Below are 56,094 nucleotides of genomic sequence, written 5' to 3' on the forward strand. Positions count from 1 at the left end.
GAAAATCTATTTGTTGACTACGGCGTTTCGGCGCCGAATTAGGAGGCGTCTACTGCTTTCAGCGCGAACTCGAGGGCGGCGCGCGTTCGGCCCTCGGCGACGAGTGCCCACGCGGTGCTGGCCGCCTCGTCCGAGAGTCCGCCCGACTCCACCAGACCGGTGACGATTCCCGGCACCTCTCGCTCGTACCACGTCGCGGACTGACCGCCGCCGACGCTTTCTTGCGGGGTGTAACGCGCCTCCTCTCGGGTACTCACTGGCGACTCCTTCGCTCGTGTCCGAATCGGTCGTTCGCGTCCATACGATACCTACACGATTGTACCACATAGTTATCGTGCCACTCCGTCGCTTAATACGGACATATCGGTTCCGTCACTCGATTCCGAGTTCACATCGGCATCACGGGGTCGGCCGAGGCGCCTGCGTGCGTCACCACTATTCGACTATCGGTCGTTCGTGTTCTCGGGAGCGAAAAAATCGCGAAATCAGCGGGTGCGATTACCCGCTTCGGTCACAGTCTGGACACAGGGTCGTCGCAGAGAGGGTCATCGTCCCGGTCGCCGCGCGGGTTAGCGGAGAACCACACTGCGTACACCGTGGCTGATCCGTATCTCCATGGCTCATCGCGTCTTCTCGCTACGCTCGGAACGGGTTTGGTTATAGGGCCACTGTCGTCGCCGCTCTCGATTGGTGGTCTCCGCTCGTCCGTTCTCGATTCTTGAGAGCACAGAACTGTTCGAACCGCCAGCGGTCTGGTCTCGACCCGTCTTCGGAGCTTTCCGGACGTGTTTTCTGACCCCTAAACGACATGTTTAGTCTTCTCAGTCCCGTTCTTCGGGTCTTCGCCTCGCCGGTCTCGTCGTTCTGTCCAGATTTTCGATTCGTTTCACCGAGAATAGCGTACGACGGCGATAGGAGTTCTCTCCGTGGCTTCGCTCACCATCGTACTTCGTTTACAACCTGTTAAATACACGAATTAACTACTGTATGCTAACCATACCTGTCCAACTGGTCGTGTCTACTCTCTCAATCCGAAAAGTATCGGGGACTGAATTTCTCTCACAGTTGTATGTATGTAATGGCTGTACGTGTTCTCGACCGAATCTTTTCTCATTGTACAAACTCGTCGTCTCTCGACTCGCTTTTATTTTCGACGGCTCGAATCTCTCTTTTTCTTCTCTTTTATTATCCGTTCTGTGCGCTTCTGTACGGAAATTTGGGCCTACCTGACCGACTGCCGTCTTCCTCCCGAGTTTTTCCTGATTCGTCGGTGTGTACTACCGTCTCTAATCGATTCTATCGAACGGTCGTTTCGGACGTAGTTCGTCGTCTGCCGCGTCCGACCGCGAGTCGAGGGTCCGTTCTTCTTCGTTTTCTCGTACCGAATCGACTGAGACCAGGTTTGATGCACTCGTGTTTCACATTTTTCATCCAATTTCTGCACGAACGTCTTCTCCCGGTGAGAAGAATTAGTATATGAATAGCTTGTTCCGTCAAGCACCAGTCTCATGGAGAGATAGCAGAGAAGTCGTGTATGTCCGTGTACAACACTCGGTCCGACGACGACGTGTCGTTGACGTGGGACGCGGCGTTCGAGGCGCTGAGTTCCCATCGCCGACGTATCCTCCTCGGACTCCTCTGCGACGAGGAGGAGATGGACGTAGCGACGGCCGCCGCCCGCATCGCGGCGGACGAGAACGACCGGTCCGAGTGCGGGACGCCGGACGACGTGATGCTCTCGCTTCACCACGCCCACCTTCCCATCTTGGAGACGGCCGGACTCGTCGAGTGGGACCGCCAGACGAACCGGCTCTCGTTGGTCGCTGGCGTGGAGCAGTTCCCGCTGTTCACGGCCTCCGACCGGTCGCTCGTCAGTCGCCGCGGTGAGGTCGCTCCGGAGGTGACCGCCGATGTCTAGCGACGGGCAGTCGTCTTCGCTCGGCCGCACCGAGTGCGAGAGTTGCGGCGCGGTTCTCCGCGAGCAACTGCTGGAGAGATTCGCCGTCCGCGCGTCCGACGACCCGAACGACCACGTCCACTGCCCGGCTTGCGGCGACGAGATTCCGGTCTCGCCGCGGTCCTGACGCGTCTACACCCTCACACCCGTCGCTCTCTGTCGACCGGTTCGTGACCTAAAGGATTATTAGTCTCCGTGGTGCACGGTAGCACGATGCTACAAATCGCGTCCCGGCCGCTCGCTCGCCTCTTCGGTCGTACCGACTCCGGACCGAAACCGTGTCCGTCGTGTGGGCTGTTGTTGGGCGCTGGTGGGGACGCGGCGTATCACTGCGACGTCTACGGGGCGGCGCGCGTCGAACGCTGTCCCGAGTGCGAGGAGACGCTCTCGGTGCGGTCTATCGTCCCGACCGATATCTGAGTCGGGCGTCGTCCGCCGAATGCGGGCGTCTCGCGGGACGCTTTCTCACTCGTCGCCGACGCCGTGTTGGACGAACACCGTCTTTCTGTTGACGAACTCGTGGATTCCTTCGACGCCCAGTTCTCGGCCGTATCCGGAGTCTTTCACGCCGCCGAAGGGGAGTCGCGGGTCCGACTTCGTGAGTTCGTTGACGAACACCGCGCCGGACTCGACGCGCGCGGCCACGCCCTTGCCGCGTTCGAGGTTCGTCGTCCAGACGCTCCCCCCGAGACCGTACTGCGAGTCGTTCGCGAGTTCGACGGCCTCGGCCTCGCTCTCGACGCGGAAGACGGAGGCGACGGGTCCGAACAGTTCCTCGCATCCCGCGGGCGAGTCGCGGGGGACGTCCGTCAGTACCGTCGGCGGGTAGAAGTAGCCCTCGCCGTCTTCGGGTTCGCCGCCGAGTCTGACTTCTGCGCCCATCTCGACGGAGTCTTCCACCTGTTCGTGCAGTTCCTCCATCAGGTCCTCGCGGGCCTGCGGTCCCACGTCGGTGTCTTCGTCTTTCGGGTCGCCCATCTGCAACGCCTCCATCTCGGAGACGAACCGGTCGACGAACTCGTCGTAGACGGCGTCGTGGACGATGAACCGCTTCGCGGCGATACAGGACTGCCCGGAGTTGATGGTCCGCGCTCTGGCACCCGTCTCGGCCGCCTCCGCTATCGGGGCGTCGTCCAAGACGATGTGCGGGTCGCTCCCACCGAGTTCGAGGACGCTCTTCTTCAGGTTCTTGCCGGCCTGTTCTGCGACGGACCGACCCGCGGGGCCGCTTCCGGTCAGGGTGACGGCGCGCACCCTGTCGTCCTCGATGATTTCCTCGACGAGGTCGGAGCCGACGAGGAGGCTCTGGAAGACTCCCTCCGGGTAGCCCGCGTCGCGGAACACTTCTTCGATGGCTTTCGCGCATCCGGGCACGTTCGAGGCGTGCTTCAGGAGTCCGACGTTCCCCGAGGTGAGATGCGGGGCCGCGAATCGGAACACCTGCCAGAGCGGGAAGTTCCACGGCATGACCGCGAGAATGGGTCCGAGCGGGTCGTATCGGACGTACGTCTCGGCGTCCTCCGGCCCCTGCACCGTCTTCTCCTGCAGGTGTTCGGCGGCGTGTTCGGCGTAGTAGTCACACACCCACGCGCACTTTTGGACCTCCGACCGCGCCTCGGTGATGGGTTTTCCCATCTCTTCTGTCATCAACTCGGCGTACTTCTCCTCTCTCTCGCGGAGGACGTCCGCCGCGTCCGTGAGCAGTCCGCGTCGTTCGGTGAGCGAGGTCGCTCGCCACTCCTCGAACGTCTCCGCCGCCCGTGACAACGCCGCCTCGACGTCCTCCTCGTCGTGTTCGTCGTACTCCTCTACGATGGACTCGGTGTATGGGTTGACGCTTTGCACGGTGATATCCTCTACGTCGAGGCACGTCCGGACGAGTCATAACTGTCGGGGCCGCGGCACCCCGTCGCGACGCGGCCACCTCCGGAATCGGCCGTCAGTAGTCGATGACGGTTATCTCTTCGACGGGCCACTGACTCAGCAGTTCGACGCCGTCGGACCGGACGACGACCATCTCCTCGACGCGGACGCCCTGCCGTCCCGCGGGTTCCTGCGTCTCGACGGCCATCGTCATCCCTTCCTCTATCTCTATGGGGTGGTCGGGCGACAGACCCCGCCAGACGAGGGGGACTTCGTACAGTTGTAACCCGAGTCCGTGCGCCCAGTGGTTCGTCGTCAACTGCCAGTGCTCGTCCGCGCCGTACCAGTCGGCGTGTTCGCCTGCCATGTCGGGGAACGCCCGCGCTATCTCGGCCGTCGTCTTCCCCGGTTCTATCTCCTCTAACACCGCGTAGAGGTTCTCGCGGGCCGTCTCGTAGGCCTCTTCTTGCTCTCGCGTCGGTTCGCCCATCGAGAACGTCCGGTAGTAACACGACCGGTAGCCGAGGTAGCCGACGTTGTAGAAGTCGGCGTAGACGAGGTCACCGGGCCGAATCGACCTGTCGGTGGTGTTCGCCTGATGCTTCGGCCACGTGTTCGGCCCGGAGGTGAGATACCCCCCCTGCACCATCGCGCCGTGCCGCCACAGTTCGCGGACGGCGTCGCCCCACACCTCGGACTCGCGCTTTCCGACTTCCGCCTCGTTCACGATGGTCTGAAAGCCCGCCTCGCAGATGGCGGCGACCTGTCGGAGACACTCGATTTCGTCTCTGGTCTTCGTCTTCCGCGCGTCCTCCATCACCGCGGTACAGTCGTCGGTTCGGACGTCGACGCCCTTCGACTCGAACGCCGAGACGAGTCCGCCGTTTCCGGTGTCCAGTCCCATCGGTTCGTTCGACAGGCCGTACTCTTCGAGGGCGTCCACCACGGTCTGTGCCATCTTGTCGAGGAGGAACGACCGGGCCGAGTCGCTCCCGGACGCCCGCGGGACGTTGCCCAGTCCGGGGCAGGCGTACCGGATATCGTTCAACCACGGGCAGTTGTATCGCTCGTTCGAGGCGTGGTCAGCCGTGTCCCAGTGGACGACGGCACCGTCCTCCAACAGCAGCGAGTAGTGGTCGGCGCCCGACCCACCCGTCATCGCCAGTCCGGTCACGTAGCGGATGTTCGGGTCGTCGACGAGGAGCATACTCCCCAGTCCCGCGTCGCGCATCCGTTCGAGCGCTCTCTCTTTTCGCTCCTCGCGCATCCGTTTCACGTCGATTCGCTCCTCCCAGTCGACGGCCATCGTGCCACGGGTCCCACTCATGAAGTCGCGTTCGCGGAGAGGCATCGTCCGTACGGACTCCCGTCCTGCACATTAAATTATCCACTATCGGGCGTCAGTCCGTCTCTCGCCGTTCGTTCGGCCGCCGTCTTTACCAGACTCCCGCGAGTGAGGTATCGTATGAGTTTTCGAGACACTATCGGCTGGTCGCTCATCACCTCTGGTATCGTCACGCTCCTCCTCGCGTACCTGCCGTTCCCGTCTTTCTGGTGGGGCATCGGTCTGCTCGTCGCCGGGATACTGGTGTTCACGACGCGCCGGGCTATCTGAGAGGCGAGTCACCGTCTTCGGTCCCGCGGGCCACCAGCAGTCCATCACCATTTATGATGCGGTGTGCTGAACCGTGAGCCGATACCATGTACAAACACGTCGCCCTCCTCGTCCGGCGGGACGGGATGACGCACGAGGAGTTCGTCGACTACTGGCAGACGAACCACACGCCCATCGCCCGCGACATCGAAGGGGTCGTCCGCTACCAGACTGTCCTTCCGGTGGACGCCGACGCGTCGGAGTTCGACGGCATCGCCGAACTCTACTTCGACAGTCTCGACGAACTCCACGACGCCCTCGGGAGCGAAGGCTCGCGCGACTACGACCCCGCCCGCGGGAGAGCGAAGGAGGCCAGAGCGGACGTTGACAACTTCCTCTCCATCGCGGACCGCCCGCGACTCATCGGCGAGGAGTTCGTCGAGAAAGACGAGACGGGCGGCGACACGACGGGTCTGTACAAACACTCCGCGTTCCTCGTCCGCAAAGCGGGGATGACACACGAGGAGTTTCTCGACCACTGGGCGAACGAACACGTCCCACTCGCGAGAGAGATTCCGGGCGTCGTCCGCTACGCGCGCGTCGTCCCGACGGACCCCGAGAACGCCGAGTTCGACGGCGTCGCGGAACTGTACTTCGAGAGCCTCGACGCACTCCGCGCGGGACTCGGCCACGAGTCCTCCCGCGACTACGACCCGGACCACCCGAAGGCGGCCGCCCCGAGAGAGGACGTGGACAACTTCCTCTCCATCGCGGACCGGCCGCGGTTCGTCGGACGGGAGACGGTCCAGAAAGACGTGACGGGCGAGGAGACGGCGGACGAATGAGCGACGGAGACGCGAACGCCCCCGACTACCGCGCACAGGTCGAAGCGGCGTTCCCCGAGTTGGGCGACGTCGACGACGCAGAACTCCGAAAACGAGTGACCGAGGCGTGGTGTCTCGGCCTCGAACGCGGCGGATGGCGCGACATCGAGGACATCCCCTACGCGTGGAACATCCACGAGGTGACGAACGTCGAACACGTCCGCGGCGTCACTCGAATCGCCGTCAGAAGCGCCGAGGAACAACGCGACTTCCACGGCGCGGACCCGGATTTCGACGTGATTCGCGCGGCGTGTCTCCTCCACGACGTCGGCAAGTGCTACGAGTACGTCGACTTCGTGGACGACGAACTCCTCTCGGACCCCGACCCGGAGTACGCCACGCAGGAGGTGCCGCACTCGCTGTCCGGATACGCCCTCGCGCACGAAGTGGGCTGTTCCCTCGCCGTCCAACGCGCCATCCCGCACTTCATCGGCGAGATTCCGACTCGAACGCTCGAAGCGGAACTCGTCAAGAGTGCGAACTCCGCCTCATCGAACGCCATCACGCAGTCCGCCATGGGTATCAGTCTCCCCGAGTGGGTCGAGAAGTACTCGCAGACGCAGTAACGTCTCCTCGTTCGACCCGTCCCCCTTCCGACGGATGCGGCGGTATTTGTGTCGTGGTACCGTACTACTCGGTATGTCGATACCCGGCTACGACCTCGACGAACTCGACGACCGCTTAGAGACCGCTCTCGCGGGCCGTGACCTCGACCGGTACCTGACGGCGGACGAACGCGCCCGCTACGCCGCCGGGGCCGACCTGGTGGACCTCCTCTCGGGATCGGACATCCGCGACATCCTCCGTCTCACGCGAGACGAAGGCTGAATTCGGCGGGTCAGACCGGGTCCAGCCCGTTCTCCTCGCGGAGGACGCCGATGTAGTCGCGAAAACCCGCTTCGAGGTCGTACTCCGGTTCGTAGCCGAGGTCGGACTGCGACTTCGCCATGTCGAGTCGCTGCGTCCACGGCAGTTCGCCTTCGTCGGTGACTGTCAGGTCGGCCTCGGGAAGGATCCGTCTCACGACGTCTGCGGCCTCGCGAATCGTCGCGAGCTCGCCGCGAACGTTGTAGACTCGCTGTGTGAGGTCCTCCTCGGGGGCGAACGCCGCCAGTCGGAACGCCTGCGCGATGTCGCGGACGTGTTGCCAGTCGATGACCTGGTCGCCGTAGTCGACGCTGAACGACTCGCCGAGCGCCGGTTTCTCGACGATGTTCGCGAGGAACGCCGACCCGCCCGTCTCGCGGTACGGGCCGTACGCGACCGTCGGTCTGAGGCCGACGTGCGAGACGCCGAAGTCCTCGTGGTAGACGCGAGCCTGGTGTTCGTTGTACTCTTTCGTCGCGCCGTACAGCGTGTCGGGGTAGACGAGGTCCGACTCGGTGACGAAGTCGTCGCCGTAGTTCGCCGGCGGCGCGTACACCGCCGCCGACGACGCCCACGCGACGCGTTCGACCTGCTCCGAAAGCGTCCGCGCCGCCTCGAAGACGTTGTTCGTCCCCTCGATGTTCACCCGTAAGGCACCCCGCGGCGTCTCTCTCGCCGTCGTCGTCAGGAGGGCGGCGAGGTGGACGACGTGCGTCGCTCCCGTCTCCTTTATCGCCCGGACCACGTCCGTCGCGTCCGTCACGTCGCCCCGGCGGACGGTCACCTCGTCGGCGATACCGAGTCTGTCGAGGATGCGCGTGTCCGTCGACAGGTCGTAGGCGACCACGCTGTGGCCGTGCGCGAGGAGGTCCTGCGCGACGTACGACCCGATGAAGCCCGTTCCGCCCGTGACTAACACGGTCGATGAAGACATACAGAACAGGTCCCGCGGCGGCGGGCAAAAGTGTTTCCCGACCGGTGGCCGCTACTCGTGAAGGCCGCCGACTGAAGCGTAGAACGACGACTGGAGCGTCTTCGCCATGTCCTGGTCGCGGTCGATTCGCACGTCTATCACCGTCGGCGTCGAACTCGCCTTCCCGTCGCGCAGGGCGTCGGCCAGTTCGTCGCCCGACGCCACGCGGATGCCCTCCGCGCCGAACGCCTCCGCTACTCGCACGAAGTCGGTGTCGTGAAACTCCACGCCCGCGATGTCGTCTGGGGCGTGTTGCATCTGTCTCACCATCCCGAGACTGGTGTCGTTGAGGACGACGAACGTCGGAGACACGCCGTACTCCACGGCCGTCTCGACGCTCGTCATCGTCATCGTAAAGCCGCCGTCGCCCGCGACGGCGACGACGTCCTTCTCCGTCGCCAGCGACGCGGAGACGGCGGCGGGGTTCGCCCACCCCATCCCGCCGACGCCACCGCTCCCGAAGTAGGTCCGAACGGCGGGCGTCTGGAGGTAGTTCAGGAGCCAAAAGCGGTTGTTTCCCGAGTCAGCCGTGACGATGGTGTCCTCGTCGACGACGCGCGAAATCTCCTTCGCGGCGCGTTGCGGGAGGACGGGCGTCGCCTCCGAGTCGCACTCGGGCGCGTGGAACGACGCTCTCGCTTCCGCGGCCCGCGTCTCGGCCCAGTCGTTGGAGGCTTCGCCAGCGGCGGCGAGTTCGCGCAGCGACTCCGCGGCGTCGCCGACGAGTCCCACGTCCGCCGGGTAGACCCACCCGGCGTTTCGCGCGTCGATGTCGGCGTGGATTATCGTCTGCTCCTCGGGGCGGACGAACTCGGGCGCCTGCCAGTTCGTGTCCATCGGGTTCATTCGACACCCGACAACGAGGAGCACGTCGGCTTCGCTGACGACCTGATTCGCCCCCTCGTGGCCGAACGAGCCGATGACCCCACCGGCGAGGCGATGCGTCTCGGGGAACGTCGACTTCCCGAGGTAGGAGGTGACGACGACGGCGTCGTAGCGGTCGGCGACGGCTTCGAGTTCGTCGTACGCTCGTGCGGCGTGCACCCCGTTCCCGGCGATGACCACCGGCCGTTCGGCCGATTCGAGCGCTTCGACGGCCGTCGCCACGTCGCGCGCCGTCGGCGCCGCCGTCCACGTCCGCGTCTGTGCCACGTCGTCCCAGACGGGCGGGATGGGGTCCTCGGGCATCTCCGCGGTGACGGCGTTGCCGTCGAGGACGACGGCGGTCGGCCCGGGTCGCCCGGCGACGGCGTGCTTGAACGCCAACTGGAGACTCCGCACAGTCTCCGTCGGCGTCCGCGGGAACCAGTGTTCCTTCGTCACTGCGTCGAGAATCTTCGGCAGTTCGAGACCACCGTAGTCGCCGCGCGACTGCTGGTACGGCGCGATGGTGGAGTAATCGCCGCGCTCGGACGCCTCGGTGACGACCACCATCGGCGACGAGGCGAGGCGCGCCTCCATCTGTCCGATGGTCCCGAGGCTGCCTATCCACGGCCCCTGTCCGACGAGGACGCCCGGGTCGCCGGTGAGTCGGCCGTGCATCTCGGCCATCACGCTCGCCTCGCGTTCGTCGCGCGGGCGAACCACGTCGATGGACGAGTCGGGGAAGTGGTCGAACAGTTCGATGACGCGGCCGCCGGGGTAGCCGAAGACGCGTTCGACGCCGAGGTTCTCCAGCGACTCGACGAGTCGTTCGCTCGTGTCCATCTTACGTCTCGTCGACCTGTACCGTCTCCTCGACGTACATCGTCGGCCCCGCCTCCATGTCGATGAACTCCGCGGCGTCGGCGTTCGTCCGTTCGCCCGCCTCGGACTCGAACGCCGCCGACAACGCCGCCATGTCCTCGAAGTAGAGTTCGACGATGCCGTCGTACTCGGAGCGCTCTGGGTCCGTCGGAACGCTCGTCGTGTACTTCTTCAACCCCGGCATCTCCTTTGCGATGTCCGTGTGCTCGCCCAACCACCGTTCGACGAACTCCTCGTGGGTGTACCCCTCTCTCCGAGAGACGAGATTGACCAGTTTAATCATGCACGTCTTCCCTCCATGGGAGACTACTTTGCTCTGTCGCCACGACCGACGTCTTCCGGCGGATGCGCCGCTATTACACGCATAGTCGCGTCACGAATAGTGGCGGTGCAGTCGCTCTTCGCCGCCGCCTCGCGGCGGGCCGCGGGGCGGGCACGGCCGACGACGAACGGCGGAACGCCCGCGTGCCGTCGGTCCGAGTCCACGGCGTCGGGCTATCTCGGAGGCACGCCGCCGTCTCGTTCGTTCTACAACTGGGTGCCTTCGAGGATATACGTTCACCCGTCTATATCGGTGTTTTATATATGTGGTCCCACCCCTGCGACGGGCCGATTCACCGACTCGCCGCCTCGTCGCTGACGCCGACTTTCTCGCCGTCTTCCCATCGGTAGAAGCCCTCGTCCGTCTTCGCACCCAGCTTTCCCGCCCGAACTTTCCGCTTCAGAACCTGCGGCGGCCGGAACCGTTCGCCCAACTCCTCGCGGAGGTACTCCAACACGTCGAGTCGGACGTCCAACCCCACCACGTCGCCGAGTTCGAGGGGACCCATCGGATAGTTGTAGCCGAGTTCCATCGCCGCGTCGACGTCCGTCGCGGAGGCGACGCCCTCCTCTACCATCCGCATCGCCTCGCACCCGAGCGTGATACCGAGTCGGGAGGACGCGAACCCCGGCGAGTCTCTCACTTCGATTGCCGTCTTTCCCACCTCGTCGACGAACTCGCGGGCGAACGCCAGCGTCTCTCCGTCCGTCTGTTCGGCGACGACGACTTCGACCAGCGACATGAGGTGGACGGGGTTGAAAAAGTGCAGGCCGACGCCGCGTTCCGGTCGGTCGAGGGCACTCAGAATCTCCGTCACCGACAGCGACGACGTGTTCGTCGCGAGGAGCGTCTCCGCGTCGACGAGACGCTCCACCTCCCGCATCGTCTCCCGTTTGAGGCGCATCTCCTCCGGTACCGCTTCGACGACCAACGCCGCGTCGGTTACCGCGGTTTCGAGCGACGTCGTTCCGGCGAGGCGACCGAGCGTCTCCGCCATCGTTTCCGAATCGACCTTCCCGCGTTCGACGCCGCCGCGAAGGTTCTCCTCGATGGCGTCGAGTCCGCCGCGGACGTACTCCCCTTCGACGTCGCGGACGGTCACCTCGTGTCCGGCCATCGCGGCCACCTGCGCGATTCCGTGACCCATCGTCCCCGCACCGAGTACGGCTACCTTCATGCGTGGACGCCGCGCGCGGGAGTGATAACCGTTCGCCCGACTCCTCCGCCGTCCGAACCGACGCCCGCGTCCGGGTAACCGCGTTCGGTCGACCGCATCACTTTTATCACGTTCAATCATCGGATTTCTGTATGGTACATCGGAGCGTCGAGACCGCATCCCGCGAGGACCTGCGGGAGATACAGACCGAGCGACTACGAGAGACGGTTCGGAACGCCTACGAGAACGTCCCGTTCTACCGAGACGCCCTCGACGACGCGGGCGTCTCTCCGGCGGACGTCGAAGACGTCGACGACGTTCGAAAGCTCCCGTTCACGACGAAAGAGGACTTCCGCGACGAGTACCCGACCGGCTTGTTCGCCGTCGAGATGGACGACGTGGTGCGCATCCACGCCTCCTCGGGGACGACGGGGAAACCGAAGATAGTCGGCTACACGCAGGCGGACCTGGACGTGTGGACGGACGCCGTCGCGCGCTGTCTCGTCGCCGCGGGAATCGGTTCCGAGGACGTGGTGCAGAACGCCTACGGCTACGGCCTCTTCACCGGCGGCCTCGGTCTCCATCAGGGTATCGAGGAGATCGGTGCGACGGTCATCCCCACCGGCGGCGGCGGAACGCAACGACAGGTCGAGATGCTCGCGGACCTGCAGTCCGACGCCATCGCCTGCACTCCGTCGTACGCGCTCTACCTGGCCGAAACGGCCGCGGAGATGGGGGTCGACGTTCGAGAACTGCCGGTCCGGGCCGTCCTCTTCGGCGCAGAACCCTGCACCGAACCGATGCGCGAGGAGATAGAAGAACGATTGGGGGTGACCGGCATCGACCTCTACGGCCTCTCCGAAATCGTCGGCCCTGGCGTCTCCATCGAGTGTCTCGAACAGGACGGCCTCCACGTCTGGGAGGACCGCTTCTACCCCGAAGTCGTCGACCCAGCGACGGGCGACCCCGTCGAGGAGGGCGAGGAGGGCGAACTCGTCCTGACGACGCTCTCGAAACAGGCCGTTCCGGTCCTCCGGTACCGGACGGGGGACCTGACGACGCTGAACTACGAGACGTGCGACTGCGGTCGCACCGCCGTCAGGATGGACAACGTCACCGGTCGGACCGACGACCTGCTCATCGTTCGCGGCGTCAATCTCTACCCCAGCGAGATAGAGTCCGTCGTCTTGGAGTTCGACGACGTCGCGCCGTACTACCGTATCGACCTGCGGCGAGAAGACGAACTCGACACGCTCGAACTCACCGTCGAGTTGGAAGAGGGGTTCGACGGCTCCGTCGCCGACGTGCGCGAACGCATCCTGACGCGCCTGTCGAACGTGCTCTCCTTCACGCCCGACGACCTGACGCTGGTCGAAGCGGGCAGTATCGCCCGGACGGAAGTGGGCAAAGTCCAACGCGTCTACGACCACCGTTGATAGCTCTCGTCTCCCGCTCTCCTCCCCTCCCCCGAACCCCCTCCCCACCACTCACCCTCTCTCGTCGCCGGGGTCCCGTCGTCGGTGTGTCCCGTTCCTCTCTGCGCCGGCGGTGTTAGCCCCCCACCCCAACTCCGTCTCGCCTCACCAAATCCCACGCTCGACCGTTCTCTACCGGCGGCGGAACCGCTACCCCGGTCTGTACACTCGTCCGCGAAAGGTGGCGATTCGTCCTCCGTCGCCGTCGCTGACGACGACCTGATACTCGGCCGTCCGCCCACCCCGGTGCGTCTCCTCGGCGACGGCCCGGATGGTGTCTCCTGCGTCGGCGGCGGCGAGGTAGGAGACGTTCGTCTCCAGGGCGAACGCCGCGTCGCCGTGGCTGTTCGAGGCCGCCGCGAACGCGGCGTCCGCGAGCGTATACACAGCGCCGCCGTGGGGCGTTCCGTGGAAGTTCAGGTGGCGCTCGCCGACGGTGAGCGTCGTCTCGGCCCGTCCCTCGGTCACGTCGACGAGTTCGACGCCGACCGTCTCGCAGAACGGGTCGCTCTCGGCGCGTTCCCGAATACTCGCTGCGTCGCTCCCGTCACTCTCGTTGCTCATCGTCTCCCCGTCGTCGCCTCGCCGGAAGTAGCCACCGTTTGTCAGAAACGATAGGTATGTAAAGTACTTTATCAGATGATGGCGACGGGTGGTGTATGGCATACAGCTACGAACCGCACTACTTCGAGGACTTCGTAGAGGGCAAAGAGTTCGAGAGCGTCGGGCGAACCGTCACCGAGGCGGACTTCATGATGCACTCGGCGCTGTCGGGCGACTGGACGGAACTGCACACCAACAGCGAGTACGCCGAGGACACCCAGTACGGCCAGCGAATCGCGCACGGCCCGATGACGTTCGTCCAGTCGACGGGGTTCGTCTACCGGTCGGGTATCGTCGAGCGAACGGCCCTCGCCTTCCTCGGGATGAACTACATGAACCTCCCCAACCCCGTGTTCATCGGCGATACCCTCTCACAGACGATGGTCGTCACCGAACAGAAGGAGTTGAGCAGTCGCGACGACGCCGGACTGGTCGTCATCGAAGTGGAGATGACGAAGCAGGACGGGACGCTCGTCCTCGAAGGCGACATGAAGTTCCTCATCAAGACCCGCAACGGCGAGTGAACGGCACGTGGTAGTCGCGCAGATGCTCGCTCACACCGCGGAGTAAGACCGACGAGTGACCGGGCGCGTCGCACGCTCCGCACGCCGTACCTAACTATTAATACGGCACCTCCGGTGGGTTCGGTATGAAACTCGGGACGGGACTGTTCACCTGCCAGCGACGGCCCGACGACGACCGGTCGGCCAGCGAGGTGTACGACGAGATGCTGACGCTCGGGCGGGCGATAGACGACGCCGGACTCGACAGCGCGTGGGTGTCCGAACACCACTTCGCGGAGGACGACTACCTCGCCGGGACGATGCCCGCACTCGGTGCGCTCGCGGCCGTCACCGAGGACGTCGAACTGGGGACGTGTATCGCACTCGCCCCACTGTACGACGCCGTCCGACTCGCAGAGGACGTGGCGACGGTGGACAACCTCTCGGGCGGGCGGACGACGCTCGGACTCGCCATCGGGTCGAACCCCGCCGAGTTCGCCGCCTTCGGCGTCCCGCGAGACGAGCGAGTCGAACGACTCGAAGACGCGGTGAACCTCTGTCGGGCGGCGTGGTCACCCGGTCCGCTCGACTACGAAGCGCAGTTTCACGACGTCTCGCCGGACGTGACCGTGACACCGAAACCGGCCCACGACGTGCCCGTCATGCTCGGGGGGTCGGCGAAACCGGCCGTGCGCCGCGCCGCCCGCGTCGCCGACGCGTGGTGTTCGCCGTCGTCGCTCTCGCTCGGTGGGGTCAAAAAGCGCGTCGACGATATCCACGCGGTGCGCGAGGAGGAAGGAATCGACGGCGAGTTCACCGTCTACGTCCTCCAACACGGGTTTGTCGCCGACTCCGAGGAGGAGGCGTGGGAGGCGATGCGAGAGGGGTATCTCTACATCCAACGGCGGTACGCCGAGATATTCTCCGGCGAGTCCGTCGCGGAACTCTCCGAGGAACGCGTCGACGAACTCCGCGAGCAGGCGATATACGGAACGCCCGAACAGGTGACCGGGGAACTTCGCCGATACGAGGACGCCCTCGGCGACGACACCCACTTCGTCTTCCGCACGTACCACCCCGGAATCGGCACCGACCGGATGGTCGAGTGCATCGAGCGACTGGGTTCGGAGGTTGCGCCGCGTCTCCGCTGACGCACGGTCTCGACCCGCCTCTCGGAAGGAGTGCCGGCCGACGAAACGCCAAAGAGGGCTCGCGCTGAGACGCACACGATGGACGTAGAGGAGTTCTTCGAGTCGATGCCGTTCGCGCAGTTGCTCGGAATCGAGGTCACCGAGGTGGCGGACGGACACGCCGAGGGTCGCATCGAGATGCGCGAGGAGTTGTCGTGGAACGCCGACCGGGTGATGGCCCACGGCGGCGTCACGTTCACCCTCGCGGACACGGTCGGCGGGGCGGCACTCGTGAGCGAAGTCGATCGACCCGTTCCGACGATAGACCTCAGAATCGACTACCTGAGTGCGGGGACCGGCGACCTGTACGCGGAGGCCGACGTGGTTCGCGTCGGCGGCGACGTGGGAACCGTCGACGTCGACGTGTACGCGACGGACGACGACGCGCACGTCGCACAGGCCCGCGGCGTCTACAAGACGGGGTGATACTCGACTCGAAAGGTAATTCGGTTAATTTTTCGAAATCGACAGGAGAGAACACAACGCACGTCTGAACCACGGTCACTCGAACCGCGCCCGACGAGCGAAACCACTGCTCGTTAATAATCCGCTGTCAGCGTCGCCGAACGAAACGGCCACGGTGGCGACGTCGAAACGCGACGCTCGACGAAACGAGTTAGATTCGACGACAACACCGAATCTCACATGCGCACCGGGAGTACGTCGAGGTGGTTCACAACGCGCTGGAACGAACAACCGAGCGATAATCGACGTTCTCGGGAGCGATTATCGTCCAATTTATTATCTGGATAGCCGGTCGAGGAACGCGCCGACTCTCGTCCGACTACGTCGTCCGGACGCTCGCCATCGTCGTGTTCGACGCGCCCTCGACGGCCACGCTCGGTCCCGACGGCGTGGCCGCGGGCGTCCGTTCGCTCGTGTCGTCGACGGAGGACCCGCCACCCGACGACCCGCCGTCGCCGTTCGACGCCTCGGGGACGGGACCGCTTCCCGTCTCGGGTTCGGGAGTCGGCGCCGGCGGACCCGCCGACGACGTCGGTTCTGCGGCCGTCGCCGCCGGTGGCGGCGTCGCCGTCGGACGCCCCGGTGGTGCTTCGGTCCCGTCCGCGTCCACCCGCGTCGCCGTCGCTGTCGGCCCGATATCCGGGTTCGGACCCGGCCGGGGACCGTCCGTGACGGTGCTCTGCTCTCGCGTCACCGTCGGCGTCTGTTCGGGCCCGCCGCCCCCGCACCCCGCGAGGACGACGAGGAGGACGACGAGGAGTCGCTTCATCCCCGCTCAGTTCATCGTCGTGTTGGAGTCGCCGCTGACGCCGTCCGTCGCCGCCGTCTTGTTCGTGACGCTCGCGGTGAACGAACTGTTGACCACGGTGACCGCGGGGTGGTTCGCGGAGATGGTCTGGAGACTCGGGTAGTGCAGCGACGCGGCCGACCCCGCGCCGGGTTGGTCGGTGAGGTCCGGATAGCCGTCCTCGCCGTTCATCACCAGCGCCGAGTTTCCGCTCGCGTCCTGCGTGAGGTTGAGGTGGTCCACGAACGTCGACTGCTCGCCCTGCCAGTCGGCCGTCGTCAACTCCCGCCGGGTCGTCGTCGTGTCGCTGAAGTTCCCGTACTCCGTGTACTGGGCGGACCCGCCGACAACGTTTCCGTTGCCGTCGGTCTTGTTGTTGATGCCGAGAAGCACGATGGTGTAGCGGAGGTTCACCGTCACCTCGCCCGTCTCGCCGTCAGTCTCCTCGTTCACCACGTCGGTGGAGTCGGCCGCGCCGTAGTACCCCGCGTCCATCCCGGGGTAGTTGTTCTGGGGACCGTGTCCGACGACGACGTTCCCGCCCTCCTCGTACTGCGAGGCGCTTCCGATGGAGTTGCCCTCGAGGTACGACTGCTGGGAGGCGACCGCGTTCGACCAGTTCCAGTTCGCGTAGTCGGGACGGCCCTGCCCGTCGAATAGCTTGATCGTCGCTCCCTCGATGTTCGGGTCGTCGTTCCCGCGCGAGAGTATCTCGTCTCGGACCGCGGTCGGCGACAGGTCGACCGTCAGCTTTCCGGACTCGCCGGGCGCTTGGACGAGATTTCCGTTCCCGTCGAACGACTCCTCGGTCAGCCACGGCGTCGCGCGGAAGACGGGCCACCAGTCGCCGCTCTCGTCCTGCGCCTCGACGAGGAAGTGCACCTTTCCGACGGGGTCGTCGAAGCCCTCCCAGTCCACGGTGAACTGCGGGGAGATTCCGACCTCGTTCACCTCACCGTCGTTCGTCGTCGCCGACACGTTGCTCGAGTTTATCTCGACGTGCGACGTCGCCGACGCGCTACCGGACGCCAGCGTCAGTCCTGCACCCGCGATACCTACCGCACCGATTCCTTTCACGAAGGTTCGTCGTCCAAAGTTCATTGTGTGTCCCACCGAGTTGCCTACCTCGGTTGCTCGAACCACCGGACGACTATCACTAAACTATCAGTTTGCTAACGTGCGCTCAACCGGTCGTTCAGGCGTTTCAGAGCCGATACTACCCAATGTCCCGAACGAGTTAGCTGGCTCGTACGTTCGGCTCAACGACTACTTATGCGGACGAATCGACTCGTTTCGCAGAAATATCCGACAGCTCTTCGAACGACGGCACTCGATTCGGAAACGACTCAGCCGAACTTCTCGAACGGTTCCTGACAGTCGTTGCAGTAGTGCATCGACCGGCAGAGTCCGGGTCCTTTCGGGTGTTCGCGCTCGGTGTTCGTGCCGTCGCAGTACGGACACGCGGCCGTCTCGTCCTTTCCGCTGGTGTCGACGCTGGGGTCGAGTCCTCGCATGGTCAGATACTCAGTCCGAACTCGCGGAGGTCTTCTCTGCCCGTCTCGGTCACCATCTCGACGGACCAGGCGGGACTCCAGACGAGGTTGAGCAGCACCGATTCGACGCCCTCGACGGCCAGAACCGCCTTGCGGATGTCGTCTCGGAGCATGTCGCGCGCGGGACACCCGGTGTAGGTGAGCGTCATGTCGATGCGCGCCTCGCCCGTCTCCGCGTCCACGCCGACGGCGTAGATGAGACCCAGGTCGACGATGCTGATGGGCATCTCGGGGTCGTCGACGGAGTAGAGCGCGTCCCACACGTCGCGTTCGACGCCTTCTGCGCCCACGCCCGTCGCGGGGAACCCCTCGACGTAGTCTCCCTCCGCGTAGTCGGTGTACGCGCAGTACTTCGCGCCGCCCTCGCCGGTGAACTCGCTACTCATCGTCGGGGTCCTTCATGAATCGGGTCGCCTCGTGCAGTTCCATCTCGCGGTACGCGCCGGTGAAGTCGTCGAACAGGACGCGCCAGTGTTCCGTGTGGTCGCCGTCGCGACCGAGGTGGTCCGGGAGTGCGTCGGCGTCGACGCTCCCGTCGTCGCTCACTGCGGGCGGGCGGAGGTCGATTCCCACGTCGGTCATCGTCTCCGTCACCGTCTCTAGCCACTCCGCGCGCATGTCGGCCAGCGTCCGCGTCCGGACGCCGAGTTCGTCGATGACCGCTTCCGCGTCGGCGGCGTCGCGCGCGGGTTCGAAGAGCGTCAACGCGTGGGGGAACAGGCGGTCCGTCGCCTCCTGCACGCGTCGGCGGCCCTCGTCCGAGGAGACGAGTCGGCGGAGCCAGTTTACGGCGTGTTCGCGGTGGTAGTCTTCCTCGCCGAGCACCTTCTCCACGCGGTCACGGATTCGGGGGTACGACGAGTCGGCGAGTGCGTGCAGTTGCAGGTGTTCGGCCTCGTCGTAGAAGTACGACCGGACGATACAGTCGGCCCAGTCGCCCTCCGCGAACGGGAGTTCCACGAGCGTCGAGTGTCTGAACGTCTCGGGGTCGCGTTCCCAGATGAGGTCGGGTTCGGTGTACCCGAAGTCCTCTAAGAGGTCGTACCAGAGTCTCGCGTGCCCGAGTTCGTCCTGCGCGATGTTGGCGATGGCGATGTCGGACTCGATGGTCGGCGCGCGCACCTGCCACTCGGTGTAGCGGTCCGCGAGGACGAACTCGTCGTCGGCCATCCGTCGAAGCAGGAGTTCGACGGCCTCGCGTTCTCGGTCGGAGAGGTCCGTCGGTCCCGAGAGCGATTCGACGGACATCAGCTCTCACCTCGGTTCTTCTCGGCTTCGACCTGTTCGGTCTCGGAGTCGGCCACCTCTTCGGCGACGGCGCCGACGTTGAACGTCATCGCCCACCGGTAGGACTTGTCCGTCGTCCCGCCGAACTTGGCGTGTTCGGCGTCGACTTCGGATATCTCGTCTTTCGGGACGACCCAGATGCTGTTGGTCGGCTTACGGCGTGCGTGCTGAATCTGCGCGAACATCAGGGCCATCTCGCGGTCCGGCGCGTGGACGTTCCCACAGTGCTGGTGGTAGTCGCCCTTCTTGTCTTGTCTGAACACTTCCCAGATCATGGTCAGTCCGCCGTGGCGGGCGTGGCCCCGCCGGTGTTCGCCTCGTACTCGTCCATCGTCTCGCGCACCCACTCGACGGCGTCGTGCGCCCGCTTACGCGAGTCTATCTGTCCCAAGCCGGGTTCGTACTCGTTCTTCGCTATCTGGAAGAACTCGTCCCAGTCTAAGTCGTCTTCCTCGACGACGTAGCCACCCTCGTCCTCTCGGTACTCGACGCGCGGGTACTCGGGCAGTTCGAGGCCGTACTTCTCTATCTTCGGCATGTACATATTCAAGAACGCCTGCCGAAGTTCGTCGTTGGTGTTGAGTTTCAGCCCCACCTGCGAGGAGAAGTCGTGGTGCGTGGACTTCGCGTCCGTCGGGCCGAAGAACTGGATGATGCGCGGCCACCACGTCTCGAAGGCGTCCTGCAGCATCTCCTGTTGTTTCTTCGTCCCCTGCGACAGTTCCCGGAGGATGCTCTCGCCGTGCTTGACGTGGAAACCCTCCTCGAAGCACACTTTGTCCATCGCGTGCGCGTACGGTTCCCAGCTAGAGGACTTCAACGTCGCCTGCCGGCGCATCGCCGCGCCGTCGACGAAGAATCCGATCATCGGCGTCTCCACCCACGACTCTAGCGGGTAGTGGAAGCAGTTCAGGAACTTCCCTTTCCCCTCCGCGAGTTCGTCGAGCATCTCGTCTCGCGTCTTGATTCCGAGGTTCTCGGCGGCGCGGTACAGCAGTTGACCGTGGCCGAGTTCGTCCTGCACCTTCGCCGAGAACGCGAGCTTTCGCTCCAGACTCGGCGCTTTCCGGATGAACGGGCGTTCGAGGTATGCGCCCATTATCTCGGAGTTGGCGTGGAACTGAATCATCCGCGTCGCCGCCTTCCGGTACTCCTCCGGCATGTCGTCTTTCGGGGAGAACTGTCTCGGTCCCGCCCGTTCCTTCACGGTGTCGAGGTCCATCTCTATCATCATCTATCATCGATTACCACTTACCCATTAGCCCGTCCATAGACTGGCTTTATATTATCGCGCGTGTTTCTACCTACACGTGATAGACGAGTGCCTCGTCGCGGAGTTCAGAATTGAGGGCGACGACTGCCCACTGGCGGCGGCGACGGAGGGTCTCGACGCGACCATCGACGCCCGCCCGCCGCAACTCCGTTCGGACGGGAACGTCCTGCTTCAGTTCTCCGCGCAACCGAGCGAGGAACTCTCCGCGACGCTGGACGCCGACGACCGGATTCGCTACCTCCACGTCACCCACGCCGACGGCCGGAGCAACTACCGCTGTCTGTCGAAGCATCCCTGCGTCGTCCACGAACTCGTCGACGAGGGCTTTCTCGTCGAGTCGATGCGCTACGAGAACGGCGGGTCGACGATGCGCGGGGCCGTCGTCGGCTACGACGTCCTCCGCGGGGTGATGGAGGCGGCGGGTCGGACCGTCGGCGTGAGCCTCCAGCGCGTCTACCCCCTCCGAACCGACGACGACGAACCCGTCGGGCGAGCGTACGAACTCACGCCGAGACAGGAAGAGAGCGTTCGCGTCGCCGTCGAGATGGGCTACTTCGACCTCCCCCGCCCGGTCACGTCCGAGGAGGTGGCCGCGGAGTTGGGTATCTCGAAGACGGCCTTTCTCGAACGACTCCGGCGGGCGCAGGGGTCGCTGTTCGGGTCGCTGTTCGGCTGACTCGTTCCGCCGCCTTCGCCCAACGTTTTGTACCGCCTCGTCGTAGCCGCCGCTATGCGTGTCGAAGACGACGACGGCGTGCGCCGAATCACGTTCGACCGGCCGGACGTAAAGAACGCCTTCACCGGCGACGTGGCCCGCGAACTCGCCGCGGCCCTCGAAGAACTCTCCGCGGAGACGCACGACGCCGCCGTCTTGACGGGCGACGGCGACGCCTTCAGCGCCGGCGGCGACATTCAGGCCATGGCGGACAGAGACGAGACGGCCCGCGAGTCCTACCAGCGAGTCAGAGAGACGCTGGGGGCCGTCGCCGAAGCGGTGCTCACCGCACCCGTCCCCGTCGTCGCGCGCGTCAACGGCGACGCCGTCGGCGCGGGGATGTCGCTCGTCGCCGCCTGCGACTTCGCCTACGCGGCGGACGACGCGCGGTTCGCCGCCTCGTTCGTCAACGTCGGCCTCGTCCCCGACCTGGGTGGGACGGTGACACTCCCGCGACTCGTCGGCCTCCGGGCGGCGAAGGAACTCGCGTTCACGGGCGACCTGCTATCGGCCGACAGAGCGAACGAACTCGGACTCGTGAACGACGTGGTCCCCGCCGAGGAACTCGACGCGACGGTCGGGGAGATGGTCGAGAAACTGGCCGCGAAACCGACCGAGAGCATCGCACTGGCGAAGGAGGCAATCCACGCGAACCTCGGCCGGCCCTGGGCCGACGGGTTAGAACGCGAGGCGCAGGCGCAGACGCTGGCTTACGACACCGACGCGCACGAGGAGGGTGTGAGCGCGTTCTTGGAGGGGCGACGGCCGGACTTCGACTGATCCCGCCGGTCTCAGTCCAGTTCTTCTCGAATCAGGCTGTCCTCGTCCACGTAGTATCGAACGGTCCACGGCGGGTAGTCGGCGTGTTGAGTCGCCGTCGAGTTCGGACCGCCGGTCGGTTCGTTCACGTACGCGCCCGCGCAGTGGACAGTCGCCGTGTAGCCGTCCTGTACCTCCTCGACCGACCGGACGCTACAGGACTTCTCCGAGAGGCCGACGGTGGCGTCGGGACTCCAGAGTTCGTTGTACCGGTGCCGGAACTCGTAGGTGAGGACGTACGATTCGACGGACTCGGCCGTCGGATTCGCGGGTCGCTCCGGCGCGGACTTCGGCCCCGACGGGAAGACGGCCGTCTCGTCCGGGTACGGCGTGGTCGGCGCTTCGGTCGTCGGTGTCTCGCTCGTCGAGGTCACAGGCGAGTCCGTCGACGCCGCCGTCTGGGGACCGCCGAACGACCCGACGCACCCGGCGAGAGCGACGAGGACGACGAGACTCAGGAGGGCAGTTCTCTTCACGACTTCCGCTACAGGACACCGGCTGAAAGTGTCACCGGAGAGTTCGAAGCGCGCTTCAGTTTCGGCGGCCGTCTCGGACCGTCTACAACCCGAGGAACGACTCGGCGTTCTCCCACAGAATTTTCCGCTGGACGGCGTCGCTCGCGTCGAACACCTCGTCGAACGACTCGAACCACCGTTCGGGACGAATCATCGGGTAGTCCGTCCCGAACATCACCTTGTCCTGCAGAACCGTCTTCGCGTAGTGGACCACCTGTTCGTCGACGTACTTCGGCAACCATCCCGAGAGGTCCATGTAGACGTTTCCCTTCTGCTGGCAGATGGCCAACTGCTCGCGCTCCCACGGAAACGCCGGGTGCGCGATGAGGATGGGCATCTCGGGGTGTTCGGCCGCCACGTCGTCGACGAGCATCGGGTTCCCGTACTTTATCTTCAGGCCGCGGCCGCCGGGCGCGCCCGCGCCGAGCGTCGAGTTGCCGCCGTGGAAGACGACGGGCACCCCGAGGTCTTCGATGGTGTCGAACAGGTCTCGGTGCGCCTCGTCGCTCGGGTCGAACCCTTGCGCTATCTGCTGGAACTTGAAGCCCGAGAGCCCGAGGTCCTCGACGCACCGAACCGCTTCCTCGACGCAGTCGTCTTTGAGGGGGTCCACGCTGCCGAATCCGACGAAGAAGTCCGGGAACTCGTCGCGCACCTCGGCGACGTAGTCGTTGGGAACCGGCGGATTGCCCGTGTTCGTCTCGGCGTCCCACCCGAGCAAGACGGCTCTGGCGATACCCTGTTCGTGGTACTCCTCCCGCATCGTCTCGTACTCCCACGTCTCTATCTCGGTACCGAACTTGCGCGCGGCGTCGCGCATCATCTCGCCACCCGCGTCTTCGAGGAACTCCGCCGTCGGCTGGTGGGCGTGGGTGTCCACGATTCGGGGTTCGTCCAGCATATCTCTCACTGACATTAGTGATATACCGTCTTCGAGGTCGAAAAATAGCCCGGCGACGACTCGCGCCGTCGCCGACGCGTCCTCTCGCGACACTCGTCACTGAACTGCCAGTTCAAAGGCGGTTTTTCACGGTTACAAACAGTATAACGTCGCTTTTCTCGTTCGTCGACGCGTCTCGAATCTCGCTTCAGTCACTCGATTCGGAAGAAGACCCTGCGAACGCCAGCGGGAACTCCCGACTCTCGGCGGAGACGAACGCCGCCGCGAAACTCTCACTCGGCGTAGATTCTCGCGTTCGGACGCGACCGAGTGAGGGCTCTCTCAAAGCCGCGAGAACGCGCTCGCCGAGTTTTCAGGTGCGTAACGGACCGCGCGTCCCGACAACTGGGGCATAACAAAGTCTATCTCGGGCAGATTCCTATACGAAGGCCGCATCAGCGGCGTCACGTTCCAATAGCCCCACTCTCAAGTGGCGGCGGCGGGAACGTCACGACGGGGACGGCCACCGGAGAACCATGTACAAAGGCAAACGAGTCGCAGTCGTCGTACCAGCCTACAACGAGGAGGGGTTCGTCGGACGAACCCTCGAGAGTGTGCCGTCGTACGTAGACCGCATCTACGCCGTCGACGACGGGTCGTCCGACGGCACGTGGGACGAGATACAGAACACGTCGCGCCGACTGAACGAGAGACAGGCGGAACCGGTCGCCACCGACGGCGGGCGGCACGACGGCGCCCGCGTCGTCCCGATTCGACACGAGACGAACAGCGGCGTCGGTGCCGGCATCAAGACCGGCTACTACCGAGCGATGGAGGACGACATGGACGTCGTCGCCGTCATGAACGGTGACGCGCAGATGGACCCCGAAGTGCTCCCGCACTTTCTGAACCCCATCGTCGAGGACCGCGCCGACTACGCGAAAGGTGACCGCATCAGTCGCCGCGAGAACGTCGGCGAGATGAGTTCGTTCCGCCTCTTCGGAAACCGCCTGCTCACGAGGCTCACGAACCTCTCCAGCGGCTACTGGAAGACCATCGACTCGCAGAACGGCTACACCGCCGTCTCCGTGGAGATGCTCGAACGGATTCCGCTCGAAGAGGTGTACGACCAGTACGGTTTCCTCAACGATATGCTCACGACGCTGAACCTCCACGACGCGCGCGTCGTGAACGTCCCGCACCGAGCGGTCTACGGCAACGAGCAGAGTGGAATCGTCTACCGCAAGTTCGTCCCCAGCCTCTCCGGACTGCTGTTCCAGAACTTCCTGCGTCGCCTCGCCTCCCGGGCCACGGACCGCTCGTACCAACCCGCCGTCGTCGGCTACGTCGTCGGGATGGTCGGGATGCTCCTCGGCGCACTCGGCGCCGCACGCGGCGTCACGCGCGTCCTGCGCCGCAAAGAAGAGAGCTCGTTCCTTCGGTCTGTCGCGGGCCTCCTCGCGGGTGTACTCGCGTTCGTCGCGGGCGCGTTCCTCGACAAGCGCGCGAACGAACACCTCGAACTCGGGTTCGAGACCGACGCACCGGCGTACGACGACGACGCGTAGACGTACGTAGACGACTCGGTTCTCTTCGCCGTTCTCTCACTCGAACAGCGGAAGCAAGAGCGCCGCGAGCGACTCGGTGTCTCTCACCGTGACCGTCGAGGGCCGGTGTTCGTCTCCGACGTACACCGTCTCGAACCCGTGCTCCTGCGCGGGTGAGACGTCGGTGTCGTAGGAGTCGCCGACGTAGACGAACGCGTCCGCTGGCAGCCGTTCTTTCGCCGCCTCGAACATCCTCGCGTCCGGTTTCTTCGCGCCCACCTCGCTGGAGACGACCAGCGCGTCTACCCACTTCTCTAACCCGTGCATCTGGAGTTTCCGTCGCTGTACCGTCTCGTTTCCGTTCGTGAGCACGCCGGTCTGGTGGCGAGCGGAGACCGTTTCGACGAGTCGCCGGACCGAGGGCGCGACGCGAGAGGCGATACACTCCGTCCGCACGAACGACGCCGCCAGCATCTCCGGCGGCGTATCGAGCGCGTACTGCTCGCAGACCGTCTCGAACGCCCGTTCGTACGGGTTCGGCTCGAACGCGTCGAGCGCGTCGGTCAGTTCGTCGGAGAACGTCTCCGTCATCTCCGCCGTCGTCTCCCCCGGGACGCTCTGTTCGAACCACGCGGAGAACGGAGTGGCGTAGGTGAGGAGCGTACCGTCGAGGTCGAAATAGACGCTCGTCGTCATCGTCGTACCGACGACGCCCGGTAAAAAACAGCTTTCGGCGTCGGGCCGCGCTTTCGGGGGTTCAGAGGTATCCCAAGTCCTCTAAGTGAGAGGTCATCGAGTCGTCGAACTCCGCGCGCTCTTCGCGCTCGGACTTCGGGAGGCCGTACGTGTTCAGCCACGACTCGCACTCCTCGGCCAACCGCTCGCGCGCGTCGGGATGCTCGTCGGAGACGTCGGTCACCTCGTCCGGTATCGCGAACAGTTCTTCGCCGGACTCGCTGCGCTGGTACCGGTAGTCGTGCGTCCGGAGACTCGTCAAGTCGCCCGCGTGGTAGCGCGAGGCGTCGAACGAGTCGTCTCGCTCGCGAATCATCTCGAGTTTGCTCGCACAGCGGGCACCGCTGCGCTGGGTTACGGCGAACTCGCGGTCACCGTCGCGCAGGTCCATCCCGACGGGGACGTCGGCGTCGACGCCGGCTTCCGAGAGGACCGTCTTCATCGCGTCCGCGTGCTGGACGACGTCAGAACGCGTCCCGGAGAGGCCGTCGACGCCGGAGACGACGAGTGGGACGTGCGAGACGGCGTCGTCGGCGACGACCATGTGTGCGAGCATCCCCTTCTCGCCGAACAGTTCGCCGTGGTCGGAGGTGACGACGACGAGGGGGTCGTCGAGACGCTCTTCGGCGTACTCGACGATGCTGCGGACCGTGTCGTCGACGTAGCGAATTAGCGCGTCGTACATCGCGTGCAGGGCGTTCCACTCGTCCTCGGTGAACGACGCGCCCCGGGCGATGTAGCCGTGGAGGTCCGACGACATCTCCATCGCCAGTTTCAACGCCTCGTCGACGGACATCTCGAAGCCGTCGGCGTACAGGTCCTGGTACGGTTTCGGCGGGTAGTACGGGTGGTGACTGTCGCCGAGGTGCGTGTAGAGGAACAGGCTCTCGTCGTCGCGTGCGGCCTCGCGGATGTGCCGCCGTGCGATGGCGTCGCTGATGTATCCGACGGAGTGTTTCGCCGTGTCGGTGGTGTATCCGGCGGAGTGAGTGTTGAGTTTCGTGAGGTAGCGGAGCACCGTCGGCACTCCGGCCTCTTCGAGCAGCGTGTCTCTCCCGAGGTAGTGGAAGTCGTCGAACCCGCGCGCGAGTCCGGTGACGTCGCTCAGTTGGGGGTTCGGCGAGATGCAGGCCGTCCGGTAGCCCGCTCTCTGGAGGGCTTCCGGGATGGTCGGCACGTCGCTGGACAGTCGGTTCTCTTGGGTCCACGTTCGGTGCGAGGAAGAGGCCAGTCCCGTGAGGATAGAAGCGCTCGACGCGCGGGTCCAGACGTCGTGAGAGAAACAGTTCTCGAACGCCGCGCCGTCGGTGCGCTCGCTCAGCGACTTCAGGAACGGCGTCGTGTCACGGTGGTACCCACCGAGTGTGGTGTGGTCCTGCCGGACGCTTTCGAGGGTGATCCAGACGATGTCGCGTGACATTTGACACCCGAACGATATCGCTCCGGGGCATTAATTCGTCAGCGACTAACGCCGAAATCGTTCGAAACAGGTCCGATTATCCACCGGTTGTCGCCCGCGTCACCGGCGGGCGCTCGCGACGATGCCCTGGATGTTGCTTCGGATTCCCCAGTGGAACTGGTGTTCGAGCAGTGCGACCATCGCGAAGTAGGTGACGGCGCCGACGACGATGCCGACGACGAGCTCGGCGATGGCGGGGAACTCGATGAGCGAATCGACGTACCAGACGGTGCCGGCCATCACCGCGCTGGCGGCGACGGGGAACGCTATCTCTCGCACCGTCTCGGACCAGTGCATCTCCAGCATCTTCGCCGTGATGTAGATGTCGATGGGCATCATCGGGACGATGTAGATGGCCGTGACGACGGCGGCGGTGCCGGCGATACCGTACCCCCACGTTATCGTCACCGGATAGATGGCGATGGCGATGAGGGCGACGCGGAGCGCGCCGAGTTTCGTGAGCAGGTCCGGTCGGCCGAGCGCCTTCCAGATCGGACCGAACGTCTGTCCCAGCGCCCGGAGGAAGCCGTAGATGGCGAGAATCTGCATCGGCAGCACCATCGACGTCCACTCTTCGCCGAGCGCGACCATCACGAAGTCGGGGGTGACGACGGCGATACCGAACGCGACGGGGGCGGAGATGAACGCGTTCACGCGCAGCGTCTTCTTGAACGTGCTCCGCAACTGCTCGGCGTCGTTCTGGAGTCGCGAGAACGCCGGGAACATCACGCTGGAGATGACGCTCGTCAACTCCGTCGCGGGGGCGTTCGAGAAGCGGTAGGCGTACTGGTAGAACGCCAGCGGTGCCGCGCCGATGAACGCGCCGACGAAGAAGTCGTCACCCTCGCTGTAGAGGAAGTAGAGGATGGACGACCCGGTTATCCACTTGCCGTAGTTGATGAGTTCGCCCGCCGACTCGCGACTGAACCCGAGTCCGGGGCGGTAGTCGTGCAGGAGGTACGACAGGACGAGGCGAAGCAGGTCCGAGGCGACGTACCCCGCCACGAGAGAGAGCGCCGTCGGACTGACCAACGCCCACGCGATGGCGACGACCACCTGTACCACGTCGCCGCCGACGCGGTAGACGAACTGCTTGTGGAAGTCGAGGTTCTTCTGGAAGTAGACCATCCCGGGGTTCTTGAACCCGAGCAGCAACGGCGAGAGCGCGATGACCCGAATCAGCGTCGTCGTGCTCTCGACGTTGCCGTCGCCGAGTATCTGCGCGATGAACGGCGCGGCGAGAAACAGCACGCCGGAGATGATCGCTCCGCGGGCGATTTCGAGTATCCACACCGTGTTCAGGTGTTCGTCCACGTTCTCGTCCTCGTCGTGGACGAGTGCGGCGTCTAGGCCGACGTTCGTGAACTTCTTGATACCGCTCAACGCGAGCAGTGCGACGCCGACGAGACCGATCTGCGTCGGGCCGATGAGTCGCGCGAGGACGAGGAGCATCACCAACTGGAGGATGCGCCCGAAGGCGTTCTGTCCCATCGCCCAGATGGCGCTCTTGACGACGCGCTCTGCGGTTCCACCGCTGGGAACGAGACGACGGAGAAGAGCGCGGAGTCGGCTCACCGCCGACCCTCCGCGCACACGCGAGATTCCATGACCTGTGTACGAAGCCGTCTTCTTGGCGTATCGTTATGCCGCTGGTAATGCCCGATACTCTCTCTCGCGCCACCGCCGGTACAGGCGTCTTCCGACGCCATCTGTGGTGATTAGTAACCGGCGAACAAAGGGCGTCCGAACCGAACGACCGCACAATGAGTACCCACTCGGAACCCGGTCTGGTCTCGGTGGTCATCCCGGCGTACGGGCGCCCCGAGTACCTCGACGCGGCCGTCGAAAGCGTCAACGACCAGACGTACGGTCCGATCGAACTCGTCGTCGTCGACGACTGTTCGCCGGACCCCATCGAACCCATCGTCGAGGACGCGACGACCGACGCTCTCTCGTCGGTTCGCGTCGTCCGTCACGAGGTGAACCGCGGCGCGAACGCCGCGCGAAACACCGGCATCGAGGCGTCGAACGGGGAGTTCGTCGCCTTCCTCGACGACGACGACTACTGGCGACCGACGAAAGTCGAAAAACAGGTCGCCGCGTTCGAAGCGGGCGGGAAAGAGGTCGGCTTCGTCTACACCGGTCAGGAGAACGTCAGCGCCGACGGGACGACGACGAACTACCGCGTCCCGAGCACGCGTGGGTGGGTCACTCGGGACCTGTTCCGCGGCGCGTCGCTCTGTCCGTTCTCCTCGGTGATGGTCCGCCGGTCGGTCGTCGACGAGGTCGGCCTCCTCGACACGCGCTTCCCGAGTTGGCAGGACCGCGAGTGGTATCTGCGCATCTCCGAAGCGTGTGCGTTCGAGGTGGTCGAAGAACCCTTGGCCGTCCGCCGCGTCGACTCGCACGGTCAGATAAGCGACAACTACGAGCAGAAACGCGACGTGTCGTATCCGCTGTTCTTGGAGAAACACCGCCCGCTGGCGCGCAAGTACGGCAAGCGACACGAGAAGGCGCTCGTGGCGGCGCAGTCTCGGTCGCTCGGTCACGCGGCACTGATGAACGGCAGGTACCGCGACGCCGTCCGATTCCTCCTTCGAAGCGTCCGTTACGACCCCTCGCAGACCGAGTCGTATCCCGCACTCGCCGTCGCTCTCGGCGGCGAACGGACCGTCGGTGCAGCACAGCGTCTCAAGCGATTCGCAGAACGACTCCGCGGGAGTCGCGAGTTCGGCAACTCGGCCTGAACGCGCTCTCGACGACCGCTCGCTCTCTTCTCGTCCGGTTCGTGTAGTCCCCGAGAAAAAACAGTCCGCGCACGCTGGTCTTCGCCGAACGCGACCCCCCGCCGTCCTCAGAGGACGTTCGAGGCGACTTGCGTGACCAACCGTCGGATGCCGTAGTCGAACGTGTTCTCGACGAACAGGATGACCAGCCCGTACGAGACGACGCCGGTCAGAATCGCCGCGACGAACTGGACGAGTGCCATCTCCGGCGGCACGACGTTCTGGACGGCGAACACGGCCGCGCCCATGATTCCGCTCACGACCAACGGCATCCCGATGGTCATCACGAACCGCCGAACCGACCCGTCTATCTCGCGGAGGACGAGGTAGTTGATCGTTATCTCGGAGGTGAAAAGCGCGCTCAAGAGGACGGCGGCGGCCGCGCCGGTCACGCCGAAGCGCTCGACTGCGGGGAGGATGATGACCGCCAGCGCGATGGTCTTCATCACCATCACCTTCGTCACGTAGTCGGGGCGTCCGATGGCCTTCAGGAGCGGTCCGGACGTCGCTCCGACGGAGAGGACGAACCCCCAGATGGCGAGCACCTGCATCGCACCGACCGCGGGTAACCACTGTTCGCCGAGGAACGCGAGGACGAACGACTCCGAGACCAGGAAGATACCCACGGCCATCGGCGCGGAGACGAGCGACGTGAGCTTCAGGACGTTGAAGTACGTCCGTCGCAGCGCCGCGGCGTCCTCTTGGAGCTTCGAGTAGGCGGGGAGCATCACCGTCGAGATGACGCCCGTCACCTCCGTCGACGGTGCGCGGGCGAAGCGGTAGGCCAGTTGGTAGAACCCGAGCGCGGCGGCTCCGAGCGCCCACCCGACGACGGCGTCGTCACCCTGCGTGAACAGGAACGCGAAGATGCCGTACCCCGTTATCCACCGGCCGTAGCCGAACATCTCCCGCGCCATCGGTATATCGAACTCGAAGACGGGGCGGCGACTGTCGAGGAAGTACGACACGGCCGTTCGCGTGGCGTCGCCGAGCAGTCGTCCGAACACGAGCGCCCAGACGTTCTCTAAGACCAGTGCGAGTCCGATGGCGACGACCACCTGCATCAGCGTCCCCGAGAGCCGGTAGACGAACTCTCTGTGGAACTCCATCTCCTTGTGGAGATACATCATCGCCGGGTTGCGCAACCCGACGAGGAGCGGCGACAGCGCGATGACGCGGAAGATGTCCACCGTCCGCGGTTCGTTGAAGAACTGCGCGAGGTACGGCGCGGTCACGTAGGCGACGGCGACGATGAGCAGTCCGCGCATCGCCTTCATCGTCCAGACGGTGCCCAGGTACGCGTCTACGTCGTCCTCTTTCCGCTGAATGAGCGCGGTGTCGAGTCCGAGGTTCGACACCTGTGTCATCGCGGCGAGACCGAGCATCGCGAAGCCCAAGAGACCGAAGTCTGCGGGCGCGAGCAATCGCGCCAGCACGACGTACATCCCGAGTTGCAGGACGCGGTCGGAGACGTTGATGGACGTCATCCAGATACCGCCCTTCACCGTCCGCTCACCGATTCCGCCGGACGAGGGGACGAGACGGGCGACGAGACGACGGAGCGGAGCGAGTGGCCCGGCCATCTCAGGCTGTTACGGGCTCGGACTTCGGTCCGAACTCGAGGCCGGGAAACTCCGACTCGACCGCTTCGAGCCATATCTCTTGGGTCACCATCGAGAACAGCTCTCTCCAGTAGCTTCCCTGCCGCGCGCAGTGGGCCGCCATCGCGTTCGTCACGGCGGTGTGGTCCGCCCACCCGCGGTCACAGAACCGGTCGAGTTTGTCGATGACGAACGAGCGCAGTTCGCCGTCGGTCCGGACCCACTCCTCGTAGTCGGGGTAGCCGAACGGAATCTCGTCTCCGAGGAACGGGACCGCCCGTCGGAAGCGCCGCTTGCTCAGGAGGAAGCGGACGCCGCCGGGTCCGTACTTGAGTTTGTTCACGGCCGGTGGCGTCCAGTTCGCGGCTTCGGGCACCCACGCCTGCTTGGGCGCGAGGTCACCGAGCATCCCGTGGCGGAAGTCGTTCTCCAGTCGCATCTCCGGCGAGATGCGGAGCGAGACTTCCAGGACGCGCTTGTCGGCGAACGGGTTCGACACCGGGACGAAGTGACCGATAGAGCGCGGCCCGCCGCGGAAGATGTACCGCGCCTGTCGGCTGGCGATGTTCCAGATGTCGATGCGGTTGCAGTGGTTCGACTCCGGACTCGTCCGTCCGTACGACCGGGCGACCGACTCCTTCGCGAGACTGCGGTCGAAGTACTCCTGGTCGAGCAAGTCGTTCCAGAGGTTCTCCTCGAAGCTGTCGGTCTTTTTGTAGATGTCGTCTGGACCGAACGACTCCGTCAGCATCTGGGGCGTGAGCTTCGACCCGGCCAGCGTGATGTCGCCGAGACTCCCGAGGAAGAGTTTGTCGCAGTCGTCCCGCATCTCGTGCATGCTCGGGAGGTGATGGAAGTTGTTCATCGGTACCGTACCGTCGGTCAGTCTAATTCCCTCTTCGGCGTACTCGGTGAGGTACTGTCCGAGCGGGAAGAACTCGAAGTCGGCGTGACTGGCCATAGCCGAGAGGCGGGCGATGAACGGTTCGTCGCTGCCGGAGACGCCGAAGGAGTACGCCGTCGTCCTCGCCGTCTTCGGCATCGCGGCGAGAATCAGGCGACTGTCGAGGCCACCGCTCAGGTGGATTCCGTAGTGGTGGTCGTCGTCGGTCCGCAGTTCCATCGCCTCCCGCATCGCCTCCGTCAGGTCGTCTGCGGCCTCCTCGACGTCGTCGTAGTAGTCGCCGTACTCCATCTCCCAGTAGGTCGACTCCGTCCGCCGGAGGCCGTCGTCTGTGAGTTCCACGTCGGTGACCGTCGCGGCGGGCAGGAGATTGACCTCCTCGAAGTGGGTCTTCTCTTCGAGCGGGTAGCCGAAGTTGAGCGCCTCGGTCATCGCCGTTCGGTTCAGCGTGACGTCCAGACGGTCGACGTCCGCGAGGTAGTGGAGGACGCCCAGGACGCTCGTCGCGCCGACGAACAGGTCGTCAGTCTCGTAGACGAACAACTGCTGAAAGTTCAGCCGGTCCGTGACGACGCGGAGGCGGTCCTCGGACTCCAACACGCCGAGGAACTCGCCGTTGACGCGGTCGAAGTCGGGGCCGACCGACCGGAGAGCGGAGGGGGTGAGCGGTTCCGAATCCAGGTAGGCGTCGCCGACGACGGCACCGAGTTCGCCGTCCGATTCGACGGCGACGTCGACGCGTTCCTCCGACGCCGTACAGACGAGCGAGTTTCGTCCCTCGTGCCACACCGCGCCTTCGCCGCACAATTCGGCGATTTTGTCGGCACGGTCTGCGCCTACGTCTGAGATGCCGCGAGAGTCGTAGGCAACGAATAGACTCATTTCGTCAGAAGAGATGTGCTGAAGCGAGTATAGTTACCTCGCCGTTAACGGCGGAGAGCGTCCGTCGTAGTCGAATTGTAATTCAGCGCTGCTCTCGCGCCGTCCGACGGACGGCCCGCCGAACCGCCGCACCGAGGCCCGACCGAGGCCCGTTCGACGGGTTCGCTCAGATACTTCCGTCGGCCGTCACTTCGACGGCGGCGTCGATGATGCGTCGGCGTTCGTCCTCGTACTCCAGTTCGTGGTCGGTGACGGACCGACCGATGTCGTACAGTTCCTCGTCGTCGAGGGGATTCCCGTCGGCGTCTTCGACGGACTCGCCCTCCGGCCGGCGGGTGTAGCGCCACGACCCGCCGTGGGCGACGCGCCAACCGTCGTTGTTCCGACTGGTGACGACGGGGTGGCCGATGGAGTCGTCTATCGTCTCGCCCGCGCCGATACGGGTGAGGAGGTCCGGGAGTCCCGAGAGCGAAAACGGGCGCTCGACGCGTTCCTGCGGGTGGTTCGCGACGAACAGGGGGACGCGGACCGTGTCTTCGTAGAGCAGTCCGTGACCGTAGTGTCCGTCTCGTTCGCCGAACGACTCGCCGTGGTCGGCGTGGACGCAGAGGGCGGTGTCGTCGTCTATCGCACGCGCCATCCGGTCGACGAACTCGTCGGTGAAGCGAATCGTGTCGTCGTACGCGCGCAGGAGTCGGTCGTGAAGCCACCCCGAGACGGGCGTGTTCTGCTTCGCGCCGCCGAACAGCCAGGCGTTCGCCGCGTAGGCCGCCGCGGACGACTGCGAGCGGTAGCCCTTCGGCGGCAGATACGGCATGTGGACGTCGACGAGGAATATCCACAGGAAGAACGGTTCGTCGTCTTCGCGGGCCTCGTCGAGCCAACTCGTTATCTGGTCGTAGTAGGCGTCCCACGACATGTACATGTCTTGGCCCTGCCACCAGTTGACGACCTGACTCGCGAGGTCAGAGACCGCTCCGCCGCGGTCGCTTCCCTTCTCGATGGTGCCGCTCGTGAGGTCGTCGTCCATGAAGTCCTGGAAGTGGTCGAAGCCGGCGTCGTAGCCGAAGAACCGCGAGGTCCACGGGTTCGCCGTGAACCCCGCCGTCTTGTAGCCCATGTCTTTGAACTGCTGGGGGAGCGTTCGGCCGGCCTTCAGATTCTGTCGCATGACCTCCTTTCTGTCCGCCGCCGTCGACCGCTCGATGGGGTAGCGACCCGTGAAGAACGTCGAGGACGACCCGCTGGTCGCTCCGGCCGGGGCGACGGCGTTCTCGAAGACGAGGCCGTCTTCGGCGAGGCGGTCCATCGCGGGAGTGAGGCCGGCGTCGCTGCCGAGGAACCCACACCGGTCGGAACGGAAACTGTCGACGGTGACGAGGACGACGTCACGCTTGTCGGGCATGCGTCGGACTACCCGTTTTCGCGGTATTGTTATGCCGCGAGTACCCCCGAAACGAAGCTGGCGATGCGCTCACGAATCTCACCCCTCCCGAACGGCGTCAGACCGCTCTCACGCCCGTAGCCGGTCTATAACAAACCCCTCGGTTGCCGAACTTGCTCTCACATTGGTCACTATGAACTCGAAAACGAGCGACTCCGTGTCCGAGACCGACGCCGGACAGATTTCACTCCCGGAACACATCTTAGAGCGCGTGGACGCACGCGTCCCTCGAACGAACTTCGAAACGAGAGACGAGTACGTCGCGTACGTCCTCGAAGAAGTACTCGCACGCGTGGAGGACGCGGGTGACGACGAGTACGAGTCGGTCGACGAGCGAGAGGTCCAGAGCCGTCTGAAGTCGCTCGGCTACCTCGAATAACGTCCGCTCGGCTCGAAACGCGGAGACCCGACGCGGGCAGAGCGGTATCGCAGGTGTCCGTGGTCGGCCGTTCAGCCGAGGTTCACCACGGCGTCGCCGTTGATGTTCATCTTCGTGATGCTCCCCGAGAAGCGGAAGCCGTCCTTCCCCTCTTCGACGACGCCTGCGACCTTTCCGTCGAACACCTTGTCTTCGACACTGTCGAGCGCTTTGTCGGTCGTGACGCTCAGGTCGGGTGCGGCCTCGATGTCGCCCGAGACGTACACCTTGTAGGTTCCCGCGGCGCTACTGGTCGACCCGTCGATGACGAGCGTGTTCGGCAGCGCTTCGTTGCCGCCGAGGGTGCTCGGGTCGACTTGGGTTCCGTTGACGTAGACGTTCGCGTCGCCGTTCATCGAGAAGTCCGTAATCTCGCCGGAGTAGACGTAGCTGTGTTCGACGTCCGTGAGCGCTCCCTCCGCGCTCTTCGTCGAGACGTTGTCCGAGAGGTCGTCGTTCTCGTCCGGCGAGACGGCGATGTCCTCGGAGACGGTCAGGCGGTAGGTCGTGCTCGTGCCCGTGCCTTCGATGGTGACGGTGTTCGGCAGGTCCGTCACGGGGTCGGTCGTCGATCCGCCGACGTACTTCGCGGGGTCTATCTCCTTTCCGTTGACTTTCACCGTCGCGAACTCCGCGCCCTCGAAGGCGAGGTTCGTGATGCTGCCCGTGTAGTGGAACACGTCCGTCCCGGCGTCCGGGCCGACGCGCCCGGAGGCGGTCTGTGCGTCGACGGTGTCTTCGAGGCCGCTCGCACCCCGGACGATTTCGCCGTCGACCGTGATGTCGAACGTCGTTTTGCCGCCGCCCGTACTCTTGACCGAGATGGTGTTCGCCGAGAGCAGTTCGGGCGACACCTGCACCGACCTCGACCCGTCGGCCGTCTCGATGTAGTAGTTCGAGTTGTCGGCACCCGTCGCGGAGAAATCCGTGACGTGACCCTCGTAGAGGTAGCTGTCGGTGCCCGAAACGGGTCCGAGGCTGTCGGTGACGGTGTTGTTCTCGACGACGCCTTCTCCGGAGGCGGCGGGCTTCATCGTTCCGCTGGTCGAGACGGTGAACTCCGTCTCGCCGGTCCCCTTACTCTCGACGCGGAAGCGGTACGGGAGGTCGTAGCTGGACGAGTCGTCCGTGCTGTCGCCGGAACTGCCGCCCGTGCTTCCGTCGCTGGTCGAGGGAGTGCCGTCGCTCGGCGTCGTCTTCGGCAGCGAGGGGAGCGGGCAACTGTCGCCGGACGTGATACCCGACGTGCTCACGCGGCCGTTCCGGAACGTCGTCGACCGGCCGCCGACGTCGATGTTCGTGTTCTTGACGACGGAGCCGTCGCAGTTGTCCAGAACGATACCGTCGTTGTTGTTCCGCGAGGAGATGCAGCAGTTCTCGATGACCGAGTTGGTTCGGTCCTCGAAGTACATCGCGGCCTTACTCCACGCGGACCCGGTGACGCTCACACCGTCTAGTTCCATCGCGTACGGCTTGCCAGCGTCGCGACGAATCTCCTGTCCGTAGATGGGGATGACCTCCCCCGCGTCGCACTGGACGCGGGTGTTTCGGATGACCGCGCCGCCGGTGTCGAAGTTGATGTAGATTCCGGCGAGCGCTTGGCCGGACGTGTTCTTGACGATGACCTCGCAGTCCTCGATGACGGGCCCCGAGTACGTCTTGTCGTTCGTCTGCGCCCAGATGCCCCGGTTGAGTTGGATGGGTTCGCCGTCGTCGAACGTGGACTCCTTCTTCTCGTTGCGGGGGTCCCAGTCCTCCGTGTCCATCACGACCGTACAGTTGCGAATCGTGGAGTCACGACCCGCGGCCCGGATGGCCGTGTGGACGACGTTCTTCATGTAACAGTTCTCGATGAGGTAGGTTCCCGCCCCTTTCCCGGTGTAGATACCGGACTCCGACCCGTTGTGAATCTCGATGTTCCGAAGCACCATGTGACCCTCGTGACCGCGACCCGACCAGATGTCGAGAGAGGACTTGGGGTAGTGCTGGAACTCCGTGGGACCCGTGCGGTAGAGGCCGTCGACGACGGCGACGCCGTTGGGGTCGGTGACGTTCGCGCCGAACATCGTCGGACAACTCGGCGTCCACCCGTCGTACTCGACGTTCTCTAAGCGGAAGTTGTCCTTGATGTTCCCGCCCATTCCGACGCCGGTTCTGTAGTCGTCGCGGCGGTCGATGGTGAAGTCCTTCAGGAGGGCGCCGTCGACGTTGTTGAAGTTGATCCAGCGGAGGTCTTTCTCACCGACGGGCACGGTGAAGCGCACGTCCGAACGGTCGCTTCCGATGCCGACGATACCGACGCGGTCACGGAGGCGGTGTTGGTTCTCGACGAGGTACTCTCCCGGCGGGAACTCGAGGAGGGTGCCCGACTGGAGGGCGTTGTCGAGTTTCCGGTCGATGGGGTTCCGGCCGTTGGGGTCCATCCCGACGTCGTCGACGGCGTTCAGGACGCGGTCGAACGTCACGCCGCCGCGTTCGACGCTCGCAGCGGCGGACGTCGACGCCGCACCGGCACCGGCGGCGACGGCGGCGGCGGCGGCACCCAGCTTGAGGGTGTCGCGGCGGCCGAGGAGTTTGGCGTCGTCAGTCGGTCGTTCGGTAGTGGCGTCGTTGGTTGGCCGTTCGGTCGGTTCGGTGCCCGCGTCGTGTGGGCGGTCAGCAGGTTGTTCTGCCATGGACACTCGTTTAGTATTAGGTTAAGATAATAAATGCATCGATTATTCCGGGGGCATATAGTTAGTAAAAATGCCATAGTTACGTGACTTTCACAAAATACTGAACATCTTGTTTTCCTCTAGATTACCGATTCTAACGGCACCTTTACTTACCTGTTTGGGTTCTCGGCGCTCGAAAAACAGCGTCCCAAGGTCACCGCGTAGATGGCTCAAAAACAGCGAAAACAGTCTTAAGGTAGCATTAACAGCTGTTTCACGGGATGCCCTCTGGCTCTCCAGTGAGGTCGTGCGGGAGAAGGCGGCGTGGGTTATCGGGGGTCGAGGACGGTTCCGTAGAGTTGGTCTTCTGTCGCCCCGATGACTGCCAACGCGTTCGGCATCGAGTCGGACCCACCCAGACAGGTCGTCCCCGAGAGCGAACTTCCGAGTTGCCGTGTGTCCACGTCGGTCAAGAGCGCAGACTGAAGTCGCTCGATGTTCTTGAGAGTCGCCAGACACTCCGACGTCCCGACTTTGCTCGACACTCGAAGCGGGTAGCCGCCCGTGAGGACGCTCACTCCGTCGACGATGGTCCCCGCGGAGTCGTCGAGGACGATGCCGTCGACGCCGATGCCGGGGAGGTCTATCGTCACGTTCGAAAGCCGCGACCCGGGGCGGCCCTGCAAGAGGAGTCCGACCGTGTTCGACGCCTGCCCGGATATCTGTATGTTCTCGAACGTCATGTCCCACGGCTTCGTGGGCCGTTGCGGGCCCGTCGCGGGTTCGTCGACGACGATGGTCGGATAGCTCGTGTTGTTGAAGAACCGGCAGTTTCTGACGGTCGCCGCGCCCTGATTGTGCTCTATCTTCAAGAGCGCTTCCGTGCGCGGGGAGGACCGCGCGATGACGGTACAGTCTTCGACGAGTCCGCCCGTGAGGCCGTACTTGCCGGACTGCATGTGGATGCCGCGGGCTTGACGCCACTTTCCGCGGTTTCCGGGCGTTCGGTCGGTGTCGTCGATGACGACCGTCGCGCCCTTCACCCACGACCCCTCGCCGGCGATGCGGACGCCGTCGCCGTAGTTGTTCTTAAACAGGCCGCCCTCGACGCGCACGTCTCCTTGCGCTTTGGAGGCGTAGATTCCGTGCTCGCCGCCGTTCTCGATGTGGAGGTTCCGGTAGTAGAGCGTCCCGAGGTGGCTCCGTCCGGTGAACACCGTGATGGAGTTCCCCGGATAGTGCGCCATGTCCTGCGGTCCCTTCCGAACGAACGTGTTCACTTCGGCGACGCCGTCGGGGGTCATCACCTGCACGACGATGCCGTTCTCCGCGCCCGACTCGGAGTCCTCGCGGGGGTTCGACCCGGCTTTCTCGACGTTGAACAGTTTGAGGTTGTCGTCGACGAGAAAGCCCATGCCTATCGACCGGTCGAACTTCCGACCCTGTTGCATGGTGAAGTTCTCCACGAGGATGTCGCGGCCCCCGTCGACCATGATCCACCGGAACGACCGCCCGGCGGGAATCGTGAACTGCACGTCGCGGCGCGACCGACCGGTACCGAGGATTCCCCACCGAGAGACCCCTTCGACGTCGTGTCGACGCTCGACGAGATAATCTCCGGGCGGAACCTCGATGAGCGTCCCCTCTCGGAGATGCTGGTCGAGCGAGTCGTCTATCGGTTCTTCGCCGTTCGGGTCCCAGCCGAGGTCGGAGACGGCGTCTCGGATACGGTCGAACTGGATTCCGCGGCGGACCTTCGGATTCGGTTCGTCGTCCGCTTCTGGCGTGTTCGTGAACGGCCCCGGTTTCTCGGGTGCCTGCGTCGGCGTCCCGTCGCCGCCGCCCCCACACCCTGCCAGCGACGCGATTCCCGCCGTCCCGAGTAGGCCGAGGACGTCACGACGCCCGAACGTTCGCTCAGTGTCTCGTGTCACACCCGTTCACCCCACCCAGAGGTTCACTCCATGTACCCGAGACCACGCAGTCTGTCTTCGACCGTCTCGGTGTCCGTCGCGGTGGCTTCGGCTCCTTCGCGTTTCGTGTACTGGTTCGTCTGTACCGCCTCGGTCGCCGGAGCCGAGTCGGGGTCGAATATCTCCGCGAGCACGTCGCCGTCCGCCAACTCGGGGACCTCCTGTCCAAGCGAGTGCAGGACCGTCGGCGCCACGTCGACGACGTCCGCGTCTTCGACGCGCGTGCCCGCGCTGACGTCGTCGCCCCACGCGAAGAAGATGCCGTGCGGCCGGTGGTACGCGGCGATATCGGTCGCCGGTTCGACAGCCTCTGCTGCGAGTTTCGGCTCGACGTGGTAGCCCTCCTTCGCCTCGACGACGATGTCCGGGGCGTCGGGGTCGTTCGGGAACAGTTCGTCCCCGTCGTGGACGGTGAGAAGCGGGTCGCCCGTCTCGGGGTCCGTCGCCGCTTCGAGCACGCGCACCACCTCGCGCTTCGTGCGCGAGACCGCCTTCGGTGGCACCGTCCCCTGTTCGAACCGCTCGGTGTCGTTGATGTAGACGCTGCCGAGGCCGTGGAGGAACGCGTCCGTCCGGTCGAACTCTACGTCGTACAGTCCGTGGCTGCCGGGGATGCGCTCTGCGAAGAAGTCCACGACGGACTTCGGGAGGGTCTGGACGAGTTTGTCGTCCGTGATTCCCGCCTTCTGGAGGGCACCCTGCACGCGGTCTTTGTTCAGGCCGACGCCCGAGAGCACACCGCGTGCGCCTTCGGAATCTTTGGTGGTTAATAGTCCTTCGTCTGCCAGTATGCGGTTGACACTGATGACTTTCTCGATTGGTGCGAAGCCGTGGTCCGAGACCACGTAGAGGTTCGAATCGCGGTCCTCGCAGTAGTCCATCACCTCGCCGAGGATGTCGTCGAGTTTCTTGTAGTGCGCCAACAGCGTCTCGTCGTCCCAGATGAGGTGCTGGAGTCGGTCGGGGGCGACGTAGACGAAGAAGAACAGTCGCCAGTCCTCGTTCTCCATGAGCAGTTCCATCAGGTCGTGACGCGTCTGCATCACGTGGTCGAGGTCGTCGAGGAACTCGTCCTCGCGGCCCGCGTAGTCGCGCCACTTGATGTCTATCTCGTAGTCGGGGATGCGCCGGTCGAACTCCTCGCGGAGCGACTCGGGGTTGACCGCCTCGCCGTCTATCTGCGGCGTCATCATCCCGCTGACGATGCCGCTGTCCTCGCCGGGGTCGCTCGTCGGGTACGTCATCGGGACGTTCGCGACGACGGAGGGAGAGACCAGTTCCCAGAGCGGCGGTTGCTTTACGTCCGCGCTGGAGTAGGGCGACTGCTTGTACGAGGAGTCGAGTTTCATGAACTCGTACAACCCGTGCTTGTCGGGCCACGTCCCCGTGGCGATGGAGGGCCACGCGACGGGCGTGTTCGCCGGAGTCGTGCTTCGGAGGGGACCCGACGCGCCCTCGTTCAGGAGACGCTCGAAGTTCGGTAACTCGCCGTCGTCCACGAAGCCTTCGAGGAGTCCCCACGGGACTCCGTCGAGACCTAAGACGAACGCTCGGCGAGTTTCGTCGTACGTATCGTTCACCAGGTGTAACACGTCACGGTTTCTGCTTAGTTATGGGCCGTATTCCCGATTAGACGGCGATTCACGCCGGTTTCAGGCGCGGGATGAGGTAACAAGGCGGGGGCGTCTACGGAAGAACACTCGGCGACGACGGCGGCTACTGCGCGAGTTCTCGGTACAGGTCGTCGAGTCGTTCGGTCGCGACGGACCACGAGTACGTCTCCAAGACGCGTTCGCGACTCGTCCGACCCATCTGTTCGAGGCGTTCGGGGTCGTTGACGAGGTCCGACAGCGTCGCGGCCAGCGTCTCGGCGTCGCCGGGTTCGACGAGGACGCCGTTGTCGTCGTCGATGAGGCTCGGAATCGCGCCGACCGTCGTCGAGACGAGGGCGTTCCCGCCCGCCATCGCCTCCAAGAGGGCGATGGGGAGGTTCTCGGCGTACGTCGGGAGGACGAACACCGAGCCGTCGTTCAGCATCTCACGTTTGCGCTCCTCCGAGACGTAGCCCTCGTAGGTCACTCGCTCGTGTTTCTCCGCGAGGTCCGCTGCGAGGTGCGAGAGCGGACCGCTCCCGGCGATGGTCACGTCGCAGTCCTCGCCGTTCTGCATCAGCGTGTCGACGGCCTCGACGAACTCTTCGATACCCTTGCGTTCGAGATGGTTCGAGATGAAGACGAGATGCGGCGGCGTCGCGTCGTAGCGCGGGTCGTACTCCCCCGGGTCGACGGCGTTCGGGAGGACGGTTATCTTCTCTTCTGCGACGCGGAGACCCACGATATCGCGCCAGTAGTCCGAGAGGACGATGACGGTGTCGCACTGCGAGAAGACGAGCGACTGGTAGAGGCGAATCGGCTTCGAGTCGGTCTGCATGAAGTCGTCGAACGAGGAGCCGTGGACGTGCATCACGACGGGGACGCGCCACAGCGTCGACGCGAGAACCGCGTACACCCCGGACTGGTAGAAGGAGTTCCAGTGGCTGGTGTGGACGTGGACGACGTCGGGTGGCCGTCTGAACGGAAACTTCAGAATCTGCGCGAACGCGAGCACCATCGCGACGAGAAAGTCCTGCGTCGACTCGCTCATCGGGACGGAGACGTCGTAGATTCGAGACGAGACCCTCGCCGGGAGGCGGCGGCGTTGTTCTCTCATATACTGCGCGATACCACCGGTCGTACCGGCCGGTCCTACTAACAGGACGTCTGTCTCCCGCATTATACTCTACGTGGGGCCACTGCAAGACATAGTAATGCGGCAGTTACGCCGGTACGAGGCGAGAACTGGCAAAGTGGGATGAAACGGCGAATCCGAACGGTCGGTTACCAGCGAGTTAACTGGCCGTCTCGTCCGGTGGCTCCAGCGAGTAGCCCTGCTGGTCGACGAAGTACATGTTGTACTCGCCGTTCGTCTGGATGCGCGAGATGCGCGGGTTCGTGGCGTTCGCTATCCGGTCGAAGTCGTCCTCTTGGTACCGAAGCCCGTGGTAGCCTTGCAACTCCCTCGCCCTGTCTTTCTCGGAGACGACGAGGTAGTAGAACGGCTCGTCGGACAGCCTGTGTTCCCTGAAGCGAGTGACGTTCTCCAGACTGTCCACGGTGTCTTGTCCGAGCGTCCACATCAGGCGGGGGTCGAAGTCGTCGTTCAGTGCGTCGCTGAACCGGCCGGGGCCGGCGCGGATACCGGCGACGGCGGCCCCCTCGGCGCGGTACTCGAAGGTGGCGTCGTAGCCGACGAACTGCTGTTCGGGACTCTGCGGCGAGGGGTTGTAGATGTAGGGCGAGGGGAAGTACGCCGCCAGCGACAGACACAGCACCGCGATGGTTATCACCGCGACGATGGCCTGTTCGCGTCCCTCGATGGCGCCTTCGAGCACCTTCGAGAGGTGGAACAGGGCTATCGCACCCAGCACGCCCGCGAGCACCATCGCGAAGCCGAGATGTCGGAAGAAGTAGCCCGACACGTCGCCGATGAACTGCACGGCGAAGAACGGTCCGAGCGTCAGGGCGGAACACCCGATGTAGGTCACCGCCATGTCGCTGTCGGAGCGGTGTCTGACTATCCCGAACGCCACGGCCGCGAGGAGTCCCGTCGCGAGGACGATGAACACGGCGTTGACGGCGAACAGTTTGAGGAACAGTTCGACGAGACTGACGCCGATGGCCTCCGCGGAGCCCGTCCGTTGTTGGGCGACCTCACCCGCGCCGGACCCGCTCGCGAGGAACCCCTGTGCGGACATGAGCACGTTGTTCAGGAGGCGGTACGTCTGCTGGTACTGCGTCGCCCACGTGGCAAGGAGGGCGGCGAGGAACGCGACCTGTCCGACGATGAGGCGGTGCCGTTGGCCGCCGTCCGTCGCCGCGGCGTGCGTCACGCGGACGCGTCGCCGCCACGCGAGGCCGACGGCGAGGATGGTCCCCATGAAGATGAGGACGTTCACCGCCACCTGCGGGTGGTAGAACACGTTCGCCACCAGGGCGATGGGGAGGAGGAAACTGGAGGCCGACGCCCAACTGGGGAGCGAGACGTCCTCCGCCGAGCGCGTGAGGTGCTTGAACAGCAAGTAGAGGACGAACGGGAAGTACAGCGTCGTCAGCGTGTAACTGTGGAAGTGAGAGTGCGTGCTGATGTTGTTGATGGGGAGCATCAGCATCGCGACGAACGACGCGATGACGACGGCCCGCGAGTCGCGGAGGACGACCCAGACGGCCAGAGGGACGAAAAGCATCGTCAACACCGACATCGCGAGCATCGCGTACATCATCCCCCATCTGACGGGGACGCCCATCACCTGCGAGAGGAACAACGCGAGCGAGTGACCGCCGGGATAGATGAGGTCGAAGAACCCGAAGTCGGGTCCGAGCATGCGCTTTGCCCAGCCGAGGTGCGTCAGTGCGTCACCCGACCCGTAGAAGTAGTACCCGCGGAAGAACGGGAGCGCGAGAAACGACACCGTGCTCAGACCGGCGAGGCCGACGCCGGCCGCCTTCGTGAGGCGTCGACCGAACAGCGTCGCGAGGATACCGATGGTCGCGGCGGTGACGACGCCGAACCAGAAGGCCGGCGGGGTCGCTCTGTATATCGATACTTCGTATCCGGTACTCGGGACGGACCGCGCCGCGAGAACCGCACCGGCGAGTCCGAGAAAACCCACGAGGAGGAGTGCTCTCGTCCAGCGCGGAGAGGAAGGGTCAGAACGGCGACTGAGTGAGGGAGACACGGCTGTCAGCCCTCCGTCGACGGCTGACGTACCGTTTCGTCTTCGAGTCCTGTGCGGACTGCTCCGAGAACGAACATCACGTCTCGTGTGAACGCTGAAGGCGACTTTGGTTATTGGCAGTGTAACGCGGCGAGAGCCCTCAGCGTGCAATCAAAAGGGTGTGAACGACACGCATTCGGCACCGACTAGCACCCCTCGGAGTCGGCGCCGACCTCCCCGTCTCGACCACCGGACCACGACGGTTCCGGGCGAACTGTTGCAGACTGTTCTACCGTTTCAACGTTTATTGCTGTATAACCATATCGCTCCGAAGCGTCGGTCCGTACCGTGTGTGTGTACGCCGCCGCGACGCTCGCCGACCGCGACGTTCTGTCTCGTCGCCGCGGGGCTTTTCACCGCGCGTTCCGTCTGCGACGTTGGTGTGCGAGGCGCCCGATAGTGTGACAATGAACGGACACGAATTCAACCGGCCTCCGTGGAAAGGCGACGAGTACAGCCATCGAGACGGCACGACGGAGGTCGTGTTCATGACAGAAGACGGACGAGTGCTCACGTTTCGCGAGTATCCCGACGTCGAGACGTTCGAGCAGTCGGTCGCCACCGCGGCGTATCGCGGTGTGAACGACGACGTGGCTTCGCTCCCGGAGGCGTCCGCGTTCGCCGGTCCGGACACCGACCAGGAGACGGACGACGACGAGTAACCGCGTTACAGACGCAGACGGACGACGAACCGATGCCCCACTCTCCCACGAATGCACCCGAATTCGACGATTTGAGCGGTCTCCCAGACTCGATGCTCTCTTCCGATAGACTCTCCCAGTTGCCCGAGACGTACCGTTCCCGCGTAGAGACCGGGTTCGACGCGACGCACGACCCCGACCCCGCCGCCTCGCTCGTCGTCGTGACGTTTCGGACCGCTCGTCCGGTGTTCGAGTCGGTCCTCTCTGCGCTCGCCGCCCAGACGGACGACGACTTCGAACTCGTCGTCGTGAACAACGGTGTCGACTGGGACATCGAGTCGCGACTCCGCGAACTCGACCAACAGACCGCCTACGTCGAACTCGTGCGGAACTGCGGTGTCACCGTGGCGCGCAACCTCGGCGCGGAACTCGCCCTCTCTGATCTGCTTTTGTTTCTCGACGACGACGGCGTCCCCGACCACCGGTTCGTCGAGGCGCACCGTCGCGCACACAAGGAGAACGACATCGTCGCCGTCCGGGGCCGCGTCTTTCCGAAGTCGAAGACGTTCTACAACCGGTTTCAGCAGTGGTACAACCTCGGAGACGAGTCGCTGCCGTATCTGTTGAACATCGAGGGGAACGCGTCTATCGACCGCGAGGCGTACGACGACGTGTCCGGGTTCGACGAAGCCCTCGGTGGACGGGCGGGACACGAGGGAATCGACCTCACCTACCGTCTCCTCCGCGAGGGCTACGAACGCGACCAGATACAGTACTGTCCTCACGCGGTCATCTACCACGACTACGCGACGAGTCTCGTCGGCTACATCCACAAGCGAATCGTCAGCCGTCGTCACCGCCAGCGACTCTCGGCGCAGCGTCCCGAACTGTTCGAGTTCGCGAGCACGTACTCGCCGCCCCCGGGGATGGACCCCGACAACTCCCGGTTCGACAACCTCGCGCAGACGCTTCTCGCCGTCGTCGTCTACGTCGGCAGTCTCGTGTTGGACCTCCGCGACAAGGTTTCGAACGACTGACCGCGCTCTCATCCGACGAACTCGGTCAGTCGCCACCGCAACGCCGACAGGTCCCAGCGGACGCGCCGTTCGTTCTCGTGCGCGCGCACGCGTGGTAACCGGAACTCGTCCGTTCGCTCCGGGTCGAACACGACGCCGCGGCGCGAGGTGACCGCCACCTCGTGCGACCGGCGGACGACGTCGACCGCTTCTTCGGAGTACCGGCCGAACGGGTAACAGAACCGGTCGACGGTCACGCCCAGTCGGTCTTCGAGTTCGTCTCTCGCGCCCACTATCTCCCGTTCCAGCACCGCCCGGTCGTGGATTCGTGCGAGGTCGGGATGCGTCCGCGTGTGCGTCCCGACGGTGACGAGAGGGTCCGACGCGACCGCGCGCAGTCGCTCCCACGACATCACGCCGGGGTCGCGAACCGTCTCGTCCGCGAACGACGCCGGGTCGTTAAACGCCTCGTACTCCGTCGGGGAGCGAGCGAACCGGTACGCGTAGCCCTCAGGCGCGGCGCCGACGAAGTCAACGGGGACGAACAGCGTCGCCGGAACGCCGTACTCGCGGAGGACCGGGAGAGCGTTCTCGGCGAAGTCGTCGTAGGCGTCGTCGAACGTGAGCGCGACACGTTCGTCGCCGTCCGAGTCGAGGACTGCGGGGAGGTCGACCACGCGAAAGTGCTCCGTGAGGTAGTCGAGGTCGCGGCGGAACCGGTCGACCGAGACGTTCCCGTAGCCCGCCGGATTCCCGACGGCGTGGTACGCGAGGACGGCGTTCGCCGTCTCGGGATAGCACCGAGAGAAGTTCGTCGCCGCGTCGAGTCGTTCGAGAGCGTCGAACCCGGCGCGCGCGACGTCGCGCGAGAAGTCGGACCCTCCCACTTACGGCTCCCGGACGGCGCCGAGAAAGTGGCCGCCGTCCCAGTCGACGAGGCGTTCGACGCGGAGTCCGGACGACTCCAAGATGTCGCGTATCTCCTCGCCCTCGTCGCCACGGCTGAAGTGCTTCTCGTAGACGTTGACGTAGACGGCGCGACAGTCGAGCAGGGTGTGTTGGAGGCCCTGCAGGACGCCGAGTTCAGCGCCTTGTACGTCTATCTTCAGGACCGTCGGAGCGGGAACGCCGTCGGCAACGAGCGAGTCGCCGCGGTCCGTCTCGACGGCGACGCTCCGACGCTCCGAGGCGCCGTGGAGGACGCCGAACGCGCCCGTCCCGTCGGGACTGCTGACGCCCAACTCCGCTCGGCCGCAGGAGTCGTCGAGCGCGAGTCGTCGGACGATGGCGCTCCGGTCGTTGCGTTCGAGGTTCTCGCTCAATCGCTCGACGTTCTCGGGGTGGGGTTCGATGGCGACGACGCGTTCGCCGGGGAGTCGTCCCGCCGCGAGGACGCTGAACACGCCGACGTGTGCGCCCACGTCCCACACCACGTCGTCGTCGCGAAGCGACCGCAGGAAGTGACGGAGTACGGTCTTGTCGGGGTCCGTTCGGTACTTCGCGAACCCCTGGTACTCGAATCGCGTGGTGACGCGAAAGCGCGTCTCGTCGTCGCCGGCGTGAAACACCACCTCGTTCGGGAGGACGACGGCCGCCGCGCGGTTCGTCACGTCGCCGAGGGCGCTCGTGAGACCGCTCCGTCTGGCGGCGTTCGCTACCGGCGTGCCGGCCACGCGGCCGACGACGGCGTCTCGCGCGACGCTCACGCCGTCTCGAACGCGCGCCCGGACGTCGTCTCTCAGCGTCATCTCAACCAACGTTGAACCACGCGTCGACGCTCGGTTCGACGTAGGACTTCCCGACGATGTCCAGTCGGCCGTCCCCGTCCAGGTCGACGAGTTTCGCCTCGTGCGTCGGAACGCCCTCCACGAGCAGTTCCTCCTCGAACGTTCCGTCGCCACGGTTCCAGAAGACGAACTGTCGGGGGTCGTGTCCCTCCTCCAGACCCATCTCGGCGACGTACACGTCCGGGTGCCCGTCGCCGTTCAGGTCGGCGACCTGCAGCGAGTGCGGGTTCGACAAGTCGTCGTGGAGGATGGTCGGCGTCCAGTCAGGCGGGTCGAACACGCCGAGACGGGCCGGTCTGTCGCCCTGATACGGGAGGTCACCCTCGGTGACGACGACTTCGTCCTCGCCGTCGCCGTCCACGTCGGCGGCGACGACGCGGGTCCAGTCCCAGCCCTCGGCGATGGTCTCTCGGGACCACGACCCGTCGTCCTCGCGGTGAAAGAGGTTCGGCCCGGCGAGAATCTCGACGCTGCCGTCGCCGTCGACGTCCGCGACCTGGACGCCCTCGACGTCGATGTCCTCGGCGACGACGTGGCGGTTCGCGACCGGCCACGGTTCGCGTCGCGGGTCCTCTGGGACGTCGTAGTAGAAGACGACGGCGCTCTCCTGTGAGAGAGCGACGACTTCGTTCTCGCCGTCGCCGTCGACGTCCGCGACGGCCACGTCGTGGTACTTCTCGAAGTCGTCGGTGACGAGGCGGCGCGTCCACTCGTCTCGGGGGTCGTCGGGTTGTTCGAACCAATAGAGGTCGTGTTGGTTGATGTTCTGTCCGGCGACGAGGTCGAGTCGTCCGTTACCGGTGATGTCGCCGAGTGCACCGCCGACCGACAGGTCGGGCGCGCGGGCGACGTCGTGGCGTTCCCACCCGGGGTTCTCGTACCAGAAGACGTTCCACTCGCGGCGGTGAATCCCCTCGCGCGTCCCGGGCAGTTTGCGGAGGTCGATCTCTTTGTCGAGCACCGGAAGCGTGACGGGGTACTCGCCACCGAGTGCGCCGACGAGTACGTCCGGGCGACCGTTTCCCGTGAGGTCCGTCGTGAGACAGAAGCTCATCCGGCCGCACGGGGGGTCATCGTCGAGACGACGGTGCTGAAGCTCCATACCCTACCGACCCCCGAAAGCCCGATTGTAATACTGCTCTTAACCGCTCAGACCGGTGGAAGTCGTCATCCTGAGGGCTCTGCCGTCGCGGTATCTGCGCCGACCGTGTCGTCGCCTTCGGTCGCGTCCAGGTCCGTCAGTTCCGCGAGGAGGGCCGCACCGTCGGCTATCGTCTGCTCGACGTCTTCGGGGTCGTCGTGTTCGTACACCAGCCACTCGGTTCCGCTCTCGCGCGCGGCGCGCGCCACCGAGTCGAAGTCGACGACGCCCTCGCCGGGGTCGACGTTCTCGTAGGTCCCGAACCGCCCGCTCGGCCGGACGTCGCGGAGGTGGACGAGCGGAATCCGTCCGGCCGCGAGGTCGACGGCCGCGGCGGGGTCGAATCCGGCCGCCGTCACCTCGCCGACGTCCACCTCGAAGAACAGGTCGTCGGGCGTCGTCCGCGCGAGGAGGTTCCAGAAGCCGGACTTGCTCGGAATCTCCGCGGGGTCGGCACGCCGGAGTCGGTTGAGAACCTGCCCGCCGACGTTGGCGACGCCCTGCGGAATCGGCGTCCGCTCGAACACCGTCCCGACGAGTCGGGGGAACATCGGATACAGGTCGTGCCGTATCGTGTGGTAGCCCAGGTCGACGTCGTGCCCGTCGAGTTCGTGCGCCACGTCGGCGACGCTGTACGAGAGCGACCGGACGGCGTCGCGCGTCTGGAAGTTCCGATACGAGATGTGCGGGACGACGACGCGGTCACAGTCGACCGTCTCCAACCGCTCCAACAGGTCGTTCTCGCCCTCCACTGCGTCTTCGACCGCCGAGAGGTCCGCGTGCACCGCGACGGGGACGACGCCCGTCTCGTCGAGTGCGTCGGCGACGGCGGCGGGGTCGGTCTCGAAGAAGCGGTTCGCGAACTCGACGCCCTCGAACCCGGCGTCCGCGACGCGGCGAATCACGTCGGGCAGCGAGTCCGTCGAATCTCGGACGCTGTACAACTGGATGGCTGGGCGGGGCGGGCGCTCCATACCCGGCTGTGTCGTCTCCGAGCCATTGTAATGGAGCTACTAAGCGTAGACCGCGTCGCCTCCGACCGTTATGGCGCGTATACTCAACGACCCGAATCGCGTACCGACCGACGTGACTCTCAGAATCGGATTCGTCGGCACCGGCGCACCCGACGGTGACGGCTTCGCGATGGCGTATCGACACGCCGCGGGTTACGAACGTCTGGACGACTGCGAACTCGTCGCCTGCGCGGACATCGTCCCGGAGAACGCCGCCGCGTTCGCCGACGAGTACGACATCGACGACCGACACGTCTACGATGACTACGAGGAGATGCTCGCCACGGCCGAACCCGACGTGGTGAGCGTCTGCGTTCCGCCCGCCCTCCACGCCGACATCGTCGTCAACGTCGCTCAAAGCGGCGTCGTCAGCGCGATTCACTGCGAGAAGCCGATGGCGCTGACCTGGAGCGACGCGAAGCGGATGGTCGACGTCTGTGAGAACGAGGGCGTCGCGCTCACCATCAACCATCAGCAACGCTTCGGGAAGCCGTACCGGAAGGCCAAGGAACTGCTGGACGACGGGAAGATAGGCGACCTGCGCCGCGTCGAGTTCCGCGAGGAGCATCTCTACGACACGGGAACGCACGCGTTCGACCTCGCGAACTTCTACAACGACATGGAACCCGTCGAGTGGGTGCTCGCGCAGATAGACTACACCGACGAGAACGTGCTGTTCGGCGCGCACAACGAGAACCAGGCCGTCGCCCAGTGGCGCTACGAGAACGGCGTCTACGGCCTCGCGTCGACGGGCCGCGGCGAGGCGTTCTGCGGCGACGCCCTGTTCCGCCTGTACGGAACCGGGGGCGTCGTCGAAGTCCGCGAGGACGGCACCCTCGCGTACCGCCGCGACGGCAAGTCGTGGAAGACGGTCAAGACCGGGACCGACGGCCGCTACCGCCCCAAACCGGGGAAAGTCCGCGCCGGAACTCGCCTCGTCGCCAAGCGTCTCTCCTCGCGCCTCGGCGACAGACTCGATTCGACGACGTACACCGAACGCGCCATCGAGGACGTCGTCACCGCGCTTGAAGAGGGCGAGGAGTCCGAACTCGGCGGGCGGAACGCGCTCGCGGCGGACGAACTCATCTTCGCGTCGTGGGAGTCCTCGCGCCGCCGCGGCCGAGTGGACCTTCCGCTCGACGTCGAGGACAACGCCTTGGAGTCGATGGTCGCAGAGAAGAAAGTCGGACCCGACGCGACGAAGCGCAGTCTCGCATCGGACGAGGACGAGAGCGCCGACTCGGAGTCGAGTCGCGGCCGACTCGGCGCGATTCGCTCTCGACTGGTCGGGTTCGTGAAGTAGCGCGGCGACTACCGGGAGTCGTCGCTCTCACCGACTCCCGGCGGGTAGGAGACGCTCGGAGCCGACGTCTGTTCGGCTGCCGTCGGAGACGGTCCACTGCAAGCGCCGTTACACCCCGCGAGGAGGACGATGACGGCGACGACGGATACGTGGAGGGCTCGTCGTACCATACCACACAAATCTCAACTGAACTATATATTACTCCGGGTCGGACGGCGGACGGCGCTTCCGCTACTGACTCGGTCGATTCCGACGGCGTGTCGCACTGTTCGTCGTTCTCGCGAGCGGCGAATGGGGCCGTCTCAGTCGACGAATTCGTTCATCAGGCTCGCCGTCAGGTCGGCGACTTCGCGGCGCACTTCTCGCGCACGAGTCAGATCCGGTTCCGCGTCGCGGTCGGTGAGCGAGTCCACGTAGTCGACGATGTCGTCGGCGTCGCGCGAGTGGAATATCTCGCCCTCCTCGATGAGGGCGCGGTCCACCGAGATGAGGGTGCTCGGGAAGAACGACACGGCGGGCGTCTCCATGCGGGCCGCCTCGCGCGCCATCGTCCCGGACCCGGTCAGCACGCAGCGAGCGTGCCAGGCGAGTTCGAGACCCGAAATCGCTTCGTCCGGAACGTACACCTGTTCGTCGGGCAGTCCGGCGGCGAACTCTCTGTCGGCGTCTTCGCGGGGGAGGTAGACGACGTTAATTCCGCGTTCGACCGCACCGGCGAGGACGTCCGGCACCAGCGACCCGTCGGCGTCGACGTACGTCGCCGAGAGCGCCTCGGGGCGGACCACGATGAAGTCTTGGCTGTCGAACGGCAGGTCGTCGAGGAACGTCGGGTCGGGGTCGAAGGAGGCGACGTAGACGTCCTCTTTGTAGCCGTCGTAGGTGTGGATGCTGTCGGGGTCCGCCCCGCGGTCGGTGAGCACCTCCGTCTGAAACGCCGCGGGGACGACGTTGTGCGTCGCCTGCGCTTCGAGCCGGTGGTACAACTCTTCGGACTTCAGACCGTCGACGTACGCGCAGATGTCGTTGTCCGTGAAGTGAATCGAGGGGATTCCCCGCGCTTTCGCCGCGAGGATGCACATCGCGTTTCGCGACGACAGCGCCACGTCGGCCGTCGGCGCCTGCAGCGCGAGTTGGGCGGTTCGGAGCGGAATCCCTATCTTGCGGAGATGAGGGTTCTCGTAGTCGCGGCCGAGCGTTCGGAACTCGTAGCCGACTTGCCTGGCGAGGGGGACCGTCTCCGTCTTCTCTCGCACCGTCACCGTGGTCTCCACGTTCGAGAGCGAGTCGGTCAGCGCCTTGAAGAAGAACGGGTGAGAGGGACTCGCGAGGTCGACCCAGACGCCGATGGTTCGCCCGACACTACTCGTGGTCGTGGTCGTCGTCTCGGTCTCTTCACCCTCGCTCTCGGCGAACGTCGCACGGCTCACGGCGACGCACCACCGTCGGGGAGATTGATACAGATGCCACCGGTCGTGCGGAGGCCATCAGATACTCTCGTCATCTATCGAATACAGGAGCGAGTACACACTTGGTTATGCGTCGGTGAACGCTCTATGGTAACGATTTAGCCGAATTTTCTGACGGTTTTAAGCGGTCGCACCGGGGCGGTCAGGCGCCGAGAGCGACGCCTGCGTCTCGTCGCCCCCGCCGGCTTCGGTCACGTTCAACCACAGCGTCACGTGGCGGTACGACGACTCGATGTCGGGGTTCTGCGGGACGTCGTCTTTATAGACGAGGTACGCCAGACGAAGGTTGTCACCGGCGATACTGGGCTGGATAGTGCTCGTCACCTGCCACCGGTCGCCCGAGTCGACCGTTCCCGAGAAGCGGTCCAGTTCGCTCGTCGCGACCACGTCGCCGTTCTGTTCGACGCGTTGGAGTTGCACGACGACGGTGTAGTCCATCGACTCCTGCTCGTAGTTCTCGACGAGGAGGACGAGTTCGCTGCTCTCTCCGACCGTGAGATTCTGGGGGTAGCCGGAGGCGGTCAGCGACCCGTCGTCCTCCTCCGTCAGCAGCGACGCCTGCGTGTAGGACGTGCCGTCGACGGGAGAGACGAGCGCGAAGGTGACGACGGCGGTGGAGACGACGATGGCCGCGGCGAGGGCGACGTTGAGCGCGCCGTCCCAGTCCGACCGGCCACGCGCGGCGTTCCGGTACGCGACGAGGACGCCGACCGGAATCACGTAGGCCGCCTCGGCGGGGAGGCGGAGGCGCCGGACCGCACCGAGGAGAAGGCCGACGACGGCGACGCTCCCGCAGACGACGGCGACGTTGCCGGCGACGAACTCGTATCCGACGACTTCGAGTGCCCACGCGAACACCGGGACGAGAGCGATACTCAGACCGAACGAGAGAGCCAGTCGTTCGAGGAACGGGAGTCCGGCGTACTCCGTCTCCCCTCCCGCGAAGGCCGAGGAGATATCTCCGATGCTCGGTCGGACCTCCGACCGCGCGGGAAAGACGAGCGTCGTCAGCGCGTATCCGGGGAGGAAGAGGACGAGAATGCCGCCGAGGACGGCTCTCACGGTGACCGGTTCGAGGTTCAAGACTGCGAGGACTGCACCCGCGACGAGTGCGACGGTGGCTACGACGTCCGCAAAGACTGCACGGTTACTCACGACGCATCACTCCGAACTCGAAGCGGCGCCGGCACGTGCGGTGGGAGACGTTCATAGGGGTATCTCGTCCGTCCTCTCTTCGGTACGCGCTTTGTTATGGCCGAAATAATCCGCTGCCGGACGCCGAGTCGTTTCGTCGCGGCACCGTCGATTCTCAACTGATAGATAGCTACTCCAGCGACGGTGAACGTTCTTCACATTCGCTCTGTGGGCTACTCTAACCATCTCGTATCAGAGAATGTCCGGTTAGACAAACGTTACTGCAGTGGATATTGTCTCTGGAAAAGATACGATTGTGACATAAATGTCAATGTGTTAAAATTAGGGCGTTATGTGTGGAACTAACGAATATCCGTCGAGCAGTACACTACTCTCAGAAACAATGATTCGGCCCTCTCCCCGGAAAACCGCCGACGTGGCCCTCGACTGGGCGCGAGAGCGAGACTACGCAGGATACGACCCGTACGACGGCCTGAACAGCCCCGTCCTGTCGTCGTTCGCGTCGAACTGGCTGACTCGTCTCGTCGCCATCCACGGCGTCAACAAGTCCCCGATAAACCTCCGTCCCGTCCTCGGTATCGAACCCGAGCGGAACCCGAAAGGCGTCGCCCTGTTCGCTTCGGCGTGTCTCCGTCTGTACGAGGCGACGGGCGAGGAGGCGTACCTGACCGAAGCCGAGGAACTCCTGCGTTGGCTCGCGCAGAACACCTCGACGGTCACCACGCGGCACGCGTGGGGGTACAACTTCGACTGGCAGAACGCCCGTCGGTTCTTCCTGCCCGCGTACCATCCGTCCATCGTCGTGACGGTGTTCTGCGCCCGCGCGTTCCTCGAACACCACGAGGTGACGGGCGCGGACTGGTCGCTCGACGTGGCCGACGACGCGGCGGCGTACATCCGAGAGGGAATCAACGTCGTCGACGTCGACGGCTTCGACGCGTACACGTACACGCCGTACGGCGACTTCGTCGTCATCAACGCGAACGCACTCGCCGCGGCGTTCTTCCTCCGTCTGTCGGGCCACACGGCCGACGGAGAACTCCGTTCTCGGGCGGTAGAACTGTTCGAGTTCGTCCTCCACGCCCAAGACGATACCGGGGCGTGGTACTACTCGATGCCCGCGTCCGACTCACACCTCAGCCACGACAACTTCCACACGGGGTTCGTCTTGGAGAGTCTCTCCGAGTACGTGACGACGTTCCCGGGTGACGAACGCGCCCGCGAGGCGTACGACGACGGTATGGCGTTCTTCGTCGACGAACTGTTCGAGGCGGACGGTGCGCCGAAGTTCGAGTCCGACAAGTCGACGCCGTACGACGCACACGCGTCCGCGCAGGCGCTCATCACGCTCGCCCAGTCCGACTCCCTCGAAGCACGGGAGACGGCCGAACGCGTCCGCGAGTGGACGATGGAGCATCTCTACGACGAGGAGGGCTACTTCTACCGCCGCGTCGGGCGAGTCCTGAACGACGAGACGCCGTACATGCGCTGGAGCCAGGGGTGGATGACGCTCGCACTCTCGACGCTCGTCCGCGCCGAGGCCGAACGGGACGACGTCGAGGCGCACGCCGAACGCAGCGCCGTTCCCGCAGAGGACTGAGACGGGCGGGGGCACTCGTCTCACCGACCGTCTCTCGTCGACGCTCGGTACCCTCTCGCCGGCGTTTCGCTCGATTCCCCTCCGCCGGCGGTTCTCAGCCCACCGTATCTTTTTGTACCGAGACGCGGCCATGTCCGGTAGATGACCCACCCGCGCCGCGCCGCCGTCCCCCTGTTCGCTCCGACGACGCTCGCCGTCGACGGCGCGGCACTCGCCGCGGACGGGCGAGACGACCGACGACTCGCGGAACGCGCCCGGTCGGTCGCACGCGCGTGGCGGTCGACCGCAGGTGACGAGACGCCGAGAGAGCGTATTTCGGACGCGCTCGG

56 protein-coding genes (1 of these 56 only partly in view) are annotated in these 56,094 nt (G+C 64.9%); 21 read left to right on the forward strand and 35 right to left on the reverse strand.

Annotation, left to right across the window (positions count from 1 at the left end; translation table 11 throughout):
* Positions 1 to 38: 38 nt before the first annotated feature.
* Positions 39 to 257, reverse strand: coding sequence for a hypothetical protein (locus BM282_RS15770; protein ID WP_089882832.1), 219 nt, complete (start codon positions 255 to 257; stop codon positions 39 to 41).
* Between the two features lie 1,277 nt (positions 258 to 1,534).
* On the opposite strand from BM282_RS15770, the gene BM282_RS15775 reads away from it, so the two are divergent.
* The 3 genes from BM282_RS15775 (at position 1,535) to BM282_RS15780 (ending at position 2,377) form a co-directional block, all read left to right on the forward strand.
* Entirely contained in the window at positions 1,535 to 1,918 is a 384-nt protein-coding gene (locus tag BM282_RS15775; protein ID WP_089882834.1) for a DUF7344 domain-containing protein, read from the forward strand.
* Positions 1,911 to 2,084 carry a hypothetical protein gene (locus BM282_RS18660; protein WP_175501586.1) on the forward strand — a complete coding sequence of 58 codons (174 nt, stop codon included), beginning with the start codon at positions 1,911 to 1,913 and terminating at the stop codon, positions 2,082 to 2,084. The genes BM282_RS15775 and BM282_RS18660 overlap by 8 nt, the downstream gene beginning before the upstream one ends.
* A gap of 86 nt (positions 2,085 to 2,170) precedes the next feature.
* Positions 2,171 to 2,377, forward strand: coding sequence for a hypothetical protein (locus tag BM282_RS15780; RefSeq protein WP_089882836.1), 207 nt, complete (start codon positions 2,171 to 2,173; stop codon positions 2,375 to 2,377).
* 45 nt (positions 2,378 to 2,422) lie between these two features.
* Here the strand turns inward: BM282_RS15780 and BM282_RS15785 are convergent, their stop codons facing one another.
* Positions 2,423 to 3,802 (reverse strand): NAD-dependent succinate-semialdehyde dehydrogenase, encoded by a 1,380-nt coding sequence (locus BM282_RS15785; protein WP_175501587.1) that lies wholly within the window; start codon positions 3,800 to 3,802, stop codon positions 2,423 to 2,425.
* Between the two features lie 94 nt (positions 3,803 to 3,896).
* Positions 3,897 to 5,147, reverse strand: coding sequence for a M24 family metallopeptidase (locus tag BM282_RS15790; protein ID WP_089883164.1), 1,251 nt, complete (start codon positions 5,145 to 5,147; stop codon positions 3,897 to 3,899).
* 138 nt (positions 5,148 to 5,285) lie between these two features.
* On the opposite strand from BM282_RS15790, the gene BM282_RS18665 reads away from it, so the two are divergent.
* The 4 genes from BM282_RS18665 (at position 5,286) to BM282_RS15805 (ending at position 7,126) form a co-directional block, all read left to right on the forward strand.
* Entirely contained in the window at positions 5,286 to 5,435 is a 150-nt protein-coding gene (locus BM282_RS18665; RefSeq protein WP_175501588.1) for a hypothetical protein, read from the forward strand.
* Positions 5,436 to 5,521: 86 nt separating this feature from the next.
* On the forward strand, positions 5,522 to 6,259 hold the full coding sequence (locus BM282_RS15795; protein WP_089882839.1) for an EthD domain-containing protein: 738 nt from the start codon (positions 5,522 to 5,524) through the stop codon (positions 6,257 to 6,259).
* Positions 6,256 to 6,864, forward strand: coding sequence for an HD domain-containing protein (locus tag BM282_RS15800; RefSeq protein WP_089882840.1), 609 nt, complete (start codon positions 6,256 to 6,258; stop codon positions 6,862 to 6,864). Before BM282_RS15795 ends, BM282_RS15800 begins: the two co-directional genes overlap by 4 nt.
* 73 nt (positions 6,865 to 6,937) lie before the next feature.
* Positions 6,938 to 7,126 carry a hypothetical protein gene (locus BM282_RS15805; RefSeq protein ID WP_089882842.1) on the forward strand — a complete coding sequence of 63 codons (189 nt, stop codon included), beginning with the start codon at positions 6,938 to 6,940 and terminating at the stop codon, positions 7,124 to 7,126.
* Between the two features lie 10 nt (positions 7,127 to 7,136).
* On the opposite strand, the gene BM282_RS15810 is transcribed toward BM282_RS15805, so the two are convergent.
* From BM282_RS15810 to BM282_RS15825, 4 genes are all read right to left on the reverse strand, one after another.
* A complete protein-coding gene (locus BM282_RS15810; RefSeq protein ID WP_089882846.1) occupies positions 7,137 to 8,099 on the reverse strand; it encodes an NAD-dependent epimerase/dehydratase family protein in 963 nt (320 codons plus the stop codon).
* Positions 8,100 to 8,150: 51 nt separating this feature from the next.
* Positions 8,151 to 9,845 carry a thiamine pyrophosphate-binding protein gene (locus BM282_RS15815; RefSeq protein WP_089882847.1) on the reverse strand — a complete coding sequence of 565 codons (1,695 nt, stop codon included), beginning with the start codon at positions 9,843 to 9,845 and terminating at the stop codon, positions 8,151 to 8,153.
* Position 9,846: 1 nt separating this feature from the next.
* Complete coding sequence (locus BM282_RS15820) at positions 9,847 to 10,167, reverse strand: EthD family reductase (protein ID WP_089882849.1); 321 nt, start codon at positions 10,165 to 10,167, stop codon at positions 9,847 to 9,849.
* 331 nt (positions 10,168 to 10,498) lie between these two features.
* On the reverse strand, positions 10,499 to 11,383 hold the full coding sequence (locus BM282_RS15825) for a 3-hydroxyacyl-CoA dehydrogenase family protein (protein WP_089882851.1): 885 nt from the start codon (positions 11,381 to 11,383) through the stop codon (positions 10,499 to 10,501).
* 131 nt (positions 11,384 to 11,514) lie between these two features.
* Here BM282_RS15825 and paaK point away from each other — a divergent pair, with 131 nt between their 5' ends.
* Positions 11,515 to 12,798 (forward strand): phenylacetate--CoA ligase PaaK, encoded by a 1,284-nt coding sequence (gene paaK / locus BM282_RS15830; RefSeq protein ID WP_089882852.1) that lies wholly within the window; start codon positions 11,515 to 11,517, stop codon positions 12,796 to 12,798.
* A 189-nt stretch (positions 12,799 to 12,987) separates the two neighbouring features.
* On the opposite strand, the gene BM282_RS15835 is transcribed toward paaK, so the two are convergent.
* Positions 12,988 to 13,401 (reverse strand): PaaI family thioesterase, encoded by a 414-nt coding sequence (locus BM282_RS15835; protein WP_089882854.1) that lies wholly within the window; start codon positions 13,399 to 13,401, stop codon positions 12,988 to 12,990.
* Positions 13,402 to 13,496: 95 nt separating this feature from the next.
* Between BM282_RS15835 and BM282_RS15840 the strand changes: the two genes are divergently transcribed.
* The 3 genes from BM282_RS15840 (at position 13,497) to BM282_RS15850 (ending at position 15,559) form a co-directional block, all read left to right on the forward strand.
* A complete protein-coding gene (locus BM282_RS15840; RefSeq protein WP_089882855.1) occupies positions 13,497 to 13,964 on the forward strand; it encodes a MaoC/PaaZ C-terminal domain-containing protein in 468 nt (155 codons plus the stop codon).
* A gap of 125 nt (positions 13,965 to 14,089) precedes the next feature.
* Positions 14,090 to 15,094 (forward strand): LLM class flavin-dependent oxidoreductase, encoded by a 1,005-nt coding sequence (locus BM282_RS15845; protein WP_089882857.1) that lies wholly within the window; start codon positions 14,090 to 14,092, stop codon positions 15,092 to 15,094.
* A 78-nt stretch (positions 15,095 to 15,172) separates the two neighbouring features.
* A complete protein-coding gene (locus BM282_RS15850; RefSeq protein ID WP_089882858.1) occupies positions 15,173 to 15,559 on the forward strand; it encodes a PaaI family thioesterase in 387 nt (128 codons plus the stop codon).
* Between the two features lie 358 nt (positions 15,560 to 15,917).
* Here the strand turns inward: BM282_RS15850 and BM282_RS15855 are convergent, their stop codons facing one another.
* From BM282_RS15855 to paaA, 7 genes are all read right to left on the reverse strand, one after another.
* The gene (locus BM282_RS15855) at positions 15,918 to 16,367 is read right to left on the reverse strand and encodes a hypothetical protein (protein ID WP_089882860.1); all 450 of its coding nucleotides are present in this window, start codon (positions 16,365 to 16,367) and stop codon (positions 15,918 to 15,920) included.
* Between the two features lie 6 nt (positions 16,368 to 16,373).
* The gene (locus BM282_RS15860) at positions 16,374 to 17,486 is read right to left on the reverse strand and encodes a hypothetical protein (protein WP_089882861.1); all 1,113 of its coding nucleotides are present in this window, start codon (positions 17,484 to 17,486) and stop codon (positions 16,374 to 16,376) included.
* 245 nt (positions 17,487 to 17,731) lie between these two features.
* Entirely contained in the window at positions 17,732 to 17,899 is a 168-nt protein-coding gene (paaE, locus tag BM282_RS18670) for a 1,2-phenylacetyl-CoA epoxidase subunit PaaE (protein ID WP_175501589.1), read from the reverse strand.
* Positions 17,900 to 17,901: 2 nt separating this feature from the next.
* Complete coding sequence (paaD, locus tag BM282_RS15865; RefSeq protein ID WP_089882863.1) at positions 17,902 to 18,324, reverse strand: 1,2-phenylacetyl-CoA epoxidase subunit PaaD; 423 nt, start codon at positions 18,322 to 18,324, stop codon at positions 17,902 to 17,904.
* On the reverse strand, positions 18,317 to 19,186 hold the full coding sequence (paaC, locus tag BM282_RS15870; RefSeq protein ID WP_089882865.1) for a 1,2-phenylacetyl-CoA epoxidase subunit PaaC: 870 nt from the start codon (positions 19,184 to 19,186) through the stop codon (positions 18,317 to 18,319). Before paaC ends, paaD begins: the two co-directional genes overlap by 8 nt.
* The gene (gene paaB / locus BM282_RS15875) at positions 19,186 to 19,500 is read right to left on the reverse strand and encodes a 1,2-phenylacetyl-CoA epoxidase subunit PaaB (protein WP_089882867.1); all 315 of its coding nucleotides are present in this window, start codon (positions 19,498 to 19,500) and stop codon (positions 19,186 to 19,188) included. The genes paaC and paaB overlap by 1 nt, the downstream gene beginning before the upstream one ends.
* A gap of 2 nt (positions 19,501 to 19,502) precedes the next feature.
* Positions 19,503 to 20,447 (reverse strand): 1,2-phenylacetyl-CoA epoxidase subunit PaaA, encoded by a 945-nt coding sequence (gene paaA, locus BM282_RS15880; protein ID WP_089883167.1) that lies wholly within the window; start codon positions 20,445 to 20,447, stop codon positions 19,503 to 19,505.
* Positions 20,448 to 20,535: 88 nt separating this feature from the next.
* Between paaA and BM282_RS15885 the strand changes: the two genes are divergently transcribed.
* On the forward strand, positions 20,536 to 21,174 hold the full coding sequence (locus tag BM282_RS15885; RefSeq protein WP_089882868.1) for a helix-turn-helix domain-containing protein: 639 nt from the start codon (positions 20,536 to 20,538) through the stop codon (positions 21,172 to 21,174).
* Between the two features lie 54 nt (positions 21,175 to 21,228).
* The gene (locus BM282_RS15890; RefSeq protein ID WP_089882870.1) at positions 21,229 to 21,993 is read left to right on the forward strand and encodes an enoyl-CoA hydratase/isomerase family protein; all 765 of its coding nucleotides are present in this window, start codon (positions 21,229 to 21,231) and stop codon (positions 21,991 to 21,993) included.
* Positions 21,994 to 22,004: 11 nt separating this feature from the next.
* On the opposite strand, the gene BM282_RS15895 is transcribed toward BM282_RS15890, so the two are convergent.
* A complete protein-coding gene (locus tag BM282_RS15895) occupies positions 22,005 to 22,508 on the reverse strand; it encodes a hypothetical protein (RefSeq protein ID WP_089882872.1) in 504 nt (167 codons plus the stop codon).
* 82 nt (positions 22,509 to 22,590) lie between these two features.
* On the reverse strand, positions 22,591 to 23,463 hold the full coding sequence (locus BM282_RS15900; RefSeq protein ID WP_089882874.1) for an amidohydrolase family protein: 873 nt from the start codon (positions 23,461 to 23,463) through the stop codon (positions 22,591 to 22,593).
* Between the two features lie 500 nt (positions 23,464 to 23,963).
* Between BM282_RS15900 and BM282_RS15905 the strand changes: the two genes are divergently transcribed.
* On the forward strand, positions 23,964 to 24,995 hold the full coding sequence (locus tag BM282_RS15905) for a glycosyltransferase family 2 protein (RefSeq protein ID WP_089882875.1): 1,032 nt from the start codon (positions 23,964 to 23,966) through the stop codon (positions 24,993 to 24,995).
* A 36-nt stretch (positions 24,996 to 25,031) separates the two neighbouring features.
* Here the strand turns inward: BM282_RS15905 and BM282_RS15910 are convergent, their stop codons facing one another.
* The 3 genes from BM282_RS15910 to BM282_RS15920 all read right to left on the reverse strand — a co-directional run bounded on the left by BM282_RS15910 (position 25,032) and on the right by BM282_RS15920 (position 28,743).
* Positions 25,032 to 25,670, reverse strand: a complete 639-nt coding sequence (locus tag BM282_RS15910; protein WP_089882877.1) for an HAD family hydrolase — start codon at positions 25,668 to 25,670, stop codon at positions 25,032 to 25,034.
* Between the two features lie 61 nt (positions 25,671 to 25,731).
* Positions 25,732 to 27,129: a sulfatase gene (locus tag BM282_RS15915; RefSeq protein WP_089882879.1), complete on the reverse strand. Its 1,398-nt coding sequence runs from the start codon at positions 27,127 to 27,129 to the stop codon at positions 25,732 to 25,734.
* A gap of 99 nt (positions 27,130 to 27,228) precedes the next feature.
* Positions 27,229 to 28,743 (reverse strand): lipopolysaccharide biosynthesis protein, encoded by a 1,515-nt coding sequence (locus tag BM282_RS15920; RefSeq protein WP_089883169.1) that lies wholly within the window; start codon positions 28,741 to 28,743, stop codon positions 27,229 to 27,231.
* 188 nt (positions 28,744 to 28,931) lie between these two features.
* Between BM282_RS15920 and BM282_RS15925 the strand changes: the two genes are divergently transcribed.
* Positions 28,932 to 29,915, forward strand: a complete 984-nt coding sequence (locus tag BM282_RS15925) for a glycosyltransferase family 2 protein (RefSeq protein WP_089882880.1) — start codon at positions 28,932 to 28,934, stop codon at positions 29,913 to 29,915.
* 107 nt (positions 29,916 to 30,022) lie between these two features.
* On the opposite strand, the gene BM282_RS15930 is transcribed toward BM282_RS15925, so the two are convergent.
* The 3 genes from BM282_RS15930 to BM282_RS15940 form a co-directional block, all read right to left on the reverse strand.
* Entirely contained in the window at positions 30,023 to 31,537 is a 1,515-nt protein-coding gene (locus BM282_RS15930) for a lipopolysaccharide biosynthesis protein (protein ID WP_089882882.1), read from the reverse strand.
* A gap of 1 nt (position 31,538) precedes the next feature.
* The gene (locus BM282_RS15935) at positions 31,539 to 33,248 is read right to left on the reverse strand and encodes an asparagine synthase-related protein (RefSeq protein WP_139229744.1); all 1,710 of its coding nucleotides are present in this window, start codon (positions 33,246 to 33,248) and stop codon (positions 31,539 to 31,541) included.
* Positions 33,249 to 33,507: 259 nt separating this feature from the next.
* Positions 33,508 to 34,746, reverse strand: a complete 1,239-nt coding sequence (locus BM282_RS15940; RefSeq protein WP_089882885.1) for a sulfatase — start codon at positions 34,744 to 34,746, stop codon at positions 33,508 to 33,510.
* A gap of 196 nt (positions 34,747 to 34,942) precedes the next feature.
* Here BM282_RS15940 and BM282_RS15945 point away from each other — a divergent pair, with 196 nt between their 5' ends.
* The gene (locus tag BM282_RS15945; RefSeq protein ID WP_245758394.1) at positions 34,943 to 35,164 is read left to right on the forward strand and encodes a hypothetical protein; all 222 of its coding nucleotides are present in this window, start codon (positions 34,943 to 34,945) and stop codon (positions 35,162 to 35,164) included.
* 71 nt (positions 35,165 to 35,235) lie between these two features.
* Here the strand turns inward: BM282_RS15945 and BM282_RS15950 are convergent, their stop codons facing one another.
* From BM282_RS15950 to BM282_RS15970, 5 genes are all read right to left on the reverse strand, one after another.
* Positions 35,236 to 37,878 carry a glycosyl hydrolase family 28-related protein gene (locus BM282_RS15950; RefSeq protein ID WP_089882889.1) on the reverse strand — a complete coding sequence of 881 codons (2,643 nt, stop codon included), beginning with the start codon at positions 37,876 to 37,878 and terminating at the stop codon, positions 35,236 to 35,238.
* Positions 37,879 to 38,186: 308 nt separating this feature from the next.
* Entirely contained in the window at positions 38,187 to 39,791 is a 1,605-nt protein-coding gene (locus BM282_RS15955; RefSeq protein ID WP_089882891.1) for a right-handed parallel beta-helix repeat-containing protein, read from the reverse strand.
* A 23-nt stretch (positions 39,792 to 39,814) separates the two neighbouring features.
* Positions 39,815 to 41,410 (reverse strand): alkaline phosphatase family protein, encoded by a 1,596-nt coding sequence (locus tag BM282_RS15960; RefSeq protein WP_089882892.1) that lies wholly within the window; start codon positions 41,408 to 41,410, stop codon positions 39,815 to 39,817.
* 136 nt (positions 41,411 to 41,546) lie between these two features.
* Entirely contained in the window at positions 41,547 to 42,602 is a 1,056-nt protein-coding gene (locus tag BM282_RS15965; protein ID WP_089882894.1) for a glycosyltransferase family 4 protein, read from the reverse strand.
* Between the two features lie 115 nt (positions 42,603 to 42,717).
* Positions 42,718 to 44,538, reverse strand: coding sequence for a hypothetical protein (locus BM282_RS15970; protein WP_245758396.1), 1,821 nt, complete (start codon positions 44,536 to 44,538; stop codon positions 42,718 to 42,720).
* A 512-nt stretch (positions 44,539 to 45,050) separates the two neighbouring features.
* Here BM282_RS15970 and BM282_RS15975 point away from each other — a divergent pair.
* Both BM282_RS15975 and BM282_RS15980 read left to right on the forward strand, forming a co-directional pair.
* Positions 45,051 to 45,305 (forward strand): hypothetical protein, encoded by a 255-nt coding sequence (locus BM282_RS15975; protein WP_089882897.1) that lies wholly within the window; start codon positions 45,051 to 45,053, stop codon positions 45,303 to 45,305.
* A 92-nt stretch (positions 45,306 to 45,397) separates the two neighbouring features.
* A complete protein-coding gene (locus tag BM282_RS15980) occupies positions 45,398 to 46,321 on the forward strand; it encodes a glycosyltransferase family 2 protein (protein ID WP_245758397.1) in 924 nt (307 codons plus the stop codon).
* 8 nt (positions 46,322 to 46,329) lie between these two features.
* Here BM282_RS15980 and BM282_RS15985 read toward each other — a convergent pair whose 3' ends face one another.
* The 4 genes from BM282_RS15985 to BM282_RS16000 form a co-directional block, all read right to left on the reverse strand.
* Positions 46,330 to 47,187 carry a polysaccharide deacetylase family protein gene (locus tag BM282_RS15985; protein WP_089882900.1) on the reverse strand — a complete coding sequence of 286 codons (858 nt, stop codon included), beginning with the start codon at positions 47,185 to 47,187 and terminating at the stop codon, positions 46,330 to 46,332.
* Positions 47,188 to 48,048, reverse strand: coding sequence for an FkbM family methyltransferase (locus BM282_RS15990; RefSeq protein WP_089882902.1), 861 nt, complete (start codon positions 48,046 to 48,048; stop codon positions 47,188 to 47,190).
* 1 nt (position 48,049) lies between these two features.
* Positions 48,050 to 49,189: an FG-GAP repeat domain-containing protein gene (locus tag BM282_RS15995; RefSeq protein ID WP_089882904.1), complete on the reverse strand. Its 1,140-nt coding sequence runs from the start codon at positions 49,187 to 49,189 to the stop codon at positions 48,050 to 48,052.
* A 65-nt stretch (positions 49,190 to 49,254) separates the two neighbouring features.
* Positions 49,255 to 50,202 carry a sugar phosphate isomerase/epimerase family protein gene (locus tag BM282_RS16000; protein ID WP_245758398.1) on the reverse strand — a complete coding sequence of 316 codons (948 nt, stop codon included), beginning with the start codon at positions 50,200 to 50,202 and terminating at the stop codon, positions 49,255 to 49,257.
* Between the two features lie 112 nt (positions 50,203 to 50,314).
* Here BM282_RS16000 and BM282_RS16005 point away from each other — a divergent pair, with 112 nt between their 5' ends.
* The gene (locus tag BM282_RS16005; RefSeq protein ID WP_245758399.1) at positions 50,315 to 51,544 is read left to right on the forward strand and encodes a Gfo/Idh/MocA family oxidoreductase; all 1,230 of its coding nucleotides are present in this window, start codon (positions 50,315 to 50,317) and stop codon (positions 51,542 to 51,544) included.
* Positions 51,545 to 51,552: 8 nt separating this feature from the next.
* Here BM282_RS16005 and BM282_RS18675 read toward each other — a convergent pair whose 3' ends face one another.
* From BM282_RS18675 to BM282_RS16015, 3 genes are all read right to left on the reverse strand, one after another.
* Positions 51,553 to 51,714 (reverse strand): hypothetical protein, encoded by a 162-nt coding sequence (locus BM282_RS18675; protein WP_175501590.1) that lies wholly within the window; start codon positions 51,712 to 51,714, stop codon positions 51,553 to 51,555.
* Between the two features lie 132 nt (positions 51,715 to 51,846).
* Positions 51,847 to 52,971 (reverse strand): DUF354 domain-containing protein, encoded by a 1,125-nt coding sequence (locus BM282_RS16010; protein WP_089882907.1) that lies wholly within the window; start codon positions 52,969 to 52,971, stop codon positions 51,847 to 51,849.
* A 159-nt stretch (positions 52,972 to 53,130) separates the two neighbouring features.
* Complete coding sequence (locus BM282_RS16015; protein WP_089882908.1) at positions 53,131 to 54,165, reverse strand: DUF1616 domain-containing protein; 1,035 nt, start codon at positions 54,163 to 54,165, stop codon at positions 53,131 to 53,133.
* A 382-nt stretch (positions 54,166 to 54,547) separates the two neighbouring features.
* Here BM282_RS16015 and BM282_RS16020 point away from each other — a divergent pair, with 382 nt between their 5' ends.
* Together BM282_RS16020 and BM282_RS16025 are read left to right on the forward strand one after the other, a co-directional pair.
* Positions 54,548 to 55,765: a hypothetical protein gene (locus BM282_RS16020; protein ID WP_089882910.1), complete on the forward strand. Its 1,218-nt coding sequence runs from the start codon at positions 54,548 to 54,550 to the stop codon at positions 55,763 to 55,765.
* A gap of 141 nt (positions 55,766 to 55,906) precedes the next feature.
* Positions 55,907 to 56,094, forward strand: the 5' end (the start) of a protein-coding gene (locus BM282_RS16025) for an Eco57I restriction-modification methylase domain-containing protein (RefSeq protein WP_089882912.1). It continues 3,304 nt past the right edge of the window; only the first 188 of its 3,492 coding nucleotides appear in the window; its start codon is at positions 55,907 to 55,909; the stop codon falls past the right edge of the window.

It is taken from the genome of Halogeometricum limi (assembly GCF_900115785.1).
In the GTDB taxonomy this organism is placed as follows: Archaea; Halobacteriota; Halobacteria; order Halobacteriales; family Haloferacaceae; genus Halogeometricum; species Halogeometricum limi.

Excerpts from the sequence above, each read along its gene's own strand:
- BM282_RS15775 (WP_089882834.1), top strand. The coding sequence starts at position 1,535 with ATGTCCGTGTACAACACTCGGTCCGACGACGACGTGTCGTTGACGTGG.
- BM282_RS18660 (WP_175501586.1), top strand. The coding sequence starts at position 1,911 with ATGTCTAGCGACGGGCAGTCGTCTTCGCTCGGCCGCACCGAGTGCGAG.
- BM282_RS15780 (WP_089882836.1), top strand. The coding sequence starts at position 2,171 with ATGCTACAAATCGCGTCCCGGCCGCTCGCTCGCCTCTTCGGTCGTACC.
- BM282_RS15790 (WP_089883164.1), bottom strand. The coding sequence starts at position 5,147 with ATGAGTGGGACCCGTGGCACGATGGCCGTCGACTGGGAGGAGCGAATC.
- BM282_RS18665 (WP_175501588.1), top strand. The coding sequence starts at position 5,286 with ATGAGTTTTCGAGACACTATCGGCTGGTCGCTCATCACCTCTGGTATC.
- BM282_RS15795 (WP_089882839.1), top strand. The coding sequence starts at position 5,522 with ATGTACAAACACGTCGCCCTCCTCGTCCGGCGGGACGGGATGACGCAC.
- BM282_RS15800 (WP_089882840.1), top strand. The coding sequence starts at position 6,256 with ATGAGCGACGGAGACGCGAACGCCCCCGACTACCGCGCACAGGTCGAA.
- BM282_RS15805 (WP_089882842.1), top strand. The coding sequence starts at position 6,938 with ATGTCGATACCCGGCTACGACCTCGACGAACTCGACGACCGCTTAGAG.
- BM282_RS15810 (WP_089882846.1), bottom strand. The coding sequence starts at position 8,099 with ATGTCTTCATCGACCGTGTTAGTCACGGGCGGAACGGGCTTCATCGGG.
- BM282_RS15815 (WP_089882847.1), bottom strand. The coding sequence starts at position 9,845 with ATGGACACGAGCGAACGACTCGTCGAGTCGCTGGAGAACCTCGGCGTC.
- BM282_RS15820 (WP_089882849.1), bottom strand. The coding sequence starts at position 10,167 with ATGATTAAACTGGTCAATCTCGTCTCTCGGAGAGAGGGGTACACCCAC.
- BM282_RS15825 (WP_089882851.1), bottom strand. The coding sequence starts at position 11,383 with ATGAAGGTAGCCGTACTCGGTGCGGGGACGATGGGTCACGGAATCGCG.
- paaK (WP_089882852.1), top strand. The coding sequence starts at position 11,515 with ATGGTACATCGGAGCGTCGAGACCGCATCCCGCGAGGACCTGCGGGAG.
- BM282_RS15835 (WP_089882854.1), bottom strand. The coding sequence starts at position 13,401 with ATGAGCAACGAGAGTGACGGGAGCGACGCAGCGAGTATTCGGGAACGC.
- BM282_RS15840 (WP_089882855.1), top strand. The coding sequence starts at position 13,497 with ATGGCATACAGCTACGAACCGCACTACTTCGAGGACTTCGTAGAGGGC.
- BM282_RS15845 (WP_089882857.1), top strand. The coding sequence starts at position 14,090 with ATGAAACTCGGGACGGGACTGTTCACCTGCCAGCGACGGCCCGACGAC.
- BM282_RS15850 (WP_089882858.1), top strand. The coding sequence starts at position 15,173 with ATGGACGTAGAGGAGTTCTTCGAGTCGATGCCGTTCGCGCAGTTGCTC.
- BM282_RS15855 (WP_089882860.1), bottom strand. The coding sequence starts at position 16,367 with ATGAAGCGACTCCTCGTCGTCCTCCTCGTCGTCCTCGCGGGGTGCGGG.
- BM282_RS15860 (WP_089882861.1), bottom strand. The coding sequence starts at position 17,486 with ATGAACTTTGGACGACGAACCTTCGTGAAAGGAATCGGTGCGGTAGGT.
- paaE (WP_175501589.1), bottom strand. The coding sequence starts at position 17,899 with ATGCGAGGACTCGACCCCAGCGTCGACACCAGCGGAAAGGACGAGACG.
- paaD (WP_089882863.1), bottom strand. The coding sequence starts at position 18,324 with ATGAGTAGCGAGTTCACCGGCGAGGGCGGCGCGAAGTACTGCGCGTAC.
- paaC (WP_089882865.1), bottom strand. The coding sequence starts at position 19,186 with ATGTCCGTCGAATCGCTCTCGGGACCGACGGACCTCTCCGACCGAGAA.
- paaB (WP_089882867.1), bottom strand. The coding sequence starts at position 19,500 with ATGATCTGGGAAGTGTTCAGACAAGACAAGAAGGGCGACTACCACCAG.
- paaA (WP_089883167.1), bottom strand. The coding sequence starts at position 20,447 with ATGGACCTCGACACCGTGAAGGAACGGGCGGGACCGAGACAGTTCTCC.
- BM282_RS15890 (WP_089882870.1), top strand. The coding sequence starts at position 21,229 with ATGCGTGTCGAAGACGACGACGGCGTGCGCCGAATCACGTTCGACCGG.
- BM282_RS15900 (WP_089882874.1), bottom strand. The coding sequence starts at position 23,463 with ATGTCAGTGAGAGATATGCTGGACGAACCCCGAATCGTGGACACCCAC.
- BM282_RS15905 (WP_089882875.1), top strand. The coding sequence starts at position 23,964 with ATGTACAAAGGCAAACGAGTCGCAGTCGTCGTACCAGCCTACAACGAG.
- BM282_RS15910 (WP_089882877.1), bottom strand. The coding sequence starts at position 25,670 with ATGACGACGAGCGTCTATTTCGACCTCGACGGTACGCTCCTCACCTAC.
- BM282_RS15915 (WP_089882879.1), bottom strand. The coding sequence starts at position 27,129 with ATGTCACGCGACATCGTCTGGATCACCCTCGAAAGCGTCCGGCAGGAC.
- BM282_RS15925 (WP_089882880.1), top strand. The coding sequence starts at position 28,932 with ATGAGTACCCACTCGGAACCCGGTCTGGTCTCGGTGGTCATCCCGGCG.
- BM282_RS15930 (WP_089882882.1), bottom strand. The coding sequence starts at position 31,537 with ATGGCCGGGCCACTCGCTCCGCTCCGTCGTCTCGTCGCCCGTCTCGTC.
- BM282_RS15940 (WP_089882885.1), bottom strand. The coding sequence starts at position 34,746 with ATGCCCGACAAGCGTGACGTCGTCCTCGTCACCGTCGACAGTTTCCGT.
- BM282_RS15950 (WP_089882889.1), bottom strand. The coding sequence starts at position 37,878 with ATGGCAGAACAACCTGCTGACCGCCCACACGACGCGGGCACCGAACCG.
- BM282_RS15965 (WP_089882894.1), bottom strand. The coding sequence starts at position 42,602 with ATGCGGGAGACAGACGTCCTGTTAGTAGGACCGGCCGGTACGACCGGT.
- BM282_RS15975 (WP_089882897.1), top strand. The coding sequence starts at position 45,051 with ATGAACGGACACGAATTCAACCGGCCTCCGTGGAAAGGCGACGAGTAC.
- BM282_RS15980 (WP_245758397.1), top strand. The coding sequence starts at position 45,398 with ATGCTCTCTTCCGATAGACTCTCCCAGTTGCCCGAGACGTACCGTTCC.
- BM282_RS15990 (WP_089882902.1), bottom strand. The coding sequence starts at position 48,048 with ATGACGCTGAGAGACGACGTCCGGGCGCGCGTTCGAGACGGCGTGAGC.
- BM282_RS15995 (WP_089882904.1), bottom strand. The coding sequence starts at position 49,189 with ATGGAGCTTCAGCACCGTCGTCTCGACGATGACCCCCCGTGCGGCCGG.
- BM282_RS16000 (WP_245758398.1), bottom strand. The coding sequence starts at position 50,202 with ATGGAGCGCCCGCCCCGCCCAGCCATCCAGTTGTACAGCGTCCGAGAT.
- BM282_RS18675 (WP_175501590.1), bottom strand. The coding sequence starts at position 51,714 with ATGGTACGACGAGCCCTCCACGTATCCGTCGTCGCCGTCATCGTCCTC.
- BM282_RS16020 (WP_089882910.1), top strand. The coding sequence starts at position 54,548 with ATGATTCGGCCCTCTCCCCGGAAAACCGCCGACGTGGCCCTCGACTGG.